Raw genomic sequence first — 42,821 nt, 5'->3', positions numbered from 1 at the left:
AACCAATCCATCGGATTCCGTCTTGGATCGAGGTCATTATTCGTCCATCAATTGATGAACTAAGACAGTTGTATAATTCGAGCAAGATATTTCTGCACACCAGCCATTGGGAAGGCTGGCCGTTGCCGCCGATGGAAGCCATGGCTTGCGGGTGCGCTATCGTTTCCGTCGGTAATCGCGGTGTTTGTGAATTTCTTACTAACCAAGAAGACGCGCTTATTGTTCCCATCGGCGATAAAAAAGTACTGCTTGAAAATCTAATCCGGGTCATTTCCGACTTTACTTTATCGAAAAAATTAGCGGAGAATAGTCATAAAACGGCTCAAAATTATCATTGGGATTCGTGTTGCGACACGATCGAAAAAATATTAACAACGGAAATCTGAGATCCACATGCAGAGTCCCATTAAACAATATATCAGACAAAAGAAACTGGAACCGGGAATTATCTCGCTTTTGACAAATCCCTACTATTTTGTTAAAAAAGGAATTTATCGTGGATTAGAGAGTTACGCCCAATTTCTTTCCGGCAGAATGCTGGATTTCGGATGCGGAAACAAATCGTACAGTTATTTGTTCAGAGTCAAAGAACACATCGGTCTGGATGTTTTTCACGCAGGACATGATCATACGGACGAACCGATTGATGTATTTTACGACGGGAAGATGATTCCCTTCCAAGCGGAATGTTTCGATAGCGTACTGTGCGCCGAAGTATTTGAACACTTGTTCGATTGTGAGAAATCGCTCTCCGAAATCCGGCGTGTTTTAAAAATCGGCGGCTATTTGCTCCTTACGACACCATTTTTCTGGGAAGAGCACGAACAACCTTATGATTTCGGACGATATACTGAATTCGGATTGCGAGAACTTCTTGCACGACATCATTTTGAGATTCTCCATTACGAAAAGTATGGGAATTTCATCGAGGTCCTTGCCCAACTCTGGAATTTGTACCTTTTTAAAAAACTCTTCCGTCGATTTGCCTTTCTCCGGTTTGTTATCATTCCATTTCTGATTGTTCCAACTAATCTGATGGGAGCACTTTTCTCTATTCTTTTACCGAAAATTTTTGATGTATTCCACCACTCCGTCATCGTCGCTAAAAAAGTGGAGTTGTCGGTATGAATCAACCGTTAAAAGTATCCGTCATCGTTCCCGCCTTTAATGCCGTCCAGACCCTACCGGCTGTTCTCAAGGCACTGGCAAACCAAACTTATCCGGAAAGTCAATACGAAGTAATCGTTGTCGATGACTGCTCGACAGATGGTACACTCGATTTTTTAAAAACATCGGCGTTTCCACAAAACTTTCAGATCGTTAGTCATTCAGAGAATCAAGACCGCGCTGTGACACGAAATACCGGGATTCGACGATCAACCGGTGAAATTCTCATCTTTCTCGACGCCGATATGGAAGTCGCGTCGGATTTCATCGCCAGACACGTCGCGCACTTTGACAAAACCGACATTATGGGAATCATTGGATCGATCCGCCCGGCGCCGGAGATTCCGCTCGATAAATACCAGCACTACCTCTATTTCGGAAAGCGCGGCGCAACAAAATATCCTTCCGGCGCGCCGATGCCGTTTCAGGTCTTTCTGTTCAACAACACCTCTGTTCGACGTCGAGTTTTGGAAGAAGTCGGATACTTCGATGAAAATCTCCGTTTGTATGGCGGCGAGGATGCCGAACTTGCTTTTCGCATTTACCAAAAATATCCGGACAGACTATTTCACGATCCGAAAATTACAGTGCTCCATCATCATTTTCGTTCGCTGAATGATGCGTTGAAAATTTTAGAAATATTTGGACGTAAAGTCGTTCCGTATCTAATTCAAAAACACCCTGAAATGTCAAAACTGTACGGCGCCGATTATATCGTGCAACGTTTTCCAACCGAAAGTCGGCAGAAAAATCCTTTTAAACTTTTTGCTGGAATTGTTCTGCGGCAAAAAATCTTTAGTTCTTGCTTGAGAAGATTGTTTTCCTTGACGCCATTTCCTTTATCAAGTGGCATTATTCGGTTACTTATGGCATCTGCGCTACTGAAAGGAATTGCTCGTTCGCGGAAGTAAAATCTGCCAGAATTTGATGCCAGACCGTGATAATCTATTTCAAAAAACCTTTTTGCTTCCTAACTTTGGCATGTTCTAAAGATGAATAAATATGAGATAAATAGGAAATTCTGGATGCTGATGATACCTCGACAAATATTTATTGCAATAACATTGCTTTTTTTACCGCTCACTACTTTTGCCGAGAATCTGATTTCTAACGTGATCAACATTTCCGCCGATTCGACTGGTTATGTTTTGGTAGCGGACAAAACTCACCAAAAGATTTTCATCATCAATAGCGATGCACCTGGCACTATAAAAATTGTGAAAGAATACAAAATCACAACCGGCCGTCGGAGCGGGGATAAGGAACACCGCGGCGATTTAAGAACGCCCGAAGGAATTTATTATATTAACGGGCGGGTTCCGGACAATAAACTGACCGCAAAGTTTGGTCCGATCGCTTTTATCATTGATTATCCAAACTTCGTCGATCGTCTCCAAAAGAGAAACGGATCGAACATCTGGATTCACGGTCGCGACGAAGCCTTCAAGGATTTTATCACCGAAGGCTGTATTTCGATGGAAAACAGCCAAATTCTCGGCCTCAAAAAATATATCGATATCGATCAAACACCCGTCATAATTCTGGACAATTTATCCGCATATTCTGTCGATCAAACAGATTATGTATCTGCAACCAACCATTGGTCAGAATTTACCAACGGCTGGGCACAAAGCTGGGACAGCGGAGATATATCTGCTTATTGTTCATACTATGATCCCAAATACATTGATGGAAGTGGACGCAATTTGGCGAAGTTCAAGGAATACAAGTCCGGACTTGAAAAAACTTACAAATGGAAACCGGTCATAATTGACAAGGTTTATGTTCTAATTTCCGACAAGGAAACCCACTTGAAATTCCGCCAGCGCTATCTAAGCCTGACCTTTTACAGTGAAGGCCAGAAGCAGCTAATTTTAATACCGTTCAAATCCCAATGGAAGATCATGCAGGAAAACTTTAAACCGTCTTCAGCGCGGATTTCGACCGAGGAAATGATTGAGCAATTTCTAAAGAGCTGGGAAAATGCATGGGAAAAACAGGGCATTGAAGCCTATTTGGCATTTTACGATCCGAATTTTTCTACCGGTGAATATGATCTGGGCGGTTGGCGAAAATATAAGTCAGAATTGTTTCAATCTGGTAAAAAAGTCAGCGTTGAACGAAGCGCTTTGAAGGTTCAATCAACCGAAAAACAGGTTTGGAATGTTTCTTTCCTTCAGATTTATCAGGCTGACAATTATCGCGATGCCGGAGTGAAAACGATGACGATCAAGGGCTTTCCCGGCGATTTAAAAATCATTAAAGAAGAATGGAGAAAAGACAATTAAACACACAAAAATATTTCTTATTCTGGGAGTAATTCTCTGCTTGGCTATTGGAAACATATCGGCTGAAGTCAAACGTCCGTCGCGCGAATATAAAGTCTATTTTGAAAACACATCCAACGAACTGTGTGTCTATAAATTATATGGGCGTTTCGATGGCAAGACTATCTTCATTTTGGGCGGGATTCAGGGCGACGAACCGGGTGGTTATTTATCAGCCGATCTTTATCCAGACCTTGTACTTGACCGGGGGAATCTGATCATTATCCCGCGCGCTAATTTTCGCTCTATCATTTTGAATAACCGGGGCGTCAATGGAGATATGAACAGGCGCTTTGATCGAGATACGCCCCAAGACGTTGAAGATCATATCGTGGAAATCGTCAAGGAATTAATGTCCGAATGTGATCTTTTTCTGAATCTGCACGATGGCAGTGGCTTCTACAGCGACACCTACATTGATGAAAACCGCAATCCACGTCGTTACGGCCAATCGATCATCGCAGACGCCAGTCAACTGATTTTCGGAAATGATACTCTAAAGCTCGAGGAAATGGCCAGAAAAGTCATCGAGCGTATCAATGAACGGGTCGAGATTCCGGAGCACGCTTTCCACTTTATGAATACCAATACGCTGGCAAAAGACACCAAGTTTCCGGAACAAAGAAAGTCGGCAACCTATTACGCCGTGACAAATCTTCACATCCCGGCTTTCGGCATTGAATCGTCTAAGAGCCTGAAAAGTGTCGATCTGAAAATTCGCTATCACAATTACGCCATCAATGAATTTTTTAAACTTATTGGCGTAGAGCCAGAGCAACCGGCCGTTTTATTTGAACCGCCGAAGTTGATTTACATGCTGGTTTCAATCCATAACGCCGAAACCAAACTCGTCGAAAACAAAGGCTCTATACAAGTCAATGTTGGTGACGTCCTACAAATAACTCATATCGAGTCCAATTATAACCGCGGTATCACTTGCGACGTAATCGGCGCCGGCTCGGAGCAAGATTTTCAAAAGCCGATTTTGATTCAGAAACCAACATCCATCATTGTCCGGCGGGATAATCAGGTAATTGGTAACGTACATGTAGAAGCTATTGGAAAACCAATTGATAATATCACTTATCTGATCGAAGTCAACGGCTCTCAAAAGCGAATTGTCAGCGACCAGACGCTGAGCGTACGGCGCAGTGATAAAATCAAAATTATAGACGTTTCTATTCCGGGAGAAACAAGTTCTGAACTGAAAGTCAATTTAAAAGGTTATGTACCGCGAAATGCTGTTAACGATGGAGAAGACCGCAATAGTTTGATCGATATCCGCCGGCTAAATTGGAATAAGTATTCCATAGATGGCAACGGCAAAAAGTATCCAATTGTCGTAACTCGCGGCGACAGGGAATTGACCCGTGCCTACATATTTATTCAGGACTGAATGATTCATACGGCATAAAAAGTATGTCCCTTCTTGGCTTTTTCGTTGACTTAAGTCCTTATCTCTGTTAAATTCAACCGCTTTTTATAAAACGTTGAATGCGCATTTTTATTGAGGTGAAAATAAATGTTCAAAAAGACAAACATTCGATTCATAATCATCGGCGTAGCAGTTGTACTGGCGCTTTATTCGCTATACTGGACTTTTGCGTACAACTTGATGTCTCCAGCCAAAATGGAGAGTTTAAAAACCGCCGGCAATTTGGATAAATACGAGAGCCGGATCATCCGGCTGGGATTAGACCTTCAGGGCGGCATGCATGTCGTTCTCGAACTAAATCTCCCCAAATTAGTCGAGACGATCGCTTCTAACAAAACGTCTGAATTCTATACAATCCTTCAGGCTACAACACAGGAAGCAAAAGCGACTAATGAAGATTTCTTTTCTGTATTTGAAAGAAACGTCGAGAAAAACAATTTCAGACTTGTCCGCTATTTTACGAACCGTGGCTACAAGAATTCTGACATTGTTCAAAGCCTGAAAGACGAATCCAAAGACGCCATGCGCCGTGCGCTGGAAATCATCCGCAACCGCGTCGATCAGTTCGGCGTTTCCGAACCGACGATTCAAAAGGCGGGCGAATATAGGATCATCGTCGAGCTAGCCGGCATTCAGGATGCCGCGAGGGCGCGCCAACTCATCCAGAGCACCGCTTTGATGGAATTCAACCTCCTCAAAGAACCGGAAGTCACGCAATCTTTCATCGCCTCTGTTGACAATTACCTAAAAACGGGCAAAACGGACATCGTCAAAGAAGCCGTCGCCGCTAATGATTCGACCGTTGCTTTTAAAGAATCCAAAGACAAATCAGTCAGCGTCAACGAATTGCTTGGCAGAACCTCGGTTGGCACTTCGAAGCAATCTGAAACGACTGATTCATCTGTCATCGTCGATGAAGCAATGTTCGCAGACAAACCGTTCTCTTCCTTGTTACGCAATGTCAATGGAATGATCGGCGTTCCGGAGCGTAATGTCTTTGCCGTTAAAAAAATTCTTGGAAATCCTGCAGTCGACAAGTTAAGACCGTACGACTCCAAGTTTCTATGGTCGGCTAAACCTGAAAAGATGACAATGCAGGATGGAAAAACGGAAAGCTTTTATATTCTTTATCATCTCAATAACGAAGCAGGCCTTCAAGGAAAATATATTACCAAAGCATCAGCGACCGTTGGCGGCGCGGGCGCACAGACCGCGGGTCAGCCAATCGTCAACTTTGGAATGAATAACGAAGGCGCTAAAATTTTCTCGCGCCTGACGGGTTCCAACATTGGCAAACGCCTCGCCATCGTACTCGATGAAAAAGTCTATATGGCTCCTTCCATCCGCTCCAAAATTCCGAACGGCTCCGGATACATCGAAGGTTTGGAAGATATGAATGAAGCCAAGAATATTGCCATCGTTCTCCGCGCCGGGGCGCTACCCGCGCAGGTGGACGTGATCGAAGAAAGAACCATCGGACCATCTCTCGGAAAAGACTCCATCGTGATCGGAACGCAAATCGGCGCCCTTGCACTTCTCATTGTGATGATTTTTATGTTCTTTTACTATCGGAATTCTGGACTGCTGGCCAACATGGCGCTGATACTGAACATGATATTTACAATGGCAATTATGGCAATGCTTCGCGCTACTCTGACATTGCCCGGTATCGCCGGTTTGGTTCTCACAATCGGTATGGCGGTCGATGCGAACGTTCTGATTTTCGAACGTATTAGAGAAGAACTCGAACGTGGCAAAACGGTGAAAGCCGCCATCGAAACTGGTTACAGCCGCGCATTGTCCGCAATTCTGGATTCGAACATCACGACGCTTTTGACGGCTCTTATTCTCATGCAGTTCGGAACAGGGCCGGTCAAAGGTTTCGCCGTGACGCTTTTCTGGGGCATCACATCCAGCATGTTTACGGCGATTTTCGTGACGCGCACGTTCTATAACTGGAGAACCGACCGCCACGTGCTCAAAACACTCAGCATATAATCAGGATGTACGAATATGATAAGAATTATAAAAAAAACTGATTTTCCTTTCATTAAATACAGCAAGACAGCTATATCGATCTCGCTCATTATCATCGCGATCGGATTGGTTTCACTGATATTCCGCGGTTTGAACTTCGGAATCGATTTTACCGGTGGCACGTTGGTGCAGGTACAATTTCAAAAACCGATGGAGGTCGCTGACGTTCGCGGAGCGCTCGCAACGGTTGGCTTGGCAAACAGCATGATCCAAAAATCCGGCCGAAACGAATTCATCATCCGCATTCCACAAAGCGACGACAAAGGAAATATCCGGGAAGTCTTCAAATCGACATTCGGCATCACCGACACCGACATTCTAAAAATTGAGCAAGTCGGACCGAAAATCGGAAAGGAATTGCGCGGCGACGCACTACTGGCGATCTTTTTCTCGTTCATCGTGATCGGGATTTACATTGCCGTTCGGTTTGAATTTCAATACGCCATTGGAGCGATTCTCTCTCTTCTGCATGACGTACTCATCACGCTGACGGTTTTCACCGTTTTCCGTCTGGAGGTATCGCTGACAACGATCGCGGCTTTCCTGACAATCATCGGTTACTCGCTGAATGACACGATCGTCATTTTCGACCGCGTCCGCGAGAATCTGAAAGTTCTGCGCAACGAGAACTACGAGCGTATTATGGACGTCAGCATCAACGAGACACTCGCACGGACGATCATCACCGACTTGACCGTTTTCTTCGTTGTGCTTTGCCTCTTGTTTGTACCGGGTGAAGTTCGCATTTTCGCCATTGCGATGACAGTCGGAAGTATCGCCGGAACTTATTCGACGATTTACATTGCCGGACCCGTCGTCGTTTTCTGGGCGCGTAAATTCAAACCCACCAAGAAATGATCATTTCTAACCGTAATCATAAAGTGCTCCCATCCGGGAGCATTTTATATTTTAGGGAAATATCATGTCAGTAACGGCAGTAATCGGCGGTCAATGGGGCGATGAGGGAAAAGGCAAGATTGTTGACGCACTGTGTAAATCCTCGGAAGTCGTTGCTCGTTATCAAGGCGGCGCCAACGCGGGACACACGATCCTCGTCGGAAACGAGGAAACGATTTTGCATCAGGTCCCCAGCGGAATTCTTCACCCAAAATCCGAGTGCATTCTCGGAAACGGCATGGTTATCGACCCAATTGGGCTATCAAACGAAATCGATCACCTTCAACGACGCGGAATTGAGACCCAAAACCGTATTCACATCTCCTTACTGGCGCATGTCGTCACACCTTTACACAAAGCATACGACGCATACTCGGAATTATCTTTGGGGAAAAAAGCCATCGGCACGACCAAACGCGGCATCGGACCCTGTTATTCCGATAAAATCAACCGTACGGGAATACAGATCAAAGACCTGAAAGATATCTCACATCTCAAGATGAACATGGCGGAAAAAATCTTCCGCGCTGGGCAAGCAGGTGTTGTTACGAAAGAAATCCTTCCGGAACTGGAATCGCAATTACCCGAGTTTTTCACCGCCGCTGAACGCATTGCCCAATATTCCGAAGACACTATTTCCTTGCTGGATCGGTATATTCATGAAAACAAACGGATTCTCGTTGAAGGAGCGCAAGGAACCATGCTGGACGTCGATTTCGGCAGTTATCCGTTCGTTACTTCTTCCAGCACAACCGCAGGCGGCATTTGCACCGGACTCGGTATTAGTCCACGTCATATCGACAAGATTATCGGCATTTTCAAAGCCTACACCACCCGCGTCGGCGCCGGTCCTTTTCCAACAGAACTCTTCGATGCAACCGGCGATTTTCTCCAGCAACGTGGCGGTGAAATCGGCGCAACGACACGGCGCAAACGCCGGTGCGGTTGGTTTGATGCCGCCGTTGGAAAATACTCTTGCCGGATTAACGGTTTTTCATCTATTGCCATAACCAAACTCGATGTGCTCGACGAACTGGACGAAATCAAAATATGCACCGGCTATGAAAATGGCTCAATCCCTGAAATTGATCTTTTGGATGCCATCCCCCACTTCATAACCCTAAAAGGTTGGAAAACCGACATTACTCAATGCAACCGATACGAAATTTTGCCGAACAATGCTAAAGTATATTTAGAAACTATCTCCGAATTACTCGAAACGAAAATCTCTCACGTTTCTGTTGGAAAAGACCGATCTCAGATTATCAAGATTTGATCCACCCGGCAACTCATACGCGCGCATATTGCCTTAATAAAACTAAAGACAGTCAAGATAACCAGCAGATTTTCATTGACTTAGAGGAAAGTTTGTGTTAAATTCCGGCGCGTTTTGTTCTAGGGTGAGTTTAGAATATTGAACTTTCAATCAAAATATTTCTTGACAACAAATATCTACAACAATTGCCTTTCCATCGTCTTTGCGATGATTGTTTTTCATCGCATGAGATCGGTTTGTCCTAAAGACGGAGGATTCGTTGCGGTCTGAAGTCACCGATCCAAAGAAATTGACGGATGAACTCGAAGCCGAGAAAAAGATACGACCGTCTGCATTTTCCGACTTTATCGGTCAAACGTCTGTCGTTGAAAACCTCAAATTATACATCACCGCCGCAAAGAAACGCGGCGAGCCGCTCGATCATGTTCTCCTATTTGGACCACCCGGTTTAGGCAAAACCACACTCGCCCACATCGTCGCCAAAGAACTCGATGTTAATATCAAGACCTCTTCCGGTCCCGTAATCGAAAAAGCGGGCGACCTAGCCGGAATGCTAACCAATCTTTCGTTCCGGGACGTATTTTTTATCGATGAAATTCATCGGCTCAACAGCGTCGTCGAAGAATATCTCTATTCTGCGATGGAAGATTTCACCATCGACATCGTCATCGATAAAGGACCGAACGCGCGGAGTATTCAGCTGAATTTGGACGGTTTTACGATGATCGGCGCAACAACGCGGCTGGGGCATCTGACCTCGCCGCTTCGCGATCGATTCGGCGTTGTCTTGCGGATGGACTATTACGAACCCGGAGATCTGTACCAGATCGTCAGGCGGACGGCGGATATCCTCAATATTGAGATCGATTCCGAAGGAGCGGAAGAGATCGCGCACCGTTCACGTGGAACGCCCAGAATCGCCAATCGTATTTTGCGCCGTACCCGCGATTATGCACAGATTAAAGCTAATGGAAAGATTACCCGAAATGTGGCTTCGGAATCACTAAAAATGCTGGAAATTGACTCATACGGATTAGACAACATGGACCGAATGATTCTGTCAACAATCCTATATAAATTTTCCGGCGGGCCTGTCGGACTCAACAGCCTGGCGGTTGCAGTCGGCGAAGAGGCTGAAACAATCGAGGATGTCTATGAGCCGTTCCTGATCCAAAAAGGGCTTTTACACCGCACATCTCGTGGAAGGCAAGCGACTCCAGAAACGCACAAATATTTCGGCGTTAGCAAAACCGAACAACAAGCAACTTTATTTGAATAAAGGAGAAAACCTATGAGACTATCCAATTTCGACTATTCTTTCCCAAAGGAATTGATAGCGAACTTCCCAATCAAGGAGCGCGACCACTCGAAACTGATGGTCATCAACCGCAAAGATGAATCGATAACACACAAACATTTTTACGATATCGTCGATTATTTTAATCCCGGGGATCTGTTGGTTGTCAACGAAACCCGTGTATATCCTGCCCGTCTTTGGGCGGTTAAAGATCGCAGTGACGCTAAAGTCGAAGTCTTTCTACTACGCGAACTTGAAAATTCTCTCTGGGAAGTGATGGTTAAGCCGGCGCGCAAAGTCCGAATCGGAAACAAGCTAACCATTGCCGACGGCGTACAATGCGACGTGATCGATAATACAGTTTCCGGCGGGCGAGTCGTTCGTTTTAACGGAATTCCGCAGGAAACGCTTTACAAACTGATCGATGAAATCGGGCAATCGCCACTTCCGCCTTATATCGACCGTGAACCAACTGACGAAGACAAGATCAAATACCAAACCGTGTACGCCAAGAGACGCGGAGCCGTCGCGGCGCCAACCGCCGGTCTGCATTTTACCGAAGCATTGCTACAAAAAATCCGCGACAAAGGCGTGAAAATTTATCCAATCGTTCTCCACATTGGGTTGGGAACTTTTCGACCCGTTACTGTCGAAGACCTGACTCGCCACCGAATGGATTCTGAATATTTTGAGGTTTCCGCCGAAACCGCAATTGCCATTAACGAGGCAAAAGCCAAAGGCAAACGAATCATTGGCGTCGGCACTTCAGTTGCCAGGACATTGGAAACCGTAACCGTCTCCGGCTTTCAAATCAGTCCTCGACGCGGCTGGACGGATAAGTTCATCCATCCGCCATACGATTTTAAAATGATTGATGTGTTAATCAGCAACTTCCACCAACCTAAGTCAACATTACTCATGCTGGTATGCGCATTTGCCAATCATCCACTCATCATGAAAGCCTATAAAGAAGCCGTGAAGAAAAAATACCGCTTCTTTAGTTATGGCGACGCCATGATTATCATCTAATCTAAACATTGAGCACCAATCGATCAGCCGCCGCCGTTATCGTTGCCGCCGGGACCGGTGCGCGAATGAACGCATCGCTTCCCAAGCAATTTCTGCTGCTGAACGACCGTCCGGTTCTCTTTCATACATTACAACCGTTTCTTACCGCGACATTTGTAAATGAAATCATCGTCGTCGTACACCCAGACTGGCTGAATCGTCAGGAGGTGAAAAACTGTCTGCCGGACAAGTCTGACAAACCGATTCGTATCGTTCCAGGTGGAGAAAGACGCCAAGATTCCGTCTATAATGGGATTTCCGCTACTTCAGAATCCGTAGAAATCATCATCGTCCATGATGGCGTCCGACCCTTTGTCACTCTCAAAGAAATTAACGAAACCATTCTGATGTGCGATTCTTTTGACGGTTCGATTTTGGCGATTCCTACCGTCGATACATTAAAGGAAGTCAAAGACGCTACGATCATTCGGACAATCGACCGTTCAAATATCTGGCAGGCGCAAACACCGCAAACTTTCCGAAAATCGATCCTTTTGCGCGCATTTGAAACCGCTTTTGCTAACGGATTTACCGGCACAGATGAAGCCTCGCTTGTCGAGAAAATTGGCGGAAAAATTTCCGTTTTGAACGGACATCCAGAAAACATAAAAATCACTTGCCAATACGACTTAAATATCGCAAAATCCATCCTTGAATGGCGGTCAATATGAACGGTATGAAATTTAAAATTGGGAGCGGATTCGATGCGCATCCTTTTGTTGAAGGTCGACCCTTGGTTCTCGGCGGATTGACGATTCCTTACGACCGCGGCTTAAAAGGTCATTCGGATGCTGATGTTCTCGTTCACGCAATCATCGACGCGTTGCTTGGAGCCGCCGGATTCGACGACATCGGGACTCACTTCCCCGATTCGGACGCCGCCTACAAAAACATCTCCAGCATTTCACTGCTTCAAAATGTGGTTTTACTGTTAAAAACACACCAGATACAGATTGGCAATATCGATGCAACGATCATCGCCGAACAGCCTAAAATCCGGCCATACGTCCACGAAATGCGGAATACTCTCGCCGCCGTTCTCGAAATTCCCGAAGAAAACGTCTCGATTAAAGCAACGACTACCGAGAAAATGGGGTTCACCGGCAGAGAAGAAGGAATCGCGGCGTTAGCAACCGCATTGATTTATCTATAATGGAAAACGTCCTTCAATTCATCGCAAACCAATCTTTCTGGTACACTTACCTCATTCTTTTTATTTTAATTTTTATGGAAAACACGCTTCCGATTCTGCCTGGCGACGCGATTTTGATCTTTTCCGCCTATCTTGCCGGAAATAACGCGCTAAATCCGCTCGCGGCTTATCTCATTACTGTCACTGGCAGCATCAGCGGTTTTATCGTCATTTATCTTATCAGTCATCATTGGGGAAGAGACTTTTTTGAACGACGACAATTTTCTTTTTTCCCATCCAGGCGCATTAAAAGAACCGATCATTACTTTCACAAATTTGGAAATTGGGTGCTGATAATAAGCCGACTCATTCCGGGCACCCGGCTTATGATTGCTATGATCGCCGGTTTTACCAAAATTCGTCTTGTCAAAGCGATTCTGTTAACATTGTGCGGAATCCTTATCTGGAACGGGCTTATATATGGACTCGCGATTATACTCGGCGATAATTGGGAAGAAATCAAGGTGTTCTTGCGGGAATATAGCACGATTCTCAACATTGCGCTGATTATTCTACTCATACTATTCATCGTTTATCGAATAAGAAAGAAAAAAAATTCAAAGGAGACCACAGAAATTGATTAGAACCCGATTCGCACCCAGTCCGACCGGTTTTCTCCATGTCGGTGGCTTACGGACAGCTCTGTACAATTATCTTTTCGCCAAAAGCCAAGCGGGTCGGTTTATCCTGAGAATTGAAGATACTGACCAAAACCGACGAGTTCCGGGCGCTGTCGAAAACCTCATCGAGACTCTTAAATGGGCAAAGGTGATTCCGGACGAAGGACCGGAGTTCGGCGGCGATTTAGGTCCATACATTCAATCTCAGCGTCTGGAATTTTATCGCCAACACGTTCAATCGCTGATCGAAAAAGGTCATGCCTATCACTGTTTCTGTTCGACCGCTCGCTTGGATGCCCTACGCAAACAGCAAATCGCCGAACACAAACAGCCTCGCTATGACAATCATTGCCGCAACCTTTCAGATTCTGAAGTCCGTCAGCGTCTTGCAAACAACGAACCGTATGTAATTCGTATGAAAACGCCGGAAACCGGAATCGTCGAAGTCCACGATCTGATTCGCGGCGACGTGTCATTTCCCGCCGATCAGTTGGACGATCAGGTGTTGATGAAATCGGACGGTTTCCCGACATATCATTTAGCAAACGTCGTGGATGACCACCTGATGCAAATATCGCACGTTATTCGTGGCGAAGAGTGGTTGCCCAGCACGCCGAAACACCAATTGCTTTACAATTATTTCGGCTGGGATTCGCCGCAGTTCGCGCATCTTTCGTTGTTATTAAATCCCAATAAAAGCAAATTGTCGAAGCGTCAGGGCGACGTCGCCGCTGAAGATTATCGAAGAAAAGGTTACTTGCCCGAAGCGCTGATCAATTTTCTGGCTCTGCTCGGCTGGAACCCCGGCACCGATCAGGAAATCTTTTCGATGGACGAACTAATCCGCGAGTTTTCGCTGGAAAGAATCGGAAAGAGCGGCGCCATTTTCAACGTGGAAAAACTTGACTGGATGAACGGACATTATATCCGAAAATTGTCGCCCGAAAAACTATTTCAGTTATCATTCGACTTTTTACCTGACCGAAACGGCTGGGACGATAACCAAACGATTTCTATTTTAAAGGCAATTCAGGAAAGTTTGACGACATTTTCAGAAATACCAGAGAAGACGCGGTTATTCTTCACCGATCCTCTAAATTACGACTTCCCTGATATTCAGGAATATCTTGCCAAGCCGGAAGCGGTAACAATTCTCCAATCTCTCATTTCTCAAATAGAAGTGATTCAGAATTTCGACGCTGATTCCTTCGTCGCGGCAACTAAAACCGTCCAGAAAACGACCGGCATCAAGGGAAAACCGCTCTGGATGACAATTCGCGCGGCGCTGACCGGCGAAACTCACGGCCCGGAAATTCACGTCATTACCCATATCCTCAGCCGTGAAATTTGCGTCCGCCGTTTGCAATCAGCTCTCGAATATGCTAAACGACAAATCGATCGTAATTAAATCCAACGCCAAAGTCAATCTGACCTTGCGGATCACCGGCGTATTGCCGAACGGCTACCATACGATCAGTTCGCTTTTCCAGGAAATCGATCTGCACGACGAATTACATTTTAGCCCTACCGACCAATTTCAACTAACCTGTTCTGATCCGAAACTGCCGACAGATTCGACCAATCTTTGTTTTAAAGCCTACGAGGCGATGCGCCCTGTCGCAAAAGTCAGCAGTGAATGGCATATACATCTCATTAAAAATATTCCAACAGGAGCGGGACTCGGCGGCGGAAGTTCTAACGCGGCGACGGTTCTTAAATTTCTCAATCAAAATTGGGAGGCGAATCTGCCGGATTCGACACTCGTACAGATCGCCGTCGGTCTGGGAAGCGATGTTCCATTCTATCTACGCGGAAAGGCGCAGATCGCCAACGGTGTCGGAGAGATTTTGACACCGGTGAAACTGCCGGAATCATTTGTCATCTTACTCGTTTGTCCGCCGATTTCCATCTCAACTGCTTGGGCATACAGAGAATTCGACTTGGTTAATTGCAAAAAGGAATATAAATTTGATTCTCTTTTTGATGAAAAGAGAGTTTTTTGGACGCTGTTTGAAAATCAATTTGAATCGGTAGTTTTTCCATCATATCCAGAGATCGGCGCGATACGCGAGGAAATGAAGCGCGAACCAGTTTTATACGCCGGTCTGTCGGGAAGCGGCTCGACTGTGTTTGGAATTTTTCGCAACGAAACGGAAGCCGCGACGGCGCAGAAACGCTTCCAGAATTATCCAACCTTTCTAACTCTTCCCAAATTTTAACAGAAAAACGCCATGAGACATTCGGGGATCGTCCAACGGCAGGACAGCGGCCTTTGGAGCCGTGAATCTAGGTTCGAATCCTGGTCCCCGAGCAGGTTTTTGAACCATTTTAAGTAGAAGCGATAACTATGAAATTTAATGCAAGAATCTTTTCCGGCAGATCAAACCCGGCGCTAACGTCCGAGATCAACACATTTCTCAAAACGACGCCCGGACAGATTTCCATTTCCAATTTCAGCGACGGAGAAATCCGACTTCGCTTTGAAGAGAACATCCGCGGCGAAGACGTCTTCATCGTACAGTCCACGAATCCACCGGCAGACAATTTGCTTGAGCTTTTATTGATCATCGACGCCGCCCGGCGCGCTTCTGCCCGACGCATCACGGCGGTCATTCCCTATTACGGCTATGCGCGTCAGGATAGAAAAGACCAGCCGCGCGTTCCCATTTCATCCCGCTTGATCTTGGACACCATCGTCTCTGCTGGCGCTAATCGCATCGTGGCGATGGATTTACATTCGACGCAGATTCAGGGATTCGTCAACATTCCGTTCGACCATCTGTATGCGAAGTCGATTTTTGCTGATAAGATCAAAGAAATAGTAAAGTCGGGCGATTTTTCTATCATTGCTCCGGATGTCGGCGGTATCAAGTTCGCGCGTTCTTACGCAAAAATCCTAGGAGCTCCGCTCATCATCATTGACAAACGTCGTCCCAGTCCGAATAAAGCGGAGATAATGAATATCATCGGCGAATCTCAAATAAGAAATGCGCTCATTATCGACGATATGATCGACACCGGCGGCACTATTTCGCAGGCCGCGCGTTTGCTTAAAAATAACGGCGCTGAATCTATCATCGTCGTCGCCACGCATGGACTTTTTTCCGGCAATTGCGTCCGGCTGATCATAGAATCGCCGATCGATAAAGTTATCGTCACAAATTCTATTGCCATCCCACCAGAAAGACAATTTGAGAAACTGGAGATTCTAACTGCCGCGCCGATGTTTGCGGAAGCCATCAAACGAATCCATAACGAAGAATCCATCAGTTCACTGTTTGAATTTTAATCATAAGGAGTATATGAATGCTTGAGTACAAGTTATCAGCAGAAGCCAGAACCGCACTGACGAAACGCGACACCAAGAAATTGCGTCGCGACGGAAAAATTCCGTCGGTGTACTATTATCACGTAGAAAATCCGATTCCGCTCTGTATCGACGTGAAAGATTTGAATGCGGCTCTCCATTCCGGAGCGCACATCATCAATCTGCAGATCGGCAGAAAATCCTACCCGTGCATTGTTAGAAATCTTCAGCACAATCCAATCAGCGAGATGATCATCCACGCCGACTTTATGGGCGTCAATCTCGAAGAAAAGATCGTTGTCTCCATTCCGATCAAATTGGTTGGGATTGCCATCGGCGTAAAAACATTCGGCGGCATTTTAGCCCAGCATCTTTGGGAACTTGAAGTCAAATGCAAAGCCGCAGAAATTCCGGATGGCGTTACAATTGACGTAAGCGCTTTGAATCTCGGGGATTCAATCGGCGTCAAAGACATTCAAATCCCCAACGCAGAAATACAAAACGTTATTTCCGCATCGATCGTTTCCGTCGTGAAACCCTCTGGCGTGGCTGAAGAAGAAAAACCAGCTGAAGTTGAAGAAACGGCCGAAGGCGAAGAAAAAGAAGAAGAAAAAGAAGAGAAGACTAAGAAAAAGAAAGAATAATGCATTGTTCTTCTTTAAAAAACGTCAGCATGAAGACACTCAAACGACACAACCCAAAATCATCGTTGGTTTGGGAAATCCCGGCATGAAGTACACGAGAAACCGACACAATTTCGGATTTATGGTTGTCGACCGGTTGGCAGATCAACATCAAATTCAATTCACTCCAGCCAAGAGTTCTTTTGTTTTCGCTGATACTCGGAAATCTTCTGTTTATCCCGCCTCTTCATCAACGTCATTTCGGCTGTGCAAACCAATGACATACATGAATGCATCCGGAGTCGCCGTGAAGCAAATGCTGAAATACTTCGATGCGGAACCGGCGCAGATTTTTGTCGTCTATGACGATATCGACTTGCCATTGGGCGCTTTACGCATCCGCACGAACGGTTCTGCCGGCGGTCATCGCGGAATAAAGTCTATCATCGATCAGATCGGCACAGATGAATTTCCACGGCTCAGACTCGGAATCGGACCGCAGGGAAATCTCGCTTCCGAAGATTTCGTCCTGACGAATTTCAAGAAAGAAGAATTGCCATCAGTAAACGACGTAATCGAAACAAGTGTCAACGCGATCAACGATTACGCAGAACATGATATTTACTGGATCATGAACAAGTATAACCAAACTAAACATAAGGAGTTCAACGAGTGAGGTACTACGAAAATTTATTCATCGTCAATCCGAATTATGAGCATGACAAACTGAGCCAGATTGTCGAAGCCGTCAATGCCGAGATCACCCGCTTAAACGGCATCGTCCTCTATCTGGAAGATTGGGGAAAAAGAAGACTGGCCTATCCGATTGAAAAACATCGCTACGGCAATTATATCCTCGTTCAGTACGAGACAGAAAATTCCAAACTGAATAATGAGATCGAGGCGTGGATGGGTTTGACCGCTGGGATTTTATCCTGCATAACGGTTCAGTTGGAAGAAAAGCCGGCTCCGAAACCGGAATCCGAGATTGCACTAAAACCAGCCGAAGAGATAATTTAACCCGATACTTATCCGAACAATGCTGTCAGCGATAAAAATATAGAATAGAAAGGGAAACTTATGACATTAATCAGCAAAAGAAAAATCTGCAAATTTTGCGAAAATCCTCAGGAAAAAATTGATTATAAAAATTACCGGATGCTGAGACGGTTCGTCACCGAACAGGGAAAAATAATTCCCAGCCGCATCACCGGCACCTGCGCAAAACATCAGAGAGAATTGACGAAGGCGATCAAACGCGCCCGCAACATCGCGCTTTTGCCCTACACATTCGATGTTACCCAGTCGTTTAAATAAACTTCGACCCACAGGAGATTTACATGCGTATTATTTTACTTCAGGATATAGAAACATTGGGAAAAACCGGTAGTCTGTGTGACGTTAAAGACGGCTACGCCCGCAATTACCTCATTCCACGAGGATTTGCTCTGAAGGCAAGCCCGGTCAATATCAAACGTTTTCAAGAGATCAATCGCTTAAAAGATTCCGCCAAGAAGCGTGAAATGAAAAAAGTCAACGAACTCGCCGACAAACTCAAGGCGCTTTCTCTGACGATTCCCGTTCAGGTTGGCGAAGAAGACCGCCTCTTCGGAGCCGTCACTTCGCAGTCCATCGCTGAGCAACTTCAGGAAAAAGGTTACGAAATCGACAAACGGCAAATTCTACTCGAAGAACCAATTAAAACATTGGGCGTTTTTGATGTGCCGGTAAAACTTCATCCGGAAGTTACCGCCACCGTCAAAGTCTGGGTTGTCAAAGCCTGATTTTATCTCTTGTTTTCTGATGCGTTATTGAATTAAAAAATGGCTCTCCTTACTTTTTTCCGGCGCTCATTATCGTTCGCCTGAATAGCCAAAACCGGCTGTTCAGGCGTTGTTAATATTTCTGTTATTGAAAACCGTCTGCGATTCTCTACTTTTCCGGCTCCCATTCTGCGATGGTTTCGATGACGACCTTCGTCTGCGGTTCAGTTGACCAAAACTCGTTTGAATTGTATGTCCAGCCCATCGTTTCAGAGCCGCCGCCGCTCTGCGTCGTGATCAAAAACCGGTTCGCCAGCGCGCCGAAATATACCGCCTGATCTCGTGGAAGTTCATTGTCGCCACCGCTCGGATCAACCGGAATCCAGCCATATCCGGGGAAATACACTTCAGCCCACCGATGGAAAACGTCGTCCATGCTGGCATCATCGCCTCGCACGACGGCTGAGCCAACATACCGCGCCGGAAGTCCCGCCGCCCGGCACATCGCAATGTAAACAAACGTATATTCCGAACAGGAACCGTTCCCGCGCGCCAAAACGGTCGGTGCCGTATTCCATCCACCGACGCGCTCGTAAAACATTTTTTGGTTGATGTAGTCGAAAATCCGGCGCGCAATCCAGTAAGTGTTCTTCTCTTCACCGACTGCTTCTCGAGCGGCGTTTTGGATAGTCGGATGATCGAACTGATATTTTTCGTTATTTTCGAGATATTTTTCGGAAATATCCGACGGGATTTCATCGAGACTTCCGGCAAGTTCAGGATACAGAAAATAACGGATTTTGTAAACAGTCGCATCAGCGGTCATCACGGTTTCAATCGGTTTTCCCGGCTTGATGTTTTTATAAACGAAATGCGCCGTTTTTTGTCCCCAGCGATCGGTGACAAAGTCCATCGGCTTCAGATTGAACATCAACTCTGTATTCAGCGTCTGATTATCGCGTTTTTCGGGAATCGCAATGTGAACGTCGAGCGATCTTATATTTCCCGGACCGAAATTTCTGACCTGATGCGTAAAAGTGACTTTTGCCTTGCGGGCATCCGCTAATTTGAACTTCTCACCGTCACGGATTTTTAACTTGTAGATTTTATCGTTCTGGTAATCCACAGCCCAAAGCCACTTGCCGTCGAACGCAAGTCCTTTTGTGTATGGGCCGGGCGCGTCGGCGATGAGTACAACCGAACCGCTTGCCGGATCGACCATATAAATTTCGTCTTTGACTCGATCGGAGACCCATAAATATTTCCCATCGAAAGCCAGTCCGCGCGGTTCTCCCGCTGGAGATTTCAACGACTTGATCGTCGTGCCGTCTTCGGGATCGAATTGGATGATTTCGTCCAAGCCATCGTCAACACACCAGAGATATTTCCCATCCCAAGCAATGTCACGCGGAGAGCCTCCCGGCGCATCGACGGTTCGATGAATCGTTCCGTCTTTGGGACTGATCTGATAGATTTTTCCGTCGTGATTATCCGAACACCAGAGCGCCTTGCCATCCCACGCCAGACCCATCGGCCAGTAGCCGGGTGAGGCGATTTTCTGAATGACTTTTCCATGATCGGGATTGATACAATACAGCGTATCGGTTTTACGATCCGCCAACCAGAGATTTTTCCCGTCGAATTCCAGGCCGGTAGGGCAACCGGCAGGCGTTGCAAATGATGTAACAACTTCGCCAGTAAAAGGCGTTAAAACCGCCGGAAAAACGAATAAAAAGACAAGAAGAAAAAATGCAGACGACTTATTCATGTTTTGCCTCCTTTTGACGATGCGTTTAATGCTGGGAACCGATGATCCGGAATAATGTTTCCAATCCCTCGGAATAAACCGAAATCGCCGGACCGATCAATCTTGCCTGAACGGCATCTTTCAAAACCGAATTATCGAAACTCTCGCGTGAATATGGCATCTCTTCCGGACAAATTTCAACGGTCGGAATTCGGACGATCGCCAGCAATTCCCGAAGTAAAAAACAGGTTCGCGCCAGCGCGCACGGATCGACCAGAACGCCCTGGATTTCATTTCGGGATCGGCTAATGGTTTTTACGATTCGCGCTTCGTCGGCGAATTGAAAGATTTTGATCTCGACGCCAAGTTCTTTTGCTTTTCGGCGTAATCCGGTATTGATTTTATCAAGCGTCAACCGCGTGCCGTTCTTCGCCGAGATTTTTCCGATCAGCGGCAGGTTGGTTCCGTGAATTATCAGGATTTTCATGTCCTAAAATAAGCGGGTTTATCGACAGAAACAATAAAAGATGTGACCGCAGGCAAGCGGCGGACAATCAGAATCTCGAAAGTGGAACCGCGCACAATCTTTTTCTCCTCTCGGTGTTAAACTCTGTTGCATTGAATCGGAAAGGCTGAAAATTTGACTCTAAACGGTAAGAAAAAGGTTGTCGTCTCGCTGATCATCATCTTCCTGATGATTCTCTCGTTTTGGTTCAATTGGAGAACGAGTGCAAAAATGAAATCAGATATTAAACCGAATTTCCAGAATGTCGCCGTCTTTCACAACATACTCTTTCCCTTCGAGGCGAACCAATCCTTTGGCGCGGCAGGCGGCATAATTGCCGTTGGCGATCATATCTTCATAGGCGACGACTTCCGCCCGGATGAATCCGCGTTCGAGGTCGGTATGAATCGCGCCCGCGGCTTTCTGCGCGTTTGATCCGCGCCGAATCGTCCACGCCCGACACTCGTCCTCACCGACGGTGAAAAATGAGATCAATCCCAGCAATTCGTAAGAACGATAAATTAAATTGAACAGCGCTGGTTCCCGAATGCCCATATCCTTCAAAAAAGCCGCCTGATCTTCCGGTTCAAGTTCGGCGATTTCCTTTTCAATCGACGCACATAGCGCTGTGACGGTCGCGTTTTCTGATTTCAAATCGTCAAATTGATGAATGATCAATTCTGTCTCAGGAATCTGACTTTCACCGATATTGATTACGTAGAGAATTGGTTTTGCGGTTAAAAACTGGAATCCGCGCAGGATTTTTTCCTCTTCAGGATTGACGACAAATTCCCTCAGCGGCTTTTCCGATTCAAGCCACGAACGACATTTGATCAACAGGTCGAGTTCTTTTTTATCCGCCTCGTTTTGAATTTTCCGGAGTTGCTTCTCAAGCCGCTCGACACGCGTTTCGATAATCGTCAAATCCGCTAAAAGAAACTCCGAATTTGCAAACGCGATGTCAGATTTGGGATCGATGCGGTTGAACGGGTGTGGAAACATTTCATTCTCAAACGAGCGAACGACAAGTAAAATAGCATCGACAGTTTTCATGTTTGCCAGAAACTGCGGCGGCAATCCGTGAGAACTCTTTTGATCGCTTTCCAGACCGGGGACTTTCAGGTATTCGACGGTCGAATTGACCTTACTTTTCGGATTGAACACTGCCGCTAATCGCTCCAACCGTTCATCGGGAACTTTGACGACGCCGCGCTCTGATTCGATTTTCCCCTTGAAAGAATCGTCCGCCGATTTATGGCAAAGCAATGTGGAAAAGAGCGCGCTCTTCCCGGAATACGGAAGTCCAGCAATTCCGATCTGCATAATATTACTCCAAATTCAATTTCCAATTCAACGCGGCGAAATTTAAATTTATTCTGATAGACGCCCAAACTGAAAATTATTGTCAATCAGCACCGATAAAAAATTCTTATCGGTTTTCGACTGATTTTTATAAATTTCTTCAAAATGGAGGTTGAATGGAAACACGTATCATTCCGGTAAGGTCGAAGAGAGAAATGCAACGGTTCATCCGATTCCCGTGGAAAATTTATCGCGGAAATGCCTCATGGGTTCCACCGTTGATTTCCGAACAGAAAGCAATGTTTGATCGAACAAAATTCCCTTTCTTCGAGCATTCGGAAGCGGAATTCTTTCTGGCGTATCAAACCCGGCGCATTGTCGGTCGTATCGCGGCTATCCGAAACAACAATCATTTGAAAATATACCACGACGATACCGGATTTTTCGGATTTTTCGAATCCATTGACGATCAAAGCGTCGCCAATGCGCTTTTTGCGGCGGCAGAAGATTGGCTGAAATATCATGGTTTGAAACGCATTCGCGGACCGGAAAATTATTCGCAGAACGAAGAGTGCGGATTGCTGATGGACGCCTATGACAAGCCGCCGGTTTTGATGATGACCTACAATCCGCCTTATTATCCAAAATTGATCGAAGCGGCGGGATTTAAAAAAGTCATCGATATGTACGCCTATGCAATTGAAGGTGCCGAAAAGATACCAGAGAGATTGGTGACCGCCGTCGCGGATATTCGAAAAAATGCTGACTTTACCGTTCGGAATATCGATATGAAAAAACTGGACGAAGAAGTCGAAAAAATTAAAAAAGTCTATAACGCCGCTTGGTCTGAAAATTGGAGCGCGGTTCCGTTTACCGACAAAGAAGTCGAACATCTGAAAAATTCTCTCAAACAGATCGTCGTGCCTGATATGGTTTTTATCGCCGAGATCAAGGGCGAACCGGTTGGTGTATCGCTCACAATTCCCGATATCAATCAAGCGCTGATTCATCTGAATGGACGGCTTTTCCCATTCGGAATTTTTAAATTGCTTTGGCACAGCCGCCGGATCAACAAGGCGCGCGTTATCATTATGGGCGTTATGAAGGAACACCGTCACAAAGGAATCGACATCCTGTTTTATTACAAGACATTTCATAATGGCTTGAAACACGGATTTAATTGTGGCGAGATGTCGTGGATTCTGGAAAATAATGCGCCGATGCGCCGCGCTCTGGAAAAAATCTACGGCACAAAAATCGACAAAACTTATCGTCTTTATGAAAAGCCGATCGCTTGAGAGAGTCGCCCGGATTATTTCCGTGAATTGTTTGATAAATACTTTAAATTCTGCCGGTTTTTTTATCTTAGTTTGAGGAAAAAATGAAATGTCTTGTCACCGGCGCGACCGGTTTTATTGGAAAACACCTCGTTAATCGGCTTCTGGCTGAAAACCAAAATATTCGCTGTATGGCGCGGAACGAAAGTGTCCGCCCGGAAGAATTTGCCGATAAAGTGGAATGGGTTATTGGCGATCTTCAGGATAAGGATTCGCTGAATAAAGCCGTTGATGACATTGATATCATTTTTCATCTGGCCGGCGCCGTCAAAGCACAAAACGCGTTTGAATTTCTCCAGATCAATTTTTACGGAACTGAAAATCTGTTAAACGCCATTTTGGACTACGGAAAGAAAGACGTTCGGCTGATCTATATCAGTTCATTGTCCGCCGGTGGCGCATCTGACGCACTCAAGCCCAAACATGAAGACGAACCGGTGTTCCCGGTCTCGGCATACGGCAATAGCAAATTAGCCGCTGAGATCGCAGTATTAAAACAAAAAGAGAATATTCACGTCACGATCATCCGTCCAGCGATCGTTTACGGCCCGGGCGATCGCGAAACATTGTGGTTTTATGAACTGGCGCAAAAACACATCAGCCCACGAATTGGACTGAGGAAAAATTATTTCAGTATGATTTATGTGGACGATCTGGTTCGTCTCCTGATTCTTTTGATGAACAATCCGCTCGCTTCGGGAGAAATATTTTATGCCGCCGACTCTAATGACGAAGGGTATTCACAAAGCGAGGTAATTGAAACTTCCGCTAAAATCCTCGGCGAATGGACGATCACTCTTTATTTTCCCAAATCGATCGTGTGGTTAATGTCCGTCATTTCCAGCTTTTTTTCGCGGATCGTCGGAAAACTCAGCATTTTTAATTCGGATAAATACCGGGAGATGACTCAGGAATACTGGGTCTGTACATCCGAAAAAGCCAGGCGGCTTCTGAATTTCAAACCCGAAGTTGGATTGCGCGACGGTCTCGAAAAAAGCATCGCGTGGTACAAAGAGAACAAATGGATTTAGAAATAGACGATAAAGCATCTTTTTTCGAGCATGTTAGAGCCCGAATTTTCCCGACCGATTATCTTGTCCTTATTTATGGCGCTTACCTCACACTGATCGCTCTCTTTTTCGGTAGTCGGAGCGGAGAAGGGGCATCTTTTTTAACTCTTGATTTCGGTGTTTTGGTGATTTTATCCGTTTGCATCTATTTTGAGCGGCGCGATTATCAATCTCAGATTTACTGGATTCACGTCTGGATACCAATCCTGACGCTGGCGCTTTTTTATACCCAAAGCACTGTGTTTGATAATCTTGTGTTTTCGCAAACGTTCGATCCGTTGTTGCAAAAATGGGACAAGGCGGTATTCAGCGTTGCGCTCAACACCAAATTGGCACCTTTAGCGAACAGTTCGCTTCTCAATGAAATAATGCACGCTTTTTATTTTTCCTACTATTTCATGTTGTTCGCGTCCGGATTGATGATGATGCTTAGGCGAAATCCGCTGATTTTTGAAATGTTTTTCACGATTGCAACGATGGCTTATCTGCATTACATTTTCTTCATGCTCTTTCCCTCTGACGGTCCTATCGACCTCCACTCTCAATTGTTTGAAAAAGGCTCCCTTTTTATTCCATTGATGGATTTTATTTATCAGACCAGCGGACAACAGGGCGGCGGCGCTTTTCCCAGCACGCATGTCAGCACGATGGTTATCATTACGATATTCACCGCAAAATTCAATCGAAAAAGTCTTTGGCTGACCATACCGGTGACAGTCGGAATTATTATCGCGACCGTTTATTGCAGTTACCATTATGCGATTGACGCGCTGGCAGGAATTGTATCGGGTTATTTGTGTTATCTTTTCGGTCATCACATTTATTCAAATTGGAAACATCCATCCGAACTCCCCATCGAACAAGAATAGACTTTTCAATTTCGCTAAACATTCACCTTGCATTTGCCTGAATATTTGCAAAAATTTCGGGTGAAATTTGACATGGCGATAAAGGTCTAATGCAGGTAGGAGTCGTGATATGGAGCGTGACCGTTTGTATTTCGCTTACGCGGACAATATGAATGAGGAATTGATCCGATCTATTTGTCCCGGGGCAGAGTTCGAAGGCGTGGCAGAATTAAGGGAGTATCGGTTGGATTTCAATGAAAAAGGCCAGCCGGTCGTCATCATGGACTGCCAACATTCGGTTTGGGGAATCGTTTGGTGTCTTTCGGTGCGCGATATAGCACTTTTGGATGAAAAAGAAACCAGAAAGTTTGGGAAACATTCCAAAGTAAAATTGCCGGTTTGGATCGAAGGTAACCGAGATGTCGATGCATTCATCTGCCTGCCAAATGAAACCGGCACTCCGATCTATCGGGTTTCATGTATTAACGATATCGTTGAACAAGCGGACTATTGGTCACTTCCCCGTTCGTACGTATCCTACATAAAATCGCTAAAGGGTCTGGAGAAGTAAATTTTATCCGTTCGATTTCTGTTCCCGGACATACAACTGGCCACAGGCGGCAGAAATATCCGATCCTTTACTGCGCCTAACGGTCACGGTAAACGGCGACTGATAGACTTCCTGAATAAAACGATCCACAACGCTTTCATCGGGCGGTTTATATCCAATATACTCGTTGGGATTATAGGGAATCAGGTTCAATTTACAAGGAAGCGAACCCAGTAGTGAAATGATCCGGTGTGCATCTTCCGGCGAATCGTTAAAACCTTTGATCAAAATATATTCGAATGTAACTCGGCGTTTCGACTTGCGCGTGTAATATTCAATCGCTTTCATTAATTCTTTCAACGGGTATTTCCGATTAATCGGAATCAGTTTGTTTCGCTTTGAATCGTCTGCGGCACTGAGAGAAACCGCCAGTTTGAAGCGATGTCCATCGTCGGCAAACCGATAAATTGCCGGGACGATCCCACAGGTCGATATCGTAATCTTCTTAGCGGCAATTGCCGGACCTAATTCGCTGTTCAAGATATTCGCGGCGGAGATAACGTTCTCATAATTCAAAAACGGCTCGCCCATTCCCATGAAGACGACATTGGTGACCGGCTTTTTCCCAAGAGAATTGATTAGCGTCAGTTGATCGACGATTTCACCGGCGGTCAGATTCCGGGAAAAACCCATCAGAGCCGTCGCGCAATAAGAACAGCCGATCGGACAGCCAATCATCGTCGAAAGACAGACCGTTACGCGTTTTTCTTCTACCATGTACACCGATTCCACGAATAATCCATCTTCCATCGCGAACAGATATTTCACCGTTTCATCAATCCGAGACGATTCCTTCGCCTTGAGCGTTACTGCGTTCAGTGAAAACGATTCAGAAAGAAGGTTTCTCAAATCATTAGACAGATTTGTCATCTCCTGAAAATCGCGGACGCCTTTTTGATACATCCATTGATAAATTTGCCGTGCATGAAATGGCTTTTCGCCGATTTCCAACATTAATGCCGTCAATTGATCAAGTGTCAAGCCTTTGATGTTTCGTTTGGTAACCAAATCGGCGTTCATAAAAATTCTCCGCGCAAGTTTACAAAAAATATCGTCACTAATCACGGAATTTCCGCATCAACTACATTGACATTCACTCTATCTAGAAATAAATTAACTGTCAGATGAATTTACTCCTGAAAATGAAATGTGCGCTAATCCCGGTCTTCGGATTTGTTGTGGCGCTTTCTGGGCAAAGTTATAACCTTTTAAACATCTTCCCTTCTGAAAAAGAATTGCATTCAGTTATTGTCTCCACTAATTCCGATTCGCTGGAGCCGGTGGCTTTTGTCTATTCGAACTGTATTCGGGATTTGAAAAACCGTATTCTTTTAAAGTGGACAGACACAGAAAAACTGTTTGAATCGGAAGACGGACGGTCGCTCGGCGTTTTATTTTTCGGAAACCCACCCAAGAATCCGACGGAACGACAGGATTTCATTCTCCAAACGATTTGCAGCCGGGATTCCGCGTCTCTTCCAATCAAAGGCACATTTATCCCGAACCGAAGTTCACCATCTTTTGCTTTCTCGGAAAATTGTCGAATGATCGCCGGCATTTTTCCCACAGGAGATCATCTGCGATTTTTCAATTTTCAAAATAAGGAAACCGGAAGTGTCACCTTTTTGCAAGAAACTGTCATTAACACCAACGAGTCGCGTGGACAATTTTGCGGCGACGGTTTGCGTTTCCTATTCTTCTCGTTCGTTAGCCGGTCGCCGCTCGAACCTCTTTCACCCGAACTGTTTATGTTCACGCCCATCGGAGAAATATTATGGAATTTTAAACCGCAGACAGGAGCGGTTCGGTCTTTTGCCACTTCATCCTCCGGAAAATTTTCCTTGATCAGCCTCAAGTTAGAAAATACCACCCCGCCCGGAGTCGCCCGCCAAACGATATTGCTTGACGAAAAAGGAACTGTTCTCGAGGTTTTCCCGTTTGGGTTTCGCTTGTGCGATATTGACGAAAAAGGTTCCTGGATTATATTCGCAGAAGAAAATTCGCTTCGACTGATATCGATCATAACTAAAAAAACATATTTCCTCAAAAAATCAGTCAGCGCAAATCGCATGATTACAGACGTTAGGTTTCTTCCGGAAAACAGATTCGCCGTCGTTACCGGATCGAAATCGTTCAATAACGACGATCGGATTTACAACCGTCCGGAAATCTTGGTTTATTCGTTTCGCGGTGACGTGCTGTTCCATGAGAAATTTTCAAGCGACTATTCTTACACCGGTCGCTTGCTAACTTCGGAAAACGGCTGGGTCATCGGTATTGTTCTCCAAAATCGCTTTATCACATATCGAAATAAAAACTGAACTCCGTGGCTGTCACTCACCGACAGGCTTGCAGAGAATCATTCAAGAAGAGAGGAATGGCTTATGAATTATATCTGGCTAGGATTGATGGTAATTTCCATTGTCGTCGGCGCTATCAACGGACGATTGGAAGAAGTGACCAATGCGGCAGTGACTTACGCGGCATCGGCGGTTGATATTGCGCTCGGGCTGATCGGCATTATGACCTTTTGGCTGGGCATCATGAAAATTGCCGAAAACGGCGGAATCATTAAAATTCTTTCCCGCGCGATCCGTCCTGTCGCCAAATGGCTATTCCCTGACATTCCGTCGGATCATCCCGCCATCGGCGCAATGCTGATGAACATCATCGCCAATTGGCTTGGTCTCGGCAACGCCGCCACGCCTCTGGGTTTGAAAGCGATGGACGAACTGCAAAGTCTGAATCCGGAAAAAGACACCGCAACAAACTCGATGGTCACTTTTCTGGCGCTGAACACCGCCAGCATTTGTCTGATCCCGATGACCGTCATAGCCGTTCGCGCGAAACTCGGTTCTGCAAATCCGTTCGAGATTATCAGTACAACGGTCGTTGCATCGACTTGCGCGACGATCGCGGGCGTCACGGCGGCGAAATTGCTCCAGCGCTTCCCGTCAATGAGAAAATCAAACCCGAACCGGGTTTCTGAGACGAGCGAGAAAGAGGAAAAATAATATGACCGACACGCTAACGGCAACCGCCATTTTCGACACGCTGAAACAGGTCGCACAAACTGCGGCAACCATCCCTCACGAAACGACGTTCGTCACGATCATGAAAGGTTTCTCGAACTACGCCATTCCGTTTTTACTCTTGGTCATCCCGGTTCTCGGCTATATCAAGAAAGTCAAGGTTTACGAGTCGTTTATTGACGGCGCCAAAGAGGGATTTAACACCGCTGTCCGGATCATTCCGTACTTAGTCGCCGTACTCGTGGCAATTGGTATGTTTCGCGCTTCAGGCGCCATGGACTATTTCGTCGCCATTCTTTCGCCGATCACCAATCTCATCGGAATGCCCGCCGAGACGTTGCCCGTTGCCCTCATGCGACCTCTTTCGGGAAGCGGCGCGCTGGGAATCGTAACCGAGTTGATGAAAGAGCACGGCCCGGACAGCCTCATCGGTCGAATCGCCTCGACGATGTGGGGAAGTTCGGAAACGACATTCTATGTTGTCGCGGTTTATTTCGGCGCGGTCGGCATCAAAAAAACCCGCCATGCAATTCCCGCCGGACTGATCGGCGACACCGTTGGGTTGATCATGGCCGTGATTCTCTGCATCATCGTATTTGGAATCTAAAAATCATTAAATAACAAATCATTTTCCGTTGAAAGAATGTTCAGCGGAAAATGATTTGTTTCAATATCGCCCAGAAGACGATTCTTTATTTGGTTCTTTTCAGGTTTGGCTTAGTCAATTTGATAAAGCCGATAAGTCTCCAGAAAACCCAGAGGATAACCATATAAAGAATAAGCAACCCCATCGTAATCCAGTAACCTCTATAGGTATTACCGAAGAAATTCATCGGCGCATTGAGTAAGATCAGAAGTGGCAAACCAAGGAATAGCGCGACTCCGCTGGAATAAACTAAGTCTTCTGCGACAGGCGTTTTGAAATCCGGATCGGTCACCCGAACAAGTACAAGACCCGAATTCAATGTGCCGGTCATTTCGCCGAAAATGCCGACGAAACGTTCGAAGTGATAATCGTCGAAAGCGCGGCGACAAACATAGCGAAGCAAGATATACGTAGCGATTGTCCCGAAGATCGACATAAACAAGAGCGGCGCCCAATATTTCCAAACAACCGTCAAACTAATAGCGGCAATCGATCCGACAACCAAATAATCGACAAAAAGTCCAGCGGTGCGATTCATCAAACCGGTATCGATCATATAACTCTTCTTAATTAAATCCAGCACTTTCCGAACAGCTATCGAAACCAACAAAGCTAAGACAAAGTGAAATGCCCAAACGGTTGCGACAAATTTCGCCGCGCCGTGCGCTTCCATGAATCCCACAAGATTCGACGTCAACACCCATGTCAGCCAATAAACGACACCAATGAGTCCGACGTGAAAGGCGAGCGGCTCGATCGCTTCCTGCGAAAGAGTCAAGAAAGAGCCGATCGCCGGTTTTCCGCGTTTGATGACACCGGTTCGCATATCTTCCGTAATGCCTTCCATTCCTTTGATGAAATTCGTTTCTCTGTTTTTAATTCCGCGATTAATGATGATAATACCACCGAAGTAGGCAATTAAATAGCCGATCGCCGCAATAGTCAATCCGGTCGCCGCGCCGCCTTCCAGTCCGAAGCTTTCCCATGCTTTCCCCATCGTGAAGGCTTGTCCCGGACCCATTCCGAATCCCATCGGTAAAAGTAATCCGATCGATGGCGATAAGCTTGGCATCGTCGTGTAAATGAAAACAAACGCGACCAGCAAACCGATGACTCCCTGCACGATATAACTGGAAAGCATTGCCAGCCCGAAACTCAGCGGGCCTTTCCCCCAATGAGATTTTTCTTGTCGCAATCCCATTGCCACGAACGTCAGCGCCAGTAAATGATAGACGTATAATCCCATCCGTCCCCCGGAAATCGGAACAATATTCAGCACCTGCATACCTAAAATCAGCCCCGGAAATCCGGCTATCAGGTTGTTGGGTACCAAATATTTCTGGAAAAATAGTCCGTACCGACGAAAAACAGTCCCCAGGATCAGGAAGACACTCATAAATGAAAGATCGAGTACCAAATCTTTGAAATTTAATGTGAAATTCCACAGTTCCATATTATCCCCTTATTAGTTTACTGTATTGTGTTTAACATAAATCAGTAATATATCTTTATTCACCCTGACAGCCAGTTAAAATTACCGACTCATGAGAAATCTCCACTTGTTACTGGTTAGTTTTAGAAAAAGCTTGGTTCTCTAACCCGCTAAGCTTTCGTGGTTTGGTAATAATATGCTGGGGGCCTTAACACAGCTCCGTTTTCTCAATGCGGCGATGACCTTAACGATTCCGTCTTTAGGAAACCAGTCCGCTCCCTTGATTTTACCGGCCTTATTCAACGCGGTCAGAATCGTGGTCTTTTCTTCAGGTATGCTCAATTTCCTCTTTCAATATTCAGGATTTTACTTGCAATAGTTCCATTATTCGGATGAAATGTTCGGGCGGTCCAGGGCTTCCGGATCCTGTAGGCGCCGCACGGCTCCATTAGCCAGCATCCCGGCCTGGTAACCGCCAACAATCCGGTGATCAAAGGTTCCGGTTAACGGCAACATATCGCGAATGACGATTTGATTATCAATCACAACCGGTTTTTTTTCGATCTTACCCATCGTGACAACTGCCGGCAGTTTGCCAATTGGAAAGAGTGCCACCATCCCAGTATGAAGACCAAATGTGCCTATATTCGTCAGCATAATACTGCCAAATGGATCCGGTGGAATTTTCAAAAAGGGAAAGGAAAGCCCCATGTCGAAAATCCACCACTTGACTAACAGAAATACCGGACGTCGGAATGGCCAGGGAATTTTAGTAATCTTGTTCTTGGCGGCAAAAGCCCCGCTCTCTTCCTCGCCGCTCCGCTTTTTCTCGACAACTTTCTGGACAATTTGACCGATTTCGGTAGCCGATAACTCCTGGCACTTTTTCAATACTAATCCGGTCATGGAAGACCCTGCAACATTCACAGTAACGAAGACATTGGCGTCCTGACGCGCAACTACATGTCCACGCCGCACAAAACAGTTAATATCCGGAATATCCTCATACAGCGTCCGCGCCAAAGCGGCCGCCACAAAATGGGTAATCGTTATGCGCACCCCGGCGCGCCTTCTATTTTCAATATATTTCAGTAGGTTAGTTACATCCACCTCGTATGTCCCGTAAATACGGCTATCTTTAGGCGCCGCGTAGGTAGCGATTGCCAATTGCCGCCAGCTAGTTGTCAGATTTTTTACTTTTCCCAAATAATCCTCGTCACTTCTACCCCAAATCGTTCTTAATTTAAAACACAGAGGCAAAAAAACGAGATTTATTTCAAGTCGGTACCGTAACGGGTTATCTCCGGAACAACATCTGATCTGATAAGTTTCTGATAATCACGGTATTTCAGCGTAGTGCAGGTAGTCTTGGATATTTATAGTAATCAAATGGAGATTATTTCAGATTACTTTCTCGGTCTGTGGATTAAAATAATGGTCATCTTGCAGATTGAGAAATACTGTAATATCCGACCCAGGTTTTTCAGAAGGTACAGTATTACTGCGGGCTACTAGATTGGTCTTACCGGTTGTCAGATAAAGATAGGTTTCGTTGCCCATTGGTTCACAAATATCGAGTTTAACACGAATCTTTACGTGGTTCGAATCTGACGGTTGCATCAGGATATTTTCCGGACGAATTCCTATCACCAAGTTTTTACCAATATATGCTCTAAGCTTTTCGGTGTGTTCGGCCGGTATTTTTAGGCGGACATTGCCTTCATCGGCAATAAGAAAATCTTCCTGCCGGAGTGTAACGGAAATAAAATTCATGGGCGGCGAACCGATAAATCCGGCCACGAACATATCAACCGGTGAGTTGTATAGGTTAACCGGGGTATCAATTTGATGGATCAGGCCGGATTTCATGACTACGATCCGATCACCCATGGTCATGGCTTCCACCTGATCATGGGTAACGTACACCATAGTCGTTTTCAATCGCTGATGTAATCTTTTTATTTCGGTCCGCATCTGCAAGCGCAGTTTAGCATCCAGATTCGAAAGCGGTTCATCAAAAAGGAACACTTTCGGCTTGCGCACAATCGCCCGGCCGAGGGCTACGCGCTGGCGCTGACCTCCTGAAAGTTGACGCGGTTTGCGGTTCAGCAACTCCTCAATTTCCAAAATAGCGGCGGTTTCAATGACACGTTGCTTAATCTCGGCTTTCGGCATTTTCCGCAACTTGAGGCCAAAAGACAGATTCTCGTATACCGTCATATGCGGATAGAGCGCATAATTCTGGAAAACCATGGCAATATCGCGATCTTTGGGTGGAACGTCATTGACTCGTCTATCTCCGATGAAAATATCACCGGCAGTGACACTTTCCAGCCCGGCGATCATGCGCAGAGTAGTTGATTTACCGCAACCTGATGGACCTACCAGAACTAAAAATTCACCATCATTTATGTTCAGATTCAGGTCATCAATGATTTTTACCCCTTTATCGAATTCTTTGGTTATATGATTCAATGTAATCTGTGCCATCATTTTCCTTTATAGGATTAATTGCGATAAAATTTTCTCTGTTGTGCCAATAAGCCTTCTATGGTTGACTCCGCCCCGGAGTTGCGATTGACTTTTTTATCTTCGTCTATACCGTCAGACGTGACTCCAGTCTCCGGCCAATACATCTGCGCTCGGGCTAGATTACCACCGCCAAACCAGTTGAAAATTCGCGCGGCAAATTGATGATAGCGATTTTTGCCGCTCAGATCGGCAAAGGCTTGAATGCCGCTGTAAAGGGCATTGATGCCATATGCAATCTGGGGCAAAGCTACCAGCCGGTAACTTCCGTCTTGATTTAGAGTGATCTCGCGCGGTAGGTCATTCGCGATCAGGAATGGCACGAAATTATCGGCCCAGATTTCTACACTTTTATAGAAGGTTGAATCGCCGGTGATTTTAAATGCCTCTACCAATGCCAAAGGCTGTTTGGCGCCCCAGTCATGCCAGGAATTTTGCCAACAGAAATACATGCCGTTTAACGGATGGCCATCGCGCCGAAATTGAAATCCGACCAACCCTTCCGCAATTTTTCGGATTTCCACTTTAAAGTTAAAATCGCCGGTAAGTTGGAGTTTACAGAGTGCCATCAAAAGTTCGCTGTTCATATCGGGTGCCGATTTTATCAGCCAGGCCGGTACCGAGCCGAAATTGCCCGCAACTTTTAGCGGATACTGCGCCAAATCAGCATCCATTTGCCTCAAAGTAGTCCTTAGACACTTTTCCACCTGATTCAGCAATTCCGCCTCTTCCGGGAATTGTTTTAAAATCAAGTAAGCCGCCGTCAGACCGCGAATTCCGCGTACAGCCCACCAGCCGAAATCGGCCTGACTATTGACATGCTCAGTATTGATTTGGCCGTCAGATTCAAGAAAATTATACCAGCGGCCATCATCGCGACACATATACAGCAGGAATTTCGTCAAACCTTTGGCGGTTGGTAGCAAAGTCCGATTCCCGGATAATAAGATTTCACTTTCCAACACCTCCAGAAAGCGCCCGGCGTCATCCACGCAGGCAATTCCTTCACCTTTGGCAGCAACCGGTTTATACTCCGGATAGTCGGCATAAATCGCAATATAGTAGAGTTGTTCGCCGTTGACTGCGACGGAATCGATCAAACTGAGAGCGTGACTCAAATTGATCGGTGATTTCCTCTCGGATTTATTACAGGCTACCACCAGTAGACTGAAAATTATAACTGAAAATCCGAGATTTCTCATCTAAACCAGCCAGTCCTTTTTATCGAAAACAACGTCGCTTTTTTTGACATAGGCGGCCCCGATAACCGTATCGGCTCCGGCATAAATCACAACGTATTTGTCATCGTTTTCAACCGTGGCACAACTGAAAATGACGTTGGGTACAAAACCATTGATCTCCCAGGGCATTTCCGGTTCGATCACCGGGCGGGATTGACGGGCCAGAACGCGGCGCGGATTATCGTAATCCAGCAGAGCGACCCCGAGCCTATAAGCATTGATTTTATCAACGGCATGATAGAACAAGAGCCAGCCTTGCGGATGCCTGACCGGCGGACCGGCGATACCGATGCGAGTTGATTGCCAGTCATCGTCTATTGTTGTCATTATGCGAGTATGATCGGTAAAAGTTTTCAGATCCGGGGAAGAAGCTATCCAGATGTCGGGATGACGACGATGCAGGAGCAGGAATTCACCTTTAATCTTTTCCGGAAAAAGTGACGAGTTTTTATTTTCTTCATCGAGTAAGATCCCATGGCGTTCCCAGTTTACCAGATCGTAACTCGTCGCCAGACAAATCCGGTAGTCACCCGGAAAGCGATTGGCAAATCCGACATAAGTCATATAAAACGTGTCGCCGATTTTAACAACGCGCGGATCTTCCGGCCCGCGCAATTCCTGCGGCACATTATTTTTCATGATCGGTTCCGCGAGACGATGCCACTGCAATAAATCCTTACTGACGGCATAACCGAAGCAATTAATATAATTACCGTAATTCTCGTGTCCTCCTATATCGGTCGCCCGATAGATCATGTGGTACAATCCTTTGTCATAGACCGCGCCGGCGTTGAAGACCGCGGCGCGCTCCCAGCTATGTTCCGGGATAGGTCTTAAAATCGGTTCCTGTGAGACACGAATTAATTTGATCATTTCTTTATACCTCTTTTGTGAATATGTGATTTAATAAATATTTCAATTTCTTGGTTTATTGGTAACGCTTCGGCCGCGCCAAAGCGGGTTGCAGTCAACGCGGCCATGGCATAAGCTCGTTGACCGATAGCATTTAAATCAAGTTCATCCAACTCGTCTATATTTTCTCCAGATCTAATCAATCCCGCCAGTAAGCCGGCAGTAAAGGCATCCCCGCAACCAGTCGTATCAACCACTTTTACTCTGAAGCTGTGAATTTTTACCACACAGCGCCGGTTTTTCAAAATACAACCGTCTTCACCAAGAGTAATGGCTAAAAGTAAAGTATTGGGGAAAAATATGTTAGATAATAGTTCTTCGATACGTTCCGTTCCGCCCAGCAATCGGGCCTCTTCCAAATTCACTTTTAGAATCCGGCATAGCGAAGCAATTGATCCTAAAACCCTCCTGGCATGTTGGGATGTTTTCCACAACGCCGTCCGATAATTCGGATCGAACGATGTTAGAATATTATCGTGATTGAGTCTGGTTATTAATTGGCTGAATAATTCTCCATTAGAAGGCGCCGGCAAGGGTAAAGAGCCAAAGTGGACGATGCTGGCTTGTTTTAAAAATTCCATGGAAAAATCTTCATCCTTCAGCGCCGAATCGGCCGGATGTTTCTCACTGAATTCAAAATTACGCTCGCCGTCATTGGCTACTTCGACGAACGCCAGTCGCGTCTTGTGTACCGAATCTGTATACAACGCTTCGGTATTGACGCCATTGTCAATTAAGAATTTCTGCAGGAAACGGCCAAAGGCATCCCGGCCAATCTTTCCAGCGAAACCGGTCTTACAGCCCAGTCGGGCTAATCCGACAGCGACATTAGCCGGATCGCCACCGGCGAATTTTTTAAAAAGATTGACATCGGCCAGATTCTTGCCGGGTTCCTGGGATATCAGGTCAACCAGCGCTTCACCAAGACATATAACATCGTATTTAATCATCAATTCTTCAAACCCGTCGTTGCCATACTTTCGATGAAATAACGCTGGAAGAAAGTGTAAACCAACACGATCGGCACTGCCAGAAGCGTCGCCGCGGCAAGCTGGGCTCCCAGTTGTCCGTCCGCCTGACCGCCGACCGCGAAGATCGTCACCATTTGCGGCAGAGTCATCAGCTTCTGCAGGCGAATGACAATCAACGGCCAGAGAACGTCATTCCAGCTACCCATAAATGATACAATCCCAACCGTTATAATGACCGGTTTGGAGAGCGGATATATAATCTTGAAAAGTATTCCGAAATCATTACAGCCATCAATTTTGGCGGCGTCAATCAGATCCTGGGGAATATCCATAAAAAATTGTCTGAAAAGCAGAATTCCGAAGGCGCTGATCATACCCGGCACGATCAGGGCCATATAACTGTCAACCCAGCCGAATTTGACCATTAAAATGTACATGGGTATCAGAGTGATCTGGAACGGAATTACCATTGTAAAGAGAATTAATCCGAGCAGAAAATCGCGGCCGAAAAAACGCAGACGCGACAAAGCATAGCCCACGATCGAACCAAAAAGGATCACCGAAAATGTGACACACGCCGAGACAAAAATACTATTCAGAAATGCCCGGCTGATCGGAATTTTCTGGAAAACGGCGGTGTAATTGCGCATGGAAAAATTAGCCGACCAGAGCCCGATCGAGCCGATCTCGGCTTCCGGCTTGAACGTCGCCGAAATCATCCATAAAAACGGATAAGCGAACATCAGGCCGCCCACAATCAGTAAAATGTAGATTAAGCTTTTCTTCATCAGTCTTTTCTCTCAACGAATTTTTTCTGGATCAAAACGACAATCAGGATGATAAAAGCGAAGAAAAATCCGAGTGTCGCCGCATAACCCATGTGTCCGAAATAGAACGCCTGATTGTAAATATAAAGCATCACGGACAGCGTGCTGTTCATCGGCCCGCCGCCGGTCATTACGAATGGTTCGATGAATAATGAAAATCCGCCGATTGTCGAAAGAATTACTACTAGCACCATCGTACTATTTAATGCCGGTATGGTAATATGGAAAAACTGTTGAACCGGTCGCGCGCCATCAATTTCGGCGGCTTCGTACAAATAGCGCGGAATGCCCTGCAAACCGACTAAGAAAAGTACAATATAAAGTCCGACATTTTTCCAGGTTGCCATGATCGCGATCGACGGCATTGCCCATTTTATATTGATCAGCCACGGAATTTTCGACAAACCGAGTTTTGTCAACAGCAGGTTCAGAAGCCCGGTTTCGTAGGCGAAAAGTTGTTGCCAGAGAATCGTAATGACAACACCCGACACAATTACCGGTAAAAAGTAGAGCGCCCGGAAAAAACCTTTCAATTTGATCTTCTGATTCAATAAAATCGCCAGTAAAAGCGCCGTGAAGATTTGCAACGGAATATGAATCACCAGGAAAACGAGCGTATTACGGATCGCGATAAAAAATTGCACATCGTGAAAAAGCCGGTAAAAATTCCGTAGACCGATCCATTGCATCGGCGTAACAATATTCCATTTATGAAAAATCAAAATGAAGGAAAAGACCAGCGGAAAGCCGATGAACAAGCCGAAATAAATGACATACGGCAGGCTCATAAGATAACCGGTCTTGTCGCTGCTTTTTGTTTTCAATTGGGCTGATTTCATTGCGGACGGCTCCACTCAATGATAACCCGGGCGCGTTTGGCGGCGTTGGCGACGGCTTCTTCCGGCGTGCGTTTGCCATAGATTGAGCAGGCTTCGTACTCCTGCGAAATAGCATCGAAAATTTCTTTCAGAACGGATGAACCGTCCACTCCACGCGTAAATGGCGCCTGTTCGGCGAATTTCGTCATCATCGGATTTTCACGGAAGTAGGACTGATAGAGCGGATTTTTCGTTAGGTTTTTCCGCAAAGGAATCTGACTGCAGACTTCCAGCAACCTCAGATCGGCCTGCGCCGAGATTAAAAACCTGGCGAATTTCCAAACAGCTTCAGGATTTTTTGTAGTGCTGAAAATGGATATGTTTTTGTGATCGCCGTAGGTGTAAACCGGACCGTGGTAATCGTCCGGCACCGGGATTGGAAAAATGTCGTATTCGAACTCAGGCTTTTTGAATTTTTCCACATGGGTAATATTCCACGGACCGGTAATAACGGTCGCGAACTTTCCGGCCAGGAAATTGTCACCTTGGAAAGTCGTTCGGGGAAAATAGCCGTTGCGGTAGATTTCCTGGAAAAAACTAAAAACTTTGATCGACGCGTCGTTCTCGAAGCAAATACCCATACTATCAAAAAGTGTCTGGCCGCCAGAGGCCGCGATGTAATGGGTGTAATAGTCGAAAAATCTCTGCCACCAAATCGGACGGATGTCCTGATAGCCCATCCATTGATCTGCCCGCCCATCTCCGTTCAAATCTTTCGTGATTGACTTCGCCGCCGCCAAATATTCGCTGTAGGTGCGCGGCGGTTTTAGAATACCGGCTTTCCGGAACATCCGCTTATTGTACATGATCATGATCGGATTAGTTTTCCATGGAATCTGGTAATAATGCCCATCCGGAGACCGAAACGATTCTAGCAATTCCGTCGGTATTCGTTCTGTCAGGTAATCCATAAAATCCGGAAATTGGTCGAGCCGCACCAATCCGCCCGATGAAGTAAAATCGTCCATCGCACCCGGCCACATATTCGCACAAATGTCCGGTGTCGTTTTGCCCGCGATTGCCGCTAAAAGGGCTTCCTCTGACGATTGACTGGCTGGAATTGGCTGCAAGGCCACCTGGATTTTCGGATGACTTGCATTCCATTTACTCACCAACTCCGTTGCCAGGTCAATTTCGCTCTGATTGGAAGCACACCAGTAAGTCAATCGGACGGCGCCCTGCGCGGCTACAGTTTGCGCCGTCCGTTTTTTTCCGCAGGAAATACAAACAACCCCCAAAAGGAGAAAAAGAGTGATCGTTGCTTGGATTCGCATCGTATTTCCTGTCTTAAAATTGTACATTCAGTTTATTCTCAGAAAATTTAAGGTTGAATGTAATCGTAGTGCAATAACCGCCGTTTCCTTTTTCAATTTTCAAACCTTCAGTTAACGGCTGACCGTTTAGTGACACCTTTTTGGGTCGCCCATGACTGATAACAACGGTTTTATTTGGTTGTGATACAATCCCGCGGAGATTAATGATCAGGTTATTATCACTGTATTGGCAAAAATTAAGTATAGCAGTTGTACTCTTGAGATATGGCTCCTCAGGTTGACCGAGAACAAACTCGGCTACTTTGACAGCCGGCATTTCAGCCGGAAATACCGCCGAGTTGACCTTCCGACCGTCAAATTCTATTGAGCGTAAGTTTTCTCCACGACCTTTGATATTTATCAAAACCGGATAACCATTTACAAAAAGTGTAAAACTACATTTCTCCTGTCCGGTCGTCAGATACGGATCAAGGCTGATATTCCAGTCATTCTCCGTGACTCCGTAGAGTTGATAGAGACTGTTCAGGTACCAGGCGCCAGCCCACAGAAAATTTGGTTTATCAACGGTTCCATACTCGGCCGGATTTTCCTTGTTGGCATTCCGCACTTCGTAGTATGCCGGTTGCCCGTTCGGGCCGTTCATGATACCATGAAGTGACATTGTCCGGACGATGAATTCAGCCGCGGCCTGTCTTTCGCCATTAGCCATTAGCGCCATCGCATACCAGGCATTACCCTGCGGCCAAACGCCGCCATTGGCGTAATAATATTCAGCCCCGACTTCATTACCGACGAATTTGTAAAAATCGCCCAACAGGTGAAAGTCCATCGGGAAGGCATTGTAGATACCAACTTTTTCATCAACCAGCTTGGCTTTGGCCGTTTGAACCAGTTGATTTTGTTTTTCAGCGTCAAGCAATCCGTAATGCGCCGCCAGCAGTGAACCAATGTAATAATGCCGGTCCTGTGAACCATCGTCATTATAATTGATCAGATAGTTCAGTTCGTCACTCCAGAGTTTATCAACCAGCGCCGTCTGCATACTGTCGGCTAAAATCACATATTCAGTAACTTTTTCGGGGTTTTTACCTAACACGGTCGAGATAAAATTGTAATCACGCAGGGTTTTGATCGCCAGGATCGTCATATATGAACGTGAACCGTAATTATGCCCGATGTCCCACCAATCCGGCCGGTATGACCACATCAGATTGTCGGCTTCTTGTGTCAACAGCGCCCGTTCGACGCAAACCGACAGATAAGGATAAAGTTTTGCAACAAAGTCGGTTTCGCCGGAATGACGCAGATATTTAGCCGTAACCTGCACGAACCAGAAATTGTTCCAGTTGTCGGAACTGGCAAATTCCGTCACGTATTTTCCGTCTTTCCAGTAATAGGCGTGCGGAATTACCAGGTCCTTATCGGCGTGGCGGATGATGTAATCCAGATCGCGCCGGACCCGTGGCAAATCGTAATTCACCGCCGCCAGATCGGAGACTTGCACATCATGGGTAAAATAGAAATTATATTCCGCCGGACATGGCATCGGCACAATTTCGCCGTCTAAGTAATGTGCATTTGCTTCCATCTCGGCTCTAGCCCAGGCGATAGAATGATCTGTACGAGTATCTCCGGTTTTCAAGACGTTGTTTTGGAAAGCCTGTTCATTCACAAATTTTTCATATTGCTCTATTTCAGTCTGAAAATTTTCCAGAAGGTAACCGACCAATGCCTGGCTTTCCTTTTGCTTCGCCGAGCCGATAATCTGAACAATGTTCAGGGTATCACCGGGCACCATTGCCCGCCGGTAAACGAAACGCGCATACGGCAAACCGCTTTCGCCCAGGATAACCGCGACCGGCTTCTCGCCGGCGTTGGTAATAAAAACCTGAGCCATGCGCGCATCAGCCTCCGCAAAATTGGTAAAGATCGTCCCGCTCGCTGAATCGCCAATAACTTCAGCCCGATCGACCACCCGAAAAGTATGGCAAGTTCGGATTGAAGTGAACAGACGGGTATCAAACTCGAACACTTCGTTTTTATTCAGACGATTGACAATTCGGTAGGTGACGACCATCGCTGGTTTTTCACTGCAAAAATGATAAGCGACATTAATATCCCGGGCAGATTTCCGATCGAAAAACTCGACCGAGTAGGGCGTCAGATTGAATTCCACCGGTTTCCGACCAATGGCTTCAGGCTGACCAGCGCCGATTTTCAAAAACCATTCCGCCACAAAGGAGGTGTCGCGCTTCCAGTAATCCTGACTGCGATCGATGCTGTTCGCCACCGGATAGAAAAAACTGATGCGCTGGGGAATCATGTAACTGTGATGGAATTCCGCCCCGACGAATGGCCCGCCGACCTCGATCTCGGCATCACCTTTGAAATTGACGGATAGTTTGTTTTGTTCAATGCTATTTTCATGGGAACAATTGGAGAATAAGGTTAAGGCTAAGGCCAAGGTCAGGGTCGAGAAGGAGCAGAATGACATCGGTAATAATATATGCGTTTTATGCATGATTAGATTCGCATCCTTATTTTAACTTGACGCATTTCTTCACCGCCGTAAAGTCACCGGCATTCAGGCGGATGAGATAAATTCCCGAGCTCACGTTTTGGGCGTCCCAGACGACAGTATAATGACCGGC

44 protein-coding genes and 1 tRNA gene are annotated in these 42,821 nt (G+C 46.0%); 29 read left to right on the top strand and 16 right to left on the bottom strand.

Annotated features, from left to right (window positions below; translation table 11 throughout):
* The 22 genes from COT43_01750 to COT43_01645 all read left to right on the top strand — a co-directional run.
* The coding region (locus tag COT43_01750) for a hypothetical protein (protein PIS30531.1) at positions 1 to 386 on the top strand (386 nt) is incomplete at its 5' end.
* Positions 387 to 393: 7 nt separating this feature from the next.
* Positions 394 to 1,128, top strand: a complete 735-nt coding sequence (locus COT43_01745) for a methylase (GenBank protein ID PIS30530.1) — start codon at positions 394 to 396, stop codon at positions 1,126 to 1,128.
* Complete coding sequence (locus tag COT43_01740) at positions 1,125 to 2,078, top strand: hypothetical protein (protein ID PIS30529.1); 954 nt, start codon at positions 1,125 to 1,127, stop codon at positions 2,076 to 2,078. Before COT43_01745 ends, COT43_01740 begins: the two co-directional genes overlap by 4 nt.
* 81 nt (positions 2,079 to 2,159) lie before the next feature.
* On the top strand, positions 2,160 to 3,455 hold the full coding sequence (locus COT43_01735) for a hypothetical protein (protein ID PIS30528.1): 1,296 nt from the start codon (positions 2,160 to 2,162) through the stop codon (positions 3,453 to 3,455).
* On the top strand, positions 3,451 to 4,890 hold the full coding sequence (locus COT43_01730) for a hypothetical protein (GenBank protein ID PIS30527.1): 1,440 nt from the start codon (positions 3,451 to 3,453) through the stop codon (positions 4,888 to 4,890). Before COT43_01735 ends, COT43_01730 begins: the two co-directional genes overlap by 5 nt.
* Before the next feature lie 126 nt (positions 4,891 to 5,016).
* The gene (secD, locus tag COT43_01725) at positions 5,017 to 6,927 is read left to right on the top strand and encodes a protein translocase subunit SecD (GenBank protein PIS30526.1); all 1,911 of its coding nucleotides are present in this window, start codon (positions 5,017 to 5,019) and stop codon (positions 6,925 to 6,927) included.
* A 15-nt stretch (positions 6,928 to 6,942) separates the two neighbouring features.
* Positions 6,943 to 7,824 carry a protein translocase subunit SecF gene (gene secF / locus COT43_01720; GenBank protein PIS30525.1) on the top strand — a complete coding sequence of 294 codons (882 nt, stop codon included), beginning with the start codon at positions 6,943 to 6,945 and terminating at the stop codon, positions 7,822 to 7,824.
* A gap of 64 nt (positions 7,825 to 7,888) precedes the next feature.
* Positions 7,889 to 9,139 (top strand): adenylosuccinate synthase, encoded by a 1,251-nt coding sequence (locus COT43_01715; protein ID PIS30524.1) that lies wholly within the window; start codon positions 7,889 to 7,891, stop codon positions 9,137 to 9,139.
* 259 nt (positions 9,140 to 9,398) lie between these two features.
* Complete coding sequence (locus tag COT43_01710) at positions 9,399 to 10,418, top strand: Holliday junction branch migration DNA helicase RuvB (protein ID PIS30523.1); 1,020 nt, start codon at positions 9,399 to 9,401, stop codon at positions 10,416 to 10,418.
* 12 nt (positions 10,419 to 10,430) lie between these two features.
* Positions 10,431 to 11,465 carry a tRNA preQ1(34) S-adenosylmethionine ribosyltransferase-isomerase QueA gene (locus COT43_01705; protein PIS30522.1) on the top strand — a complete coding sequence of 345 codons (1,035 nt, stop codon included), beginning with the start codon at positions 10,431 to 10,433 and terminating at the stop codon, positions 11,463 to 11,465.
* Positions 11,466 to 11,473: 8 nt separating this feature from the next.
* Positions 11,474 to 12,175 (top strand): 2-C-methyl-D-erythritol 4-phosphate cytidylyltransferase, encoded by a 702-nt coding sequence (ispD, locus tag COT43_01700; GenBank protein PIS30521.1) that lies wholly within the window; start codon positions 11,474 to 11,476, stop codon positions 12,173 to 12,175.
* 5 nt (positions 12,176 to 12,180) lie between these two features.
* Positions 12,181 to 12,657 (top strand): 2-C-methyl-D-erythritol 2,4-cyclodiphosphate synthase, encoded by a 477-nt coding sequence (locus COT43_01695; protein PIS30533.1) that lies wholly within the window; start codon positions 12,181 to 12,183, stop codon positions 12,655 to 12,657.
* Positions 12,657 to 13,280 carry a hypothetical protein gene (locus tag COT43_01690; protein ID PIS30520.1) on the top strand — a complete coding sequence of 208 codons (624 nt, stop codon included), beginning with the start codon at positions 12,657 to 12,659 and terminating at the stop codon, positions 13,278 to 13,280. Before COT43_01695 ends, COT43_01690 begins: the two co-directional genes overlap by 1 nt.
* Complete coding sequence (locus COT43_01685; protein PIS30519.1) at positions 13,273 to 14,724, top strand: glutamate--tRNA ligase; 1,452 nt, start codon at positions 13,273 to 13,275, stop codon at positions 14,722 to 14,724. Before COT43_01690 ends, COT43_01685 begins: the two co-directional genes overlap by 8 nt.
* Positions 14,696 to 15,535: a 4-(cytidine 5'-diphospho)-2-C-methyl-D-erythritol kinase gene (gene ispE, locus COT43_01680; GenBank protein PIS30518.1), complete on the top strand. Its 840-nt coding sequence runs from the start codon at positions 14,696 to 14,698 to the stop codon at positions 15,533 to 15,535. The genes COT43_01685 and ispE overlap by 29 nt, the downstream gene beginning before the upstream one ends.
* Positions 15,536 to 15,556: 21 nt before the next feature.
* A tRNA-Gln gene (locus COT43_01675) sits at positions 15,557 to 15,627 on the top strand.
* A 36-nt stretch (positions 15,628 to 15,663) separates the two neighbouring features.
* On the top strand, positions 15,664 to 16,605 hold the full coding sequence (locus COT43_01670) for a ribose-phosphate pyrophosphokinase (protein ID PIS30517.1): 942 nt from the start codon (positions 15,664 to 15,666) through the stop codon (positions 16,603 to 16,605).
* Between the two features lie 17 nt (positions 16,606 to 16,622).
* The gene (locus COT43_01665; protein PIS30516.1) at positions 16,623 to 17,267 is read left to right on the top strand and encodes a 50S ribosomal protein L25; all 645 of its coding nucleotides are present in this window, start codon (positions 16,623 to 16,625) and stop codon (positions 17,265 to 17,267) included.
* A gap of 4 nt (positions 17,268 to 17,271) precedes the next feature.
* Positions 17,272 to 17,922 carry an aminoacyl-tRNA hydrolase gene (locus COT43_01660; protein ID PIS30515.1) on the top strand — a complete coding sequence of 217 codons (651 nt, stop codon included), beginning with the start codon at positions 17,272 to 17,274 and terminating at the stop codon, positions 17,920 to 17,922.
* On the top strand, positions 17,919 to 18,266 hold the full coding sequence (gene rpsF, locus COT43_01655) for a 30S ribosomal protein S6 (protein PIS30514.1): 348 nt from the start codon (positions 17,919 to 17,921) through the stop codon (positions 18,264 to 18,266). The genes COT43_01660 and rpsF overlap by 4 nt, the downstream gene beginning before the upstream one ends.
* Before the next feature lie 60 nt (positions 18,267 to 18,326).
* Positions 18,327 to 18,563: a 30S ribosomal protein S18 gene (gene rpsR / locus COT43_01650; protein PIS30513.1), complete on the top strand. Its 237-nt coding sequence runs from the start codon at positions 18,327 to 18,329 to the stop codon at positions 18,561 to 18,563.
* Between the two features lie 23 nt (positions 18,564 to 18,586).
* A complete protein-coding gene (locus COT43_01645; protein ID PIS30512.1) occupies positions 18,587 to 19,030 on the top strand; it encodes a 50S ribosomal protein L9 in 444 nt (147 codons plus the stop codon).
* A 148-nt stretch (positions 19,031 to 19,178) separates the two neighbouring features.
* On the opposite strand, the gene COT43_01640 is transcribed toward COT43_01645, so the two are convergent.
* The 3 genes from COT43_01640 to COT43_01630 form a co-directional block, all read right to left on the bottom strand.
* On the bottom strand, positions 19,179 to 20,777 hold the full coding sequence (locus COT43_01640) for a transglutaminase (GenBank protein PIS30511.1): 1,599 nt from the start codon (positions 20,775 to 20,777) through the stop codon (positions 19,179 to 19,181).
* A 25-nt stretch (positions 20,778 to 20,802) separates the two neighbouring features.
* On the bottom strand, positions 20,803 to 21,243 hold the full coding sequence (locus COT43_01635) for a hypothetical protein (GenBank protein PIS30510.1): 441 nt from the start codon (positions 21,241 to 21,243) through the stop codon (positions 20,803 to 20,805).
* 255 nt (positions 21,244 to 21,498) lie between these two features.
* Positions 21,499 to 22,584: a redox-regulated ATPase YchF gene (locus tag COT43_01630; protein ID PIS30509.1), complete on the bottom strand. Its 1,086-nt coding sequence runs from the start codon at positions 22,582 to 22,584 to the stop codon at positions 21,499 to 21,501.
* Positions 22,585 to 22,778: 194 nt separating this feature from the next.
* On the opposite strand from COT43_01630, the gene COT43_01625 reads away from it, so the two are divergent.
* The 4 genes from COT43_01625 to COT43_01610 all read left to right on the top strand — a co-directional run bounded on the left by COT43_01625 (position 22,779) and on the right by COT43_01610 (position 26,389).
* Positions 22,779 to 23,861, top strand: coding sequence for an N-acetyltransferase (locus tag COT43_01625; protein ID PIS30508.1), 1,083 nt, complete (start codon positions 22,779 to 22,781; stop codon positions 23,859 to 23,861).
* Between the two features lie 83 nt (positions 23,862 to 23,944).
* Positions 23,945 to 24,931, top strand: a complete 987-nt coding sequence (locus COT43_01620; GenBank protein ID PIS30507.1) for a hypothetical protein — start codon at positions 23,945 to 23,947, stop codon at positions 24,929 to 24,931.
* Entirely contained in the window at positions 24,922 to 25,839 is a 918-nt protein-coding gene (locus tag COT43_01615; GenBank protein ID PIS30506.1) for a hypothetical protein, read from the top strand. The genes COT43_01620 and COT43_01615 overlap by 10 nt, the downstream gene beginning before the upstream one ends.
* Before the next feature lie 109 nt (positions 25,840 to 25,948).
* Positions 25,949 to 26,389: a hypothetical protein gene (locus COT43_01610; GenBank protein ID PIS30505.1), complete on the top strand. Its 441-nt coding sequence runs from the start codon at positions 25,949 to 25,951 to the stop codon at positions 26,387 to 26,389.
* A 3-nt stretch (positions 26,390 to 26,392) separates the two neighbouring features.
* Here COT43_01610 and rlmN read toward each other — a convergent pair whose 3' ends face one another.
* Positions 26,393 to 27,448 (bottom strand): 23S rRNA (adenine(2503)-C(2))-methyltransferase RlmN, encoded by a 1,056-nt coding sequence (gene rlmN / locus COT43_01605; protein ID PIS30504.1) that lies wholly within the window; start codon positions 27,446 to 27,448, stop codon positions 26,393 to 26,395.
* A 104-nt stretch (positions 27,449 to 27,552) separates the two neighbouring features.
* On the opposite strand from rlmN, the gene COT43_01600 reads away from it, so the two are divergent.
* From COT43_01600 to COT43_01590, 3 genes are all read left to right on the top strand, one after another.
* On the top strand, positions 27,553 to 28,749 hold the full coding sequence (locus COT43_01600; protein PIS30503.1) for a hypothetical protein: 1,197 nt from the start codon (positions 27,553 to 27,555) through the stop codon (positions 28,747 to 28,749).
* Positions 28,750 to 28,812: 63 nt separating this feature from the next.
* Positions 28,813 to 29,442 (top strand): nucleoside recognition protein, encoded by a 630-nt coding sequence (locus tag COT43_01595; GenBank protein ID PIS30502.1) that lies wholly within the window; start codon positions 28,813 to 28,815, stop codon positions 29,440 to 29,442.
* Positions 29,443 to 29,542: 100 nt separating this feature from the next.
* A complete protein-coding gene (locus tag COT43_01590; GenBank protein PIS30532.1) occupies positions 29,543 to 30,067 on the top strand; it encodes a spore maturation protein in 525 nt (174 codons plus the stop codon).
* An 85-nt stretch (positions 30,068 to 30,152) separates the two neighbouring features.
* Here the strand turns inward: COT43_01590 and COT43_01585 are convergent, their stop codons facing one another.
* From COT43_01585 to COT43_01530, 12 genes are all read right to left on the bottom strand, one after another.
* Positions 30,153 to 31,559, bottom strand: a complete 1,407-nt coding sequence (locus COT43_01585; GenBank protein PIS30501.1) for a hypothetical protein — start codon at positions 31,557 to 31,559, stop codon at positions 30,153 to 30,155.
* A gap of 141 nt (positions 31,560 to 31,700) precedes the next feature.
* Positions 31,701 to 31,880 (bottom strand): hypothetical protein, encoded by a 180-nt coding sequence (locus COT43_01580; GenBank protein PIS30500.1) that lies wholly within the window; start codon positions 31,878 to 31,880, stop codon positions 31,701 to 31,703.
* Between the two features lie 42 nt (positions 31,881 to 31,922).
* Complete coding sequence (locus COT43_01575; GenBank protein PIS30499.1) at positions 31,923 to 32,798, bottom strand: hypothetical protein; 876 nt, start codon at positions 32,796 to 32,798, stop codon at positions 31,923 to 31,925.
* 141 nt (positions 32,799 to 32,939) lie between these two features.
* Positions 32,940 to 34,028, bottom strand: a complete 1,089-nt coding sequence (locus COT43_01570; GenBank protein PIS30498.1) for a glycerol-3-phosphate ABC transporter ATP-binding protein — start codon at positions 34,026 to 34,028, stop codon at positions 32,940 to 32,942.
* A 17-nt stretch (positions 34,029 to 34,045) separates the two neighbouring features.
* Positions 34,046 to 35,269: a hypothetical protein gene (locus tag COT43_01565; protein PIS30497.1), complete on the bottom strand. Its 1,224-nt coding sequence runs from the start codon at positions 35,267 to 35,269 to the stop codon at positions 34,046 to 34,048.
* Complete coding sequence (locus COT43_01560; GenBank protein ID PIS30496.1) at positions 35,270 to 36,181, bottom strand: glycosidase; 912 nt, start codon at positions 36,179 to 36,181, stop codon at positions 35,270 to 35,272.
* Positions 36,178 to 37,170 (bottom strand): histidine kinase, encoded by a 993-nt coding sequence (locus COT43_01555; GenBank protein ID PIS30495.1) that lies wholly within the window; start codon positions 37,168 to 37,170, stop codon positions 36,178 to 36,180. Before COT43_01555 ends, COT43_01560 begins: the two co-directional genes overlap by 4 nt.
* A complete protein-coding gene (locus tag COT43_01550) occupies positions 37,170 to 37,979 on the bottom strand; it encodes a sugar ABC transporter permease (GenBank protein ID PIS30494.1) in 810 nt (269 codons plus the stop codon). Before COT43_01550 ends, COT43_01555 begins: the two co-directional genes overlap by 1 nt.
* Positions 37,979 to 38,857 (bottom strand): sugar ABC transporter permease, encoded by an 879-nt coding sequence (locus COT43_01545; GenBank protein PIS30493.1) that lies wholly within the window; start codon positions 38,855 to 38,857, stop codon positions 37,979 to 37,981. The genes COT43_01550 and COT43_01545 overlap by 1 nt, the downstream gene beginning before the upstream one ends.
* The gene (locus tag COT43_01540; protein PIS30492.1) at positions 38,854 to 40,170 is read right to left on the bottom strand and encodes an ABC transporter substrate-binding protein; all 1,317 of its coding nucleotides are present in this window, start codon (positions 40,168 to 40,170) and stop codon (positions 38,854 to 38,856) included. Before COT43_01540 ends, COT43_01545 begins: the two co-directional genes overlap by 4 nt.
* Before the next feature lie 13 nt (positions 40,171 to 40,183).
* Positions 40,184 to 42,691 carry a hypothetical protein gene (locus tag COT43_01535; GenBank protein PIS30491.1) on the bottom strand — a complete coding sequence of 836 codons (2,508 nt, stop codon included), beginning with the start codon at positions 42,689 to 42,691 and terminating at the stop codon, positions 40,184 to 40,186.
* Positions 42,692 to 42,707: 16 nt separating this feature from the next.
* Positions 42,708 to 42,821 (bottom strand): peptidase S8 (locus COT43_01530; GenBank protein PIS30490.1); only part of this gene is annotated, 114 nt, incomplete at its 5' end.

The sequence above is a fragment of the Candidatus Marinimicrobia bacterium CG08_land_8_20_14_0_20_45_22 genome, assembly GCA_002774355.1.
In the GTDB taxonomy this organism is placed as follows: Bacteria; Fidelibacterota; UBA2242; order UBA2242; family UBA2242; genus 0-14-0-20-45-22.
This window is presented reverse-complemented; position numbering and strand designations above follow the sequence as displayed.

Coding starts and splice junctions, on each gene's coding strand:
- COT43_01745 (PIS30530.1), top strand. CDS start 394: ATGCAGAGTCCCATTAAACAATATATCAGACAAAAGAAACTGGAACCG.
- COT43_01740 (PIS30529.1), top strand. CDS start 1,125: ATGAATCAACCGTTAAAAGTATCCGTCATCGTTCCCGCCTTTAATGCC.
- COT43_01735 (PIS30528.1), top strand. CDS start 2,160: ATGAATAAATATGAGATAAATAGGAAATTCTGGATGCTGATGATACCT.
- secD (PIS30526.1), top strand. CDS start 5,017: ATGTTCAAAAAGACAAACATTCGATTCATAATCATCGGCGTAGCAGTT.
- secF (PIS30525.1), top strand. CDS start 6,943: ATGATAAGAATTATAAAAAAAACTGATTTTCCTTTCATTAAATACAGC.
- COT43_01715 (PIS30524.1), top strand. CDS start 7,889: ATGTCAGTAACGGCAGTAATCGGCGGTCAATGGGGCGATGAGGGAAAA.
- COT43_01705 (PIS30522.1), top strand. CDS start 10,431: ATGAGACTATCCAATTTCGACTATTCTTTCCCAAAGGAATTGATAGCG.
- COT43_01695 (PIS30533.1), top strand. CDS start 12,181: ATGAAATTTAAAATTGGGAGCGGATTCGATGCGCATCCTTTTGTTGAA.
- COT43_01690 (PIS30520.1), top strand. CDS start 12,657: ATGGAAAACGTCCTTCAATTCATCGCAAACCAATCTTTCTGGTACACT.
- ispE (PIS30518.1), top strand. CDS start 14,696: ATGCTAAACGACAAATCGATCGTAATTAAATCCAACGCCAAAGTCAAT.
- COT43_01670 (PIS30517.1), top strand. CDS start 15,664: ATGAAATTTAATGCAAGAATCTTTTCCGGCAGATCAAACCCGGCGCTA.
- COT43_01665 (PIS30516.1), top strand. CDS start 16,623: ATGCTTGAGTACAAGTTATCAGCAGAAGCCAGAACCGCACTGACGAAA.
- rpsR (PIS30513.1), top strand. CDS start 18,327: ATGACATTAATCAGCAAAAGAAAAATCTGCAAATTTTGCGAAAATCCT.
- COT43_01645 (PIS30512.1), top strand. CDS start 18,587: ATGCGTATTATTTTACTTCAGGATATAGAAACATTGGGAAAAACCGGT.
- COT43_01640 (PIS30511.1), bottom strand. CDS start 20,777: ATGAATAAGTCGTCTGCATTTTTTCTTCTTGTCTTTTTATTCGTTTTT.
- COT43_01635 (PIS30510.1), bottom strand. CDS start 21,243: ATGAAAATCCTGATAATTCACGGAACCAACCTGCCGCTGATCGGAAAA.
- COT43_01630 (PIS30509.1), bottom strand. CDS start 22,584: ATGCAGATCGGAATTGCTGGACTTCCGTATTCCGGGAAGAGCGCGCTC.
- COT43_01625 (PIS30508.1), top strand. CDS start 22,779: ATGCAACGGTTCATCCGATTCCCGTGGAAAATTTATCGCGGAAATGCC.
- COT43_01620 (PIS30507.1), top strand. CDS start 23,945: ATGAAATGTCTTGTCACCGGCGCGACCGGTTTTATTGGAAAACACCTC.
- COT43_01615 (PIS30506.1), top strand. CDS start 24,922: ATGGATTTAGAAATAGACGATAAAGCATCTTTTTTCGAGCATGTTAGA.
- COT43_01610 (PIS30505.1), top strand. CDS start 25,949: ATGGAGCGTGACCGTTTGTATTTCGCTTACGCGGACAATATGAATGAG.
- rlmN (PIS30504.1), bottom strand. CDS start 27,448: ATGAACGCCGATTTGGTTACCAAACGAAACATCAAAGGCTTGACACTT.
- COT43_01600 (PIS30503.1), top strand. CDS start 27,553: ATGAATTTACTCCTGAAAATGAAATGTGCGCTAATCCCGGTCTTCGGA.
- COT43_01595 (PIS30502.1), top strand. CDS start 28,813: ATGAATTATATCTGGCTAGGATTGATGGTAATTTCCATTGTCGTCGGC.
- COT43_01590 (PIS30532.1), top strand. CDS start 29,543: ATGAAAGGTTTCTCGAACTACGCCATTCCGTTTTTACTCTTGGTCATC.
- COT43_01585 (PIS30501.1), bottom strand. CDS start 31,559: ATGGAACTGTGGAATTTCACATTAAATTTCAAAGATTTGGTACTCGAT.
- COT43_01570 (PIS30498.1), bottom strand. CDS start 34,028: ATGGCACAGATTACATTGAATCATATAACCAAAGAATTCGATAAAGGG.
- COT43_01565 (PIS30497.1), bottom strand. CDS start 35,269: ATGAGAAATCTCGGATTTTCAGTTATAATTTTCAGTCTACTGGTGGTA.
- COT43_01560 (PIS30496.1), bottom strand. CDS start 36,181: ATGATCAAATTAATTCGTGTCTCACAGGAACCGATTTTAAGACCTATC.
- COT43_01555 (PIS30495.1), bottom strand. CDS start 37,170: ATGATTAAATACGATGTTATATGTCTTGGTGAAGCGCTGGTTGACCTG.
- COT43_01550 (PIS30494.1), bottom strand. CDS start 37,979: ATGAAGAAAAGCTTAATCTACATTTTACTGATTGTGGGCGGCCTGATG.
- COT43_01545 (PIS30493.1), bottom strand. CDS start 38,857: ATGAAATCAGCCCAATTGAAAACAAAAAGCAGCGACAAGACCGGTTAT.
- COT43_01540 (PIS30492.1), bottom strand. CDS start 40,170: ATGCGAATCCAAGCAACGATCACTCTTTTTCTCCTTTTGGGGGTTGTT.
- COT43_01535 (PIS30491.1), bottom strand. CDS start 42,691: ATGCATAAAACGCATATATTATTACCGATGTCATTCTGCTCCTTCTCG.